Source organism: Psychrobacter sp. CCUG 69069, assembly GCF_021023115.1.
Taxonomy (GTDB): domain Bacteria; phylum Pseudomonadota; class Gammaproteobacteria; order Pseudomonadales; family Moraxellaceae; genus Psychrobacter; species Psychrobacter namhaensis.
This window is the reverse complement of sequence record NZ_QQAI01000009.1, coordinates 57,672-115,342: the sequence shown is the minus strand read 5'-3', so window position 1 is coordinate 115,342 and position 57,671 is coordinate 57,672. Positions and strand designations below refer to the sequence as shown.

At 44.5% G+C, this 57,671-nt stretch carries 46 protein-coding genes and 1 pseudogene (2 of these 47 cut by a window edge); 24 read left to right on the top strand and 23 right to left on the bottom strand.

Annotation, left to right across the window (positions count from 1 at the left end):
- Positions 1-1,044 carry the end of an ATP-dependent RNA helicase HrpA gene (hrpA, locus tag DVY93_RS07835; RefSeq protein WP_230710135.1) on the top strand. 3,228 nt of this gene lie to the left of the window's left edge, so the window shows 1,044 of its 4,272 coding nt (coding positions 3,229-4,272); its start codon lies beyond the left edge, outside the window; its stop codon occupies positions 1,042-1,044.
- A gap of 147 nt (positions 1,045-1,191) precedes the next feature.
- Here the strand turns inward: hrpA and DVY93_RS07830 are convergent, their stop codons facing one another.
- Complete coding sequence (locus tag DVY93_RS07830; RefSeq protein WP_193004790.1) at positions 1,192-1,410, bottom strand: hypothetical protein; 219 nt, start codon at positions 1,408-1,410, stop codon at positions 1,192-1,194.
- 509 nt (positions 1,411-1,919) lie between these two features.
- Between DVY93_RS07830 and DVY93_RS07825 the strand changes: the two genes are divergently transcribed.
- A complete protein-coding gene (locus DVY93_RS07825; RefSeq protein ID WP_230710133.1) occupies positions 1,920-3,464 on the top strand; it encodes an alanine/glycine:cation symporter family protein in 1,545 nt (514 codons plus the stop codon).
- Between the two features lie 200 nt (positions 3,465-3,664).
- On the opposite strand, the gene DVY93_RS07820 is transcribed toward DVY93_RS07825, so the two are convergent.
- The 3 genes from DVY93_RS07820 to DVY93_RS07810 form a co-directional block, all read right to left on the bottom strand.
- Positions 3,665-4,447, bottom strand: a complete 783-nt coding sequence (locus tag DVY93_RS07820; protein WP_230710132.1) for a hypothetical protein — start codon at positions 4,445-4,447, stop codon at positions 3,665-3,667.
- A 367-nt stretch (positions 4,448-4,814) separates the two neighbouring features.
- Positions 4,815-5,279 (bottom strand): DMT family transporter, encoded by a 465-nt coding sequence (locus DVY93_RS07815; RefSeq protein WP_230710130.1) that lies wholly within the window; start codon positions 5,277-5,279, stop codon positions 4,815-4,817.
- Between the two features lie 5 nt (positions 5,280-5,284).
- A complete protein-coding gene (locus tag DVY93_RS07810) occupies positions 5,285-5,719 on the bottom strand; it encodes a DMT family transporter (RefSeq protein ID WP_193004794.1) in 435 nt (144 codons plus the stop codon).
- 97 nt (positions 5,720-5,816) lie between these two features.
- On the opposite strand from DVY93_RS07810, the gene DVY93_RS07805 reads away from it, so the two are divergent.
- The 3 genes from DVY93_RS07805 (at position 5,817) to DVY93_RS07795 (ending at position 8,165) form a co-directional block, all read left to right on the top strand.
- A complete protein-coding gene (locus DVY93_RS07805) occupies positions 5,817-6,752 on the top strand; it encodes a LysR family transcriptional regulator (RefSeq protein WP_230710129.1) in 936 nt (311 codons plus the stop codon).
- Between the two features lie 417 nt (positions 6,753-7,169).
- Positions 7,170-7,697: a BLUF domain-containing protein gene (locus DVY93_RS07800; protein ID WP_230710127.1), complete on the top strand. Its 528-nt coding sequence runs from the start codon at positions 7,170-7,172 to the stop codon at positions 7,695-7,697.
- A 39-nt stretch (positions 7,698-7,736) separates the two neighbouring features.
- The gene (locus DVY93_RS07795) at positions 7,737-8,165 is read left to right on the top strand and encodes a BLUF domain-containing protein (RefSeq protein WP_230710125.1); all 429 of its coding nucleotides are present in this window, start codon (positions 7,737-7,739) and stop codon (positions 8,163-8,165) included.
- Here the strand turns inward: DVY93_RS07795 and DVY93_RS07790 are convergent.
- Positions 8,159-9,091: a DMT family transporter gene (locus tag DVY93_RS07790; RefSeq protein ID WP_230710123.1), complete on the bottom strand. Its 933-nt coding sequence runs from the start codon at positions 9,089-9,091 to the stop codon at positions 8,159-8,161. The genes DVY93_RS07795 and DVY93_RS07790 overlap by 7 nt on opposite strands.
- A gap of 473 nt (positions 9,092-9,564) precedes the next feature.
- Here DVY93_RS07790 and DVY93_RS07785 point away from each other — a divergent pair, with 473 nt between their 5' ends.
- Positions 9,565-10,248, top strand: a complete 684-nt coding sequence (locus tag DVY93_RS07785) for a DUF421 domain-containing protein (RefSeq protein WP_230710121.1) — start codon at positions 9,565-9,567, stop codon at positions 10,246-10,248.
- Between the two features lie 37 nt (positions 10,249-10,285).
- Here DVY93_RS07785 and DVY93_RS07780 read toward each other — a convergent pair whose 3' ends face one another.
- From DVY93_RS07780 to pnuC, 3 genes are read right to left on the bottom strand one after another with little or no spacing between them, the layout of a single operon-like run.
- Entirely contained in the window at positions 10,286-10,810 is a 525-nt protein-coding gene (locus tag DVY93_RS07780) for a TIGR00645 family protein (protein WP_193004800.1), read from the bottom strand.
- Between the two features lie 41 nt (positions 10,811-10,851).
- Positions 10,852-11,463: an AAA family ATPase gene (locus tag DVY93_RS07775; protein WP_230710119.1), complete on the bottom strand. Its 612-nt coding sequence runs from the start codon at positions 11,461-11,463 to the stop codon at positions 10,852-10,854.
- The gene (gene pnuC, locus DVY93_RS07770; protein WP_230710117.1) at positions 11,414-12,175 is read right to left on the bottom strand and encodes a nicotinamide riboside transporter PnuC; all 762 of its coding nucleotides are present in this window, start codon (positions 12,173-12,175) and stop codon (positions 11,414-11,416) included. Before pnuC ends, DVY93_RS07775 begins: the two co-directional genes overlap by 50 nt.
- 308 nt (positions 12,176-12,483) lie before the next feature.
- Between pnuC and DVY93_RS07765 the strand changes: the two genes are divergently transcribed.
- From DVY93_RS07765 to DVY93_RS07740, 5 genes and pseudogenes are all read left to right on the top strand, one after another.
- Positions 12,484-13,629, top strand: coding sequence for a beta-ketoacyl-ACP synthase III (locus DVY93_RS07765; protein WP_193004803.1), 1,146 nt, complete (start codon positions 12,484-12,486; stop codon positions 13,627-13,629).
- Between the two features lie 255 nt (positions 13,630-13,884).
- Positions 13,885-14,976, top strand: a complete 1,092-nt coding sequence (gene prfA / locus DVY93_RS07760; RefSeq protein WP_193004804.1) for a peptide chain release factor 1 — start codon at positions 13,885-13,887, stop codon at positions 14,974-14,976.
- A 134-nt stretch (positions 14,977-15,110) separates the two neighbouring features.
- Positions 15,111-16,649, top strand: a complete 1,539-nt coding sequence (gene lysS / locus DVY93_RS07755; RefSeq protein ID WP_230710116.1) for a lysine--tRNA ligase — start codon at positions 15,111-15,113, stop codon at positions 16,647-16,649.
- 158 nt (positions 16,650-16,807) lie between these two features.
- Positions 16,808-18,989: pseudogene (gene dnaX, locus DVY93_RS07750) on the top strand (DNA polymerase III subunit gamma/tau).
- Positions 18,990-19,223: 234 nt separating this feature from the next.
- Positions 19,224-20,123, top strand: coding sequence for a LysR family transcriptional regulator (locus DVY93_RS07740; protein WP_193005038.1), 900 nt, complete (start codon positions 19,224-19,226; stop codon positions 20,121-20,123).
- Between the two features lie 116 nt (positions 20,124-20,239).
- Here the strand turns inward: DVY93_RS07740 and DVY93_RS07735 are convergent, their stop codons facing one another.
- On the bottom strand, positions 20,240-21,421 hold the full coding sequence (locus tag DVY93_RS07735; protein WP_230710113.1) for an aspartate aminotransferase family protein: 1,182 nt from the start codon (positions 21,419-21,421) through the stop codon (positions 20,240-20,242).
- Between the two features lie 40 nt (positions 21,422-21,461).
- Positions 21,462-21,653 carry a DNA gyrase inhibitor YacG gene (locus DVY93_RS07730; protein ID WP_193005035.1) on the bottom strand — a complete coding sequence of 64 codons (192 nt, stop codon included), beginning with the start codon at positions 21,651-21,653 and terminating at the stop codon, positions 21,462-21,464.
- A gap of 199 nt (positions 21,654-21,852) precedes the next feature.
- Between DVY93_RS07730 and DVY93_RS07725 the strand changes: the two genes are divergently transcribed.
- The gene (locus DVY93_RS07725) at positions 21,853-22,515 is read left to right on the top strand and encodes an SAM-dependent methyltransferase (RefSeq protein WP_193005033.1); all 663 of its coding nucleotides are present in this window, start codon (positions 21,853-21,855) and stop codon (positions 22,513-22,515) included.
- Positions 22,516-22,660: 145 nt separating this feature from the next.
- On the opposite strand, the gene DVY93_RS07720 is transcribed toward DVY93_RS07725, so the two are convergent.
- Positions 22,661-24,055 carry an ABC1 kinase family protein gene (locus DVY93_RS07720; protein ID WP_230710112.1) on the bottom strand — a complete coding sequence of 465 codons (1,395 nt, stop codon included), beginning with the start codon at positions 24,053-24,055 and terminating at the stop codon, positions 22,661-22,663.
- A 437-nt stretch (positions 24,056-24,492) separates the two neighbouring features.
- Complete coding sequence (gene purD, locus DVY93_RS07715) at positions 24,493-25,821, bottom strand: phosphoribosylamine--glycine ligase (protein ID WP_230710145.1); 1,329 nt, start codon at positions 25,819-25,821, stop codon at positions 24,493-24,495.
- Between the two features lie 462 nt (positions 25,822-26,283).
- Between purD and DVY93_RS07710 the strand changes: the two genes are divergently transcribed.
- Positions 26,284-31,137, top strand: a complete 4,854-nt coding sequence (locus DVY93_RS07710) for an NAD-glutamate dehydrogenase (protein WP_230710111.1) — start codon at positions 26,284-26,286, stop codon at positions 31,135-31,137.
- A 139-nt stretch (positions 31,138-31,276) separates the two neighbouring features.
- Here the strand turns inward: DVY93_RS07710 and DVY93_RS07705 are convergent, their stop codons facing one another.
- The 9 genes from DVY93_RS07705 to DVY93_RS07665 all read right to left on the bottom strand — a co-directional run bounded on the left by DVY93_RS07705 (position 31,277) and on the right by DVY93_RS07665 (position 44,326).
- Positions 31,277-31,540, bottom strand: coding sequence for a WG repeat-containing protein (locus DVY93_RS07705; protein WP_230710108.1), 264 nt, complete (start codon positions 31,538-31,540; stop codon positions 31,277-31,279).
- Positions 31,537-32,364, bottom strand: coding sequence for a WG repeat-containing protein (locus DVY93_RS07700; protein WP_230710106.1), 828 nt, complete (start codon positions 32,362-32,364; stop codon positions 31,537-31,539). Before DVY93_RS07700 ends, DVY93_RS07705 begins: the two co-directional genes overlap by 4 nt.
- A gap of 43 nt (positions 32,365-32,407) precedes the next feature.
- A complete protein-coding gene (locus tag DVY93_RS07695) occupies positions 32,408-36,283 on the bottom strand; it encodes an AAA family ATPase (RefSeq protein WP_230710104.1) in 3,876 nt (1,291 codons plus the stop codon).
- A gap of 76 nt (positions 36,284-36,359) precedes the next feature.
- Complete coding sequence (locus DVY93_RS07690) at positions 36,360-37,841, bottom strand: exonuclease SbcCD subunit D C-terminal domain-containing protein (RefSeq protein WP_230710101.1); 1,482 nt, start codon at positions 37,839-37,841, stop codon at positions 36,360-36,362.
- A 172-nt stretch (positions 37,842-38,013) separates the two neighbouring features.
- Positions 38,014-39,612, bottom strand: coding sequence for a siroheme synthase CysG (gene cysG / locus DVY93_RS07685; RefSeq protein ID WP_230710100.1), 1,599 nt, complete (start codon positions 39,610-39,612; stop codon positions 38,014-38,016).
- 476 nt (positions 39,613-40,088) lie between these two features.
- Positions 40,089-41,039 carry an acetyltransferase gene (locus tag DVY93_RS07680; protein WP_230710097.1) on the bottom strand — a complete coding sequence of 317 codons (951 nt, stop codon included), beginning with the start codon at positions 41,037-41,039 and terminating at the stop codon, positions 40,089-40,091.
- Positions 41,040-41,349: 310 nt separating this feature from the next.
- Complete coding sequence (locus DVY93_RS07675) at positions 41,350-41,988, bottom strand: phosphoadenosine phosphosulfate reductase domain-containing protein (protein ID WP_193005021.1); 639 nt, start codon at positions 41,986-41,988, stop codon at positions 41,350-41,352.
- Positions 41,989-42,051: 63 nt separating this feature from the next.
- Positions 42,052-42,648 (bottom strand): DUF934 domain-containing protein, encoded by a 597-nt coding sequence (locus tag DVY93_RS07670; RefSeq protein ID WP_193005020.1) that lies wholly within the window; start codon positions 42,646-42,648, stop codon positions 42,052-42,054.
- Positions 42,641-44,326 carry a nitrite/sulfite reductase gene (locus tag DVY93_RS07665; protein ID WP_198333595.1) on the bottom strand — a complete coding sequence of 562 codons (1,686 nt, stop codon included), beginning with the start codon at positions 44,324-44,326 and terminating at the stop codon, positions 42,641-42,643. The genes DVY93_RS07670 and DVY93_RS07665 overlap by 8 nt, the downstream gene beginning before the upstream one ends.
- Before the next feature lie 326 nt (positions 44,327-44,652).
- Here DVY93_RS07665 and sat point away from each other — a divergent pair, with 326 nt between their 5' ends.
- From sat to DVY93_RS07635, 6 genes are all read left to right on the top strand, one after another.
- Positions 44,653-45,891: a sulfate adenylyltransferase gene (gene sat / locus DVY93_RS07660; RefSeq protein ID WP_230710096.1), complete on the top strand. Its 1,239-nt coding sequence runs from the start codon at positions 44,653-44,655 to the stop codon at positions 45,889-45,891.
- Positions 45,892-46,252: 361 nt separating this feature from the next.
- Complete coding sequence (locus tag DVY93_RS07655; protein WP_230710094.1) at positions 46,253-47,338, top strand: sulfate ABC transporter substrate-binding protein; 1,086 nt, start codon at positions 46,253-46,255, stop codon at positions 47,336-47,338.
- A 205-nt stretch (positions 47,339-47,543) separates the two neighbouring features.
- Positions 47,544-48,635 (top strand): sulfate ABC transporter substrate-binding protein, encoded by a 1,092-nt coding sequence (locus DVY93_RS07650; RefSeq protein WP_193005013.1) that lies wholly within the window; start codon positions 47,544-47,546, stop codon positions 48,633-48,635.
- 213 nt (positions 48,636-48,848) lie between these two features.
- Complete coding sequence (gene cysT / locus DVY93_RS07645) at positions 48,849-49,733, top strand: sulfate ABC transporter permease subunit CysT (RefSeq protein WP_193005011.1); 885 nt, start codon at positions 48,849-48,851, stop codon at positions 49,731-49,733.
- A gap of 1 nt (position 49,734) precedes the next feature.
- Complete coding sequence (gene cysW / locus DVY93_RS07640; protein ID WP_198333592.1) at positions 49,735-50,670, top strand: sulfate ABC transporter permease subunit CysW; 936 nt, start codon at positions 49,735-49,737, stop codon at positions 50,668-50,670.
- A 91-nt stretch (positions 50,671-50,761) separates the two neighbouring features.
- Positions 50,762-51,484, top strand: a complete 723-nt coding sequence (locus DVY93_RS07635) for a sulfate/molybdate ABC transporter ATP-binding protein (RefSeq protein WP_230710092.1) — start codon at positions 50,762-50,764, stop codon at positions 51,482-51,484.
- Between the two features lie 158 nt (positions 51,485-51,642).
- Here the strand turns inward: DVY93_RS07635 and DVY93_RS07630 are convergent, their stop codons facing one another.
- Complete coding sequence (locus DVY93_RS07630; RefSeq protein ID WP_193005007.1) at positions 51,643-51,966, bottom strand: ArsR/SmtB family transcription factor; 324 nt, start codon at positions 51,964-51,966, stop codon at positions 51,643-51,645.
- 394 nt (positions 51,967-52,360) lie between these two features.
- Here DVY93_RS07630 and DVY93_RS07625 point away from each other — a divergent pair, with 394 nt between their 5' ends.
- From DVY93_RS07625 to bfr (DVY93_RS07615), 3 genes are all read left to right on the top strand, one after another.
- On the top strand, positions 52,361-52,552 hold the full coding sequence (locus DVY93_RS07625; protein ID WP_110923492.1) for a (2Fe-2S)-binding protein: 192 nt from the start codon (positions 52,361-52,363) through the stop codon (positions 52,550-52,552).
- A 405-nt stretch (positions 52,553-52,957) separates the two neighbouring features.
- Positions 52,958-53,446: a bacterioferritin gene (bfr, locus tag DVY93_RS07620; RefSeq protein ID WP_193005004.1), complete on the top strand. Its 489-nt coding sequence runs from the start codon at positions 52,958-52,960 to the stop codon at positions 53,444-53,446.
- 65 nt (positions 53,447-53,511) lie between these two features.
- The gene (gene bfr / locus DVY93_RS07615; protein WP_193005002.1) at positions 53,512-53,994 is read left to right on the top strand and encodes a bacterioferritin; all 483 of its coding nucleotides are present in this window, start codon (positions 53,512-53,514) and stop codon (positions 53,992-53,994) included.
- A 127-nt stretch (positions 53,995-54,121) separates the two neighbouring features.
- Here bfr (DVY93_RS07615) and DVY93_RS07610 read toward each other — a convergent pair whose 3' ends face one another.
- A complete protein-coding gene (locus DVY93_RS07610; RefSeq protein ID WP_230710090.1) occupies positions 54,122-55,498 on the bottom strand; it encodes a DHA2 family efflux MFS transporter permease subunit in 1,377 nt (458 codons plus the stop codon).
- A 294-nt stretch (positions 55,499-55,792) separates the two neighbouring features.
- Between DVY93_RS07610 and yghU the strand changes: the two genes are divergently transcribed.
- Positions 55,793-56,647, top strand: coding sequence for a glutathione-dependent disulfide-bond oxidoreductase (gene yghU, locus DVY93_RS07605; protein WP_230710089.1), 855 nt, complete (start codon positions 55,793-55,795; stop codon positions 56,645-56,647).
- 254 nt (positions 56,648-56,901) lie between these two features.
- Positions 56,902-57,671, top strand: the 5' portion of a protein-coding gene (locus DVY93_RS07600) for a DUF1176 domain-containing protein (protein WP_230710088.1). Its footprint extends 511 nt past the window's final position; the window shows 770 of its 1,281 coding nt (coding positions 1-770); the start codon lies at positions 56,902-56,904; the stop codon falls past the right edge of the window.

Here is a 57,671-nt window from a genome sequence, read left to right as displayed (position 1 = left end):
TTTAATCCGGCTAGTATTGACCGTTACTTACAGCCACAAATCTGCGTAGTCGATGATAAAAATCGCATCATCGAAAAAGGCCGTGATCTACAAACGCTTCAGATTCGTCATGCTAGTGAGACCAGTCAAGCAGTGAATGAGCAGCAAGGCGTGCATACCGAATTCCCTGAGCATTTTGCCTTTAGTAAAAATCATCATAGCGCAGGCGTGGTGATGAAGCAGTTTGCGGCTCTAGTCGCTGATGAGGCAGGGGAAGCAGTGTCTATTCACCAATACACGGATGTCAATGCCGCGTTACAGGCGCACCGTGTTGGGGTATTGACCTTAATCAAAGGCAAGCTTGGGGCGAAGAAAAAACAGTTGACCAGCCAAGTTGATAAGATATTCAAATTAGCGTTTGCGCCACTTGGTGATATGGACAAGCTCAAAACTATTATCATTGATGCGACGTTAGATGCTGCGCTCGAAGAGCACTATGTGTTGTTTGATCATAGCACCGACTTGCCTGAAAGCGCCGATAGCATGGCAGTGGGCTTGGCGGAGGAGCTACCGTTTACCACTGAGGAGTATGCACAAACTTTAGAAGTGGTGGCTAGTAACTTCCTATTGACTGGTCAAGGTGTCATAAAAACGCTCAAAAACGTCTATACCCGTTGGCAACGTATACGCCAAGGGTTATTGATGCTTGATCGGGAGATCTTCGGTGAGTCTATCGAGGATATTGAAGATCAGTTAGAAGATCTGCATTTGGCTGACTTTGTTTATCGGATGGATTATAGCCATTGGCAACAATATCCACGCTATCTTGAAGCGCTAGAGATTCGTCTTGAGCGCCTTGAGCATAATCTGGATGCTGATCTTGATGGTGTCTATGCGCTGGACTTACATATGGAGCGGCTAGCAGGACGGGCGGACAAAGATGCCATCAGTGAATATCGTTGGATGGTGGAGGAATATCGTATTCAATTGTTTGCCCAGCCAATGAAAACTCGTATGGCAGTATCCCCTAAGCGCCTCAGCAAGATGTGGGATAAGGTCAGTTAAAGTAGGAAAGTATTTTGGTGCTTTTATGGTAGGTTAGAGCAGGCGTTATTCACACTGTTTTAAGCTTATGATAAAGGACCATTAGCATCTAAATGGGACAAGGGCTGGATTAGCGATTGCTGATCCAGCCCTTTTTATTTGAAAGCGTTATTGCCTGATATTTTCAGTCAGTATACCCATGCTATAAAGGATAAATGCAATCACTGTTAGTATCACAATAAAGGGTGTGAGTATCCAGATCACAGTGTTAATCAGTAACGCGGGTAACAACCCATCAAACAGTACGGTATCTGGTGTAAAAAAATCGGTCACTACATCGATTGCGTGCTTGGCAATGGGGAACAGTAAGGTACTTAACGCTAACATGTAAATGTACTTGCTAAAACCAGGATCGCTCACGAGAACTGTAAAGTAAAACACTAAGAAAAAAGTGACCCCTAATGCCCAGCACTTGAGAGTATAACTTAAATGTCTCATATTCATTCCTCACAGATCTCGTTGCGATCGCAAATAGAGAGCAGAGCAATCCAATAAATTCGAAATAGTAAATATTATATATGTTATATAACGAATATATTAAATAAGTCAACTATTTTTTACTAAAAAATTGATTATAAATGGTTTACCTACAGTTTGATGGTCTGAAAATACTTTTATAATCAATTTTGAAATAGCCTAAGTAATAATGAAAATTACAATAAATCCTTCAGTTTTATAAAAAGACACACACTGCTATAACCCATTAAACCAACAAGTTTATTAAACTTTAGTGTGATACTTTACAATTAAATGCTTATAGTTTTGATATAAAAGACATTAGACCCGACAGTACAAAATTATAAATACCGCCTTGAAAACGTTTTAGGAATACATCTATGGAAGGACTAGTTGGTACAGTAAACGGAATTATTTGGAGCTCAGCGCTAATCTATCTGTGTTTAGGAGCTGGCCTGTTTTACTCCATCATGACGCGTTTTGCGCAAGTGCGGCTATTTGGTGAAATGTTACGTTTGATATTCAAAGGGAAGGCCAGTGTTGATGGCATCTCGTCCTTTCAAGCTTTAACCTTATCTTTGGCTGGACGCGTCGGTATGGGAAACATCGCAGGGGTAGCGGCAGCCATTGGTTTTGGTGGACCAGGTGCAGTATTTTGGATGTGGGTGGTGGGTTTCTTAGGAGCTTCTACCGCCTACGTCGAATCGACACTCGCCCAGATATACAAAGAAAAAGACGTCAATACGGGCCAATACCGTGGCGGGCCTGCCTACTATTTTGAGCGTGTACTCGGCCAGCGCTGGTATGGCGTCATTTTTGCCATTGCGGCCCTGATTGCTTTAAGTATGTTCTTACCTGGTATTCAGGCGAATGGCGTGGTCAATGCCGTGACTCAGGTCGTGGGAGAAGGCGCGTCCATAAATATTTTAGGTAAAGAGGTGGGTACCACACGGTTAAGCGCACTAGCGATGATTTTGGTGGTTTTTGGCATCATTATTTTCGGTGGGGTTAAACGTATTGCTACCGTGACCGAGCTTGTGGTGCCTTTTATGGCGATCGGCTACATGGTGTTAGCCGTGATTATTATGTTAAGCAATTTCGAGATGATCCCACAGGTATTTGGACTGATTATCAGTGATGCCTTTACCGCGCAAGCAGGCTTAGGAGCAGCAATTGGCTGGGGTGTTAAACGCGGTGTGTATTCAAGTGAAGCAGGTCAAGGTACAAGCCCGCACGCAGCGGCGGCGGCGGAGGTTGACCATCCAGCGCAGCAAGGTTTGGTTCAATCATTCTCAGTCTATATCGATACTTTATTGGTCTGTTCTGCAACGGCGTTTATGATTTTGACCATGGGTACTTACAATGTCCAAGGCACACTATCTGATGGGCAATATGTGGTACAAAATGTCGTCGCTGGCACTGAGGTTAATTCACCCGCCTTTACGCAGCTGGCGATGGAGTCCTTATATGGGGCTTTTGGCAATATTTTTATCGCTATAGCTGTGTTTTTCTTTGCGTTCACTACCATTTTGGCCAACTACTATATTGCGGAAGTCAACGTTGTCTATTTAACTCGCTTCATTGGCCCTAAAGCCAATAAAGTCGGTCTATTTTTTGTGAAAATACTAATGATGGTAATGATTGCTTATGGCGCCCTCAACTCAGCAGGTTATATTTGGGCGATTGGCGATATCGGAGTGGGCCTTATTGCTTGGTTGAACATCGTCGGCATCTTAGTTATTTTCTTTATGGCACGTCCCGCTATAAAAGCGCTTAGAGATTATGAAGCGCAGCGTAAAGCAGGGGTAAAAACTTACACTTTTGATCCCATAAAAATCGGTGTTAAAAATGCCTCCTATTGGGAGGAGCGGCACTTAAAAGAAAAGCAAGCCTTAAAAGAAGAGGCGTTATACAAGCACTCTTAATAAATGTAATTGCTCCAATCGTCTGATGAGAGGTGCACTAGCGGGGGAGCTTATTTATAATCTCTCCAGCTCGCTTGGAGGTGCCCCTTCTCTTAGCCAATCTATGTCCGTTAAAAAATAAAAAACCCGTTTTAGAGGTTTGACTCCAACCTCTAAAACGGGATTGATGAACCTATAAAATTTACTAGGTAAATGACGGGCTAGCTTTCTAGCTGCTCGATCATGCTTTGATACTTTTCTTTTCTATCAGTCATCTTACGGCGTTTTTCCTCAGCATTCTCTACTGGTTCTTTAGAGTCTTCTACTTTTTTGTCAAAAGCTTCCAGCTCCGCATCTACGCCCTCTAAAAGTTTATTGAGTATTAAGGCAACCGCTTTTTCAGAAACGTCGTGGGTTACGTTAGAAGCGTCAGACTTAAACTCATCTTTAAGTTTAGAAGCCCATTGATAGATATTTGTTACCATCGCCCCGTACTTATCGTCTTTACCGGATTTGTCCTCTTTATCAGATTTACCGTTTTTATCTGACATAATTTCGTCTTTAAGCTTAGACGCCCATTGGTAAATGTTGGCTATCGTGACGCTGTTATCAGACTTATCATCTTTATCAGACTTATCATCTTTATCAGACTTATCATCTTTATCAGGCTTATCATCTTTGTCAGACTTATCATCTTTATCAGACTTATCATCTTTATCAGACTTATTGTCTTTGTCAGACTTATTGTCTTTGTCAGACTTATTGTCTTTGTCAGACTTATTGTCTTTGTCAGACTTATTGTCTTTGTCAGACTTATTGTCTTTGTCAGACTTATTGTCTTTGTCAGACTTATCGTCTTTGTTAGACTTATCATCTGTGTTAGAAGAATCGTCGTCAGAAATGACGTCATCACCTTTTAAAACTTCTACAGACGTTACCGCATCGTTGTTAGGGGTCTCTGTTGACTCATTCTCTACGTTATTATTTGGGGAATTATTTGACATATCTTATAGCCCTCTTTATGTTATTTATTGGAAGATGTCGATACTTGATACTAAGCCAGTCGCTTTTTTTATTCAGTATATTAATGTAAATATATGAGACGACAGCTTAGTTTTTCGACATTATATTTAAGAGGTTAAATATAAAAGTCAGTAATTACCACTGCTGTCATGCTTGATAGTTGGATAACTAAGTTTTTGAAATAAATGGTTTTTTATTGACAGGTGCAAGTGCTACCGTATAACTGTGCAAGCCATAGGCGCTATTTTATTTTAAATGGATTATGTGACCTTTCTTAACAGTTCTTAGGTAAAGGCGATGAATCTTTATTCAGCCTGCCACTAAGTGGCTCAGTAAGTATAGGCCATACTATTGAGCGTTTTGTGCTATAGATTTACTACTAGAGTGAATGAAGTAAAGCGCAATTGCGAGACACACTAACGCACTGATACGACTGCCTGATAGATGGATTGCTTCATTACCTAACCAGCCAAAATTATCGATTAGCACGCTCATGCACAGCTGTCCAAAGATGACTGCCACGGTTGCCACAGCAGTACCGATACGCTGTACTGCCACCACCATAATGACAATATAAGGGACGCCGCACAGCGCCCCTAGCAGCTGCCATTTTGGTACATTCATTAAGGTAACAGTATGATTGGGTTCAAAGAAGAATATAAGCAAGGATGTTACTACCGCGCCCACAGAAAAAGTGAGAAACGCACTTTTGAATACGCCAACGTTGCCGCCAAGGCGTCCATTTAACGCTGCTTGTACACTTAAGGTCGCACCGCCAATGATTGCTAGGATAACCATCAATATAAGTGTCATGTGTTTTACCCCTGAGCCATAAAAAAAAGTGCCGCAATAATGAAAAATAAAGCAATAATTCTCTTATTGTCTATTTTTCGTTCAGTGGTTCCAAATAAACCGTAGTGGTCTATGATCAAGCTCTTAGAGACTTGCCCAGCCAGAATGCCAATCATGGTCATCGCGATCCCAATAACGGGTGTCACTACCGTTAATATCACAACGTAAATAGGGCCTAAAATGCCACCAACTAGCAGTAGGGGAGGTTGTGAGAAAAATGATGGGCTGTCTCGTGGACTAAAAAACAACATTAAAAAGAAAGTCAGAGCCGCCCCAACACCAAAAATACTCAATGTCGCCCACAGCTCCCCAACTTGACTCCCTAAAGGTCCAAGTAAGCCTGCTTCCACAGACAATCCCATGCCTCCTAAAATAACAATAAGTACTAACAATATTTGCATGAAAACAACCCTAATAAGCAAGACTGGGTAGTCTACAACAGCTTCTCCCCATAAAAAACGCTACAATGTAGAAATCACCTTTGCATAAGTTGCACAAATGAACACAGTAGATAATATCAGCATAAAAACCTTACTTTTTTATATCAGCGTTTTTAATGCCCAGAGCTTTTCGGTGGTGGCTCGAAAAGAAGGGGTATCTGCTTCTAAAGTGTCACGTATCATCAAACAGTTGGAAGACTCGTTGGGGCAGCAGCTTTTTTATCGTAATACACGCGCTGTTATTCCTACCGAAGCGGGTCGTGTGTTTATGATTTATGCACACTCCATGACCGAGAGTATGAATGCCGCCCAAACGGCGCTTCAAGATAGAACGTTAGAACCGGGAGGACTAATAAGAATCAATGCACCCGTCTATTTTGGACAACGCCACATCGCACCTTGGCTACCTCAGCTTAGTACCCAATATCCTAAACTGCAGATAGAGTTGACGTTGACCGATGATTTTATTGACCCGCATCACTATGCAACAGACGTCATTTTTCGGATCGGGACATTGGACGACTCGGCTTGTCATGCGCGTATTTTTGGCACGCAAACCTATCATCTCGCCGCTTCCTCAGAGTACATAAACAAAAACGGTAAGCTGCAAACACCAGCAGATTTAATGCATCATAAATGTTTGGTTTATAAAGGCTCAACAGGACCCAATCGCTGGCTCTTTCAGGCAAAAGATGAAGAATGGGCATCTTACTTAGCACCTGCTTTACTGATGTCCAATAATGCAGAATCTTTGCTAGTGTCCGCGCTCAAAGGCATGGGGATTGTGCTTTTTCCGGATTGGTTGATCGGTGATCATCTAAAAGATGGCACGTTAGTGAAGGTACTGCCTGATTACAATGCCGCTGTGAAAACAACGCCTCAACACATCGCCGCCATTTATCCTAATACACGCCACGTTTCTCTCAATGTCAGAACGTTGATTGATTATTTCGCTCAGGTTTACGGTGAGCCACTGTATTGGCAGCTTATTTAAAACTGTGTATTTGGATAGTGATAAGTATGCTAATGACCATCAGTAGTAGCCGTGCGTTGTGTTTGGGAAGAAAAACACATAAAAATTATCAATAAGTCACTCAGTCAGCAGGGCGGCTAACTATAACGGTACTTACCAGTGTTACTGTAAGGTGCTTGAAAAAGATAAAAAACTTATTAAAAATGATTGAATAACCTTTGTTAAGCCGTCCTCTGGTTTAACAAGTCAAATTGGCAAAACCGATTTTGGACTTTTTTTAAATCATTGTGAAGCAAATAAAAATTTTATGCCTAGTGTATCAAGCGTCAAAATTTCTTGGGCAATGGGCCACAACGCCACCCGCGCCGTCCTACTATGTGGGCTGAGTGACGCATTTTTGATCACAGCTGTGCTTTGGCGGTATTGTACAATCAAAGTGTGGCCAATCAATCGGAGTATCCTATGGAGCTGGCTGAGCTTTCAGAAAAACAAACCTCAAACAGGCAACAAGGCGAGCGTATCATCCTACGTTTGACCTATATTAGCCGTCATAACCCCGATAATAAGAATATCGAAGTGACGCGTATCCTTGCACAGGCGCAGCGCAATAATGAGCGTAACGGAATTACTGGCGCTTTAGTCATCAATGAGGACTACTTTATCCAGAGCATTGAAGGGGCAAGACCTGTCATTAACGAGCTGTTAAGAAAGCTGGTTAAAGACGATCGGCACTTTTCGTTGCAAGTTATTGAGTGTACTGAGATCGAGCAGCGGCGCTGGAGTAAGTGGTCAATGAAACATTTAACCCCAAGTGAGCATGATACAGAACACGTGCGCAAATTCTCAGCGGGTAAGGATTTTAACCCTTATCTAATGAGCACCGCACAAATCGTGAATTTCATTGAGACACTATCGGAAATTCAAGAACAGCGCACATCTGCGACAACAGATCTTAGTTTTCAATAACGCGGTTGGGTTCAATACAATTTATATGAGAGATGAGATATGACGAACACTACTTTGGAGCCCCATATTTTGGTCAGTATGACCTACGTTAGCCGGGCAAACCCAGATATGTCAGCGGAAGAGTTCAGTGCAATTTTGCAACAGGCACAAGCAAATAATACGGTTAACGCCATTACTGGCATGCTGATTTTTAATAACAACTATTTTTTGCAAACCATCGAAGGGTCGAGAGCACAGATCAATCATTTGTTGGATGCTTTGATTGCCGATCAGCGGCATTATGATCTACAGCTGATTGAAACACGTGAATTGAGATGTAGAGAGTGGTCTAGATGGGCGATGAATTATGCTTCTCCAACCAAAGAAAATGCCGCGCTTTATCTTAAATACTCGACGACTGTCAATTTTAATCCCTACTTACTGAGTGCCGAATCCGTACGGGGTTTGATGAGTGAGCTGAGTCAGTAACGAGGGTCGAATGCTTTTGGTGTGTCTTTATTCAAAATAAACACCAAAACGGCTCCTAAGATGATCGCACTTGCCACCACAAACGGTACAGTGAGTGGCTCAGACAAAAAAACCACCCCTAGTAAGGCGGCAAGCACAGGCACGCACAGTTGTACAATCGCGGCTTGTGTGTTTTTTAATAAAGGCATTGCCGTATACCAGATACTATAGCCCATACCAGATGCGATCGCCCCTGAGGCACACGCCAGTACGATACCTTTGGTGGTTATACTCTCTAAATGACTGTTAGTGACGCCTGTGTTATTTAAATATATCCCCACGATGAGCAGGATCGGAACGGCCACAAGGCTTCTGAAAAAGTTAAAACCGGTGGCTCGTAGCGGAGAGATACATGACTTGCCGCGTATGCTATATACTCCCCACGCCACACCGCTTACCGCCATGAGTGTCGCTGCTAATAGTGAAGGTGCTGCCACTGATGGCAGCATTAAGTAGATAAATCCTGCCACAGCTACAAAAAATGCCAGCCATTGCAATGTGCTTAATTGCTCTTTTTTATAGATACCCCAGCCGATCATGGTGAGCTGAACGGCCGAAAATAAAATTAGCGCGCCCGTACCAGTATCAAGCGCCACGTAGGCAAGCGAAAAGCACAATGCGTACACTACTAGGCTGAAGCTACTCAACCAACTGCCTTTATCGTTTAACAGAGCCTCACGGTCGGTATGACTGTACTTTACTGCTTGGGATCGCAAACGGTAGGCATGAAGCGTCATGATAACGCCCAAACAAACAGCGGCGCTCATTAGGCGAATAATAGTAAAGCCCCATGCATCTATATAGCCCTCTGCCAACGCCATCCTACAAAACAAAGAGTTTGCGGCAAAGGCGAGTAACGCAATAACGGTATAAAACGTGGCTTTCAAAAATAATTCCTACAATTGGTAAGCAGTTTTTCGAATAAAATGGTCAAGAACTGGCCTTGAACCGCTCATTGCTTTTTCAGATGCGCTGCTGCTATCAAAGCAGCTTGCTTATGAGCAAAGCTGATATAGCTCCTCCACTATAAAGTAAATACAGTGCTGCTAGGATAAAATTTCGCAGCCTCTGTTAGCAACTGTTAGCAACGGCACAGCACGCAAAAAAGACGATCCTAGAAGTACATTATAATAAGTGTGCTTCTTTTATTTAATGAGCGGTAGCTGTCCTGCTAAAAATTCAGTGACTGATTGTCTCACAACAACACCTGTATTGCCGGATTGACTGCAAAGATCTTCTCTTAAGTTGACCCAATCATAACTGGTTTTTGATAAGAAGGATGGGATGACTGAATGCTCAAAGCAACCCCTAGTACCAAACGCAATAGCACAGACAAAAATGATAAATAGGAAATAGAAGTATGGATTGGGCCAGTATTTTTATTTATGACACGACTTGGGTGTTTGCCGTTGAAATCTTAATACGCGTCACAGTGATGTTTGTGCTCATTATTTCGTTTTTACGATTTACCGGCAAGCGCGGTGTTCGTCAACTGTCTATCTTTGAGTTGACTATCATTTTGTCACTGGGTTCGATTGCAGGCGATCCCATGTTTACTGAGGATCTACCTATTATTCAGGCGGTACTGATTATGAGTACCGTTATCTTGCTTTATCGACTGTGTACTTGGGCAATGATGAAGTTTCAGCCTATTGAAAATTTTTTGGAAGGGAAGTCGCTTTATATTGTCGAGGATGGCATGCTGGTGCTTGAGAAGATCAAAAAGGGTAAGATGTCACATGATGAGTTTTTTGCTGAAATGCGCCAACAAGGGGTCGAGCACCTAGGTCAAGTACGGACTGGATTGTTAGAGACAGATGGGAATTTTAGTGTGCTGCTGTATCCACCTAAAAAAACGGTCTATGGTCTGCCACTGTTTCCCAAACAGTATCAAGCAGTAGAAAAAATAGAAATAGGCGTTTGTTACGCGTGCATGTATTGTGGCTATGTCGAGCACATCTCTGAGCCCAACCAGCTCTGTGTACGTTGTGAGAATCAGTGTAAGAATTGGGCTAAGGCATTAAACAGTCAGATTGTGAGATAGAAAATAGAGTAAATGCATCATAAAGTGGCGGGTCGCCTTAGTGCTTTTTGGTATCGCCAACCACTTTATCCATGACCGCAAACAGCAAGCCAGATATTACGAAAGTCATGTGAATAATCACTTTCCACATCAACTTATCAGCATCAACTTCGCCCATTTTACTCGTTATGTCCATAAACGACTTTAACAGATCAATAGCAGAAATAGCGACGATGGCACCGATGACTTTTAGCTTTAGGCCAGAAAAATCAACTTTCCCCATCCAGCTAGGGCGATCATCATGAGTGCCCGTATCAATTTTTGAGACAAAAATCTCGTAGCCACTGAATATAATAATAAGCAGCAAGCTGGCAACCAATGAGATATCGACCAGCACCAGTATATCCACAATAACACTGGCTTCAGAGGCTACGATGATATCAGCAAACATATACCACAGTTTTTGGACGAATTTGATAAACAGTAAAATAATCCCTAAAACCAGCCCCAAATAAAAAGGAGCTAATATCCAGCGACTATTGAATATCATTTTCTCTAGATAGCGTTCAAGGTTTTTTAGCATGGACATCTCTTAAAGTTATTAAAGGTAAAAGGGTTGGGCGTCTACTGAGCACGGGGTAACTGATTCATTTTAGAAAGCCGTTCAACAACTTTTTGTACCCTCTCACTTCTATCACCGCCAACACAGTAAAATGACTGTTGGTGATCGGTTAACTGACTGGCAAAAAAAGCACTGATCTCTTCACGCTGATGGGGACTGTCACGCAAGTCATCCGCGACCCACGGGGTATCAATGTCGGTCAATATTATCAAATCATAATGATGGGTTAACGCGGCAAGGGTTAACGCGTCGGGACAATCATCGTAGTACCAATTGGCATACACCATTAGCTCAAACAAACTGGTATCACAAAATAAGTAACGGTTTTCATCTGGCATTTGAGCCACTTGTTTGGCCAGTTCGTTCTCTAGCGCTATCTGACCTTGCGCGATAGGGAGAAGGTCATCCCATGTACAAGTGAGCTGCTTGTCATCCCACTTTGCTTGTAGGTAAAGACGCATGTACTCTGGTACCCACAGGCTACCGAAGTATGCGGCTAAGTCGCGACATAGCGTGGTCTTGCCAGTACTTTCTGCCCCTAATACCGCGACAGTAATAACGGAATTAGGCGTATGCTGTATGAGGTTGGGTGCGATAGCGGCGTTGCCATTCATAATAAGCCCAAATTGCGATGAGAGTAAAAATTACGTATTGTAGTGCCGTAAATGTCAGACCTTTATAAAAGTACAAAGGAACGGAGATCGCATCAGCGATGATCCACAGTAACCAGTGCTCAATTTTGCGCCTCGCCATGAGCCACATCGCCATCAAAAAAAGCGCTGTGGTTAGCATATCGGTATAGTCAACCCACGTAAACAGATGCAGGCCGAGTGCGGCGCCATCGAAATTAAAGCCGTTATTAATCACTGGACGAAAGTAATAAACGGAGGCGACAAAAGCGATAGTCGCAGTGGCTAGAGCGGCCAATGTCGGCATATCTTTTATGCTTAAACGTTCAACTTGAATCGTGTGGTGGCCATCAGTGCTTTTTAATGACTCATGTTGTTGCTGGCCCGTGGGGTTTATGTGATCCTGATACTTTTTGTACGCTTTATTCTTCTTATTCTGCGACCAATTCACCCAACCATAGAGACTCATGATGGTATAATAAGCGTTGATAAACATATCGCCAAACAACTGCCATTTCCATAGCAGGTAAACAAAGATAGCGGTGCTGATTAAGCCAACGGGGAAGACTAAAACATTGGTCTTGCTGGCGAGTAAGACACTTGCCACGCCAAATACCACGGCAACCAATTCAAGTACGATGAATACAGTGGGGTAATCCGCGTATTGACCAAACAACCAGTTAATAACTTCTGCCATTAGCATTTCCAAATGTGAGCATTGATTATGTTTTGTGGATCATAACGTTTAGTGAACGTTACGTGTTCGAACTCAGGCTGCTGTCAACCACCGCTAATTATAACGTAGATGCCCCAAAATGAGGCAGTCTTTACTTATTTTTCACAACAAACAGATTATTTGTAACAAAGTATTAGAAAAATAATTATATTCAGGCATAATAAAGGCACTGATTTTAAGTTTACAGTTATTCACTGAAGAAGAACGACTGTTATTTTTCACTTTTATGCTTATCCCAAGCCCTATAGTAGTAGACAAGGAAGCTTATCATGACGACTTGTATCACAGGCACTGGCCTGTATATCCCTCCCTTTAGCATCAGTAATGAAGAGTTGGTAGATTCATTCAACCAGTATGTTGAGAATTATAATGCAAAGCATGCTGATGAGATAGCAGCAGAGACGGTTACTGCCCTTGAGCCATCATCAGCGGCCTTTATCGAAAAAGTATCTGGTATCAAATCACGTTACGTGATGGAAAAAGATGGTATTTTAGATCCGGAGATTATGGCTCCAGTTATTCCTTACCGTAACTTGGGCGAAGAGCTGTCTATCATGGCAGAAATGGGCGCTGCAGCGTTAAAAGACGCATTGGCAGACGCTGGACTTGAGGCCAATGATTTAGATGGCATTATTCTTGCCTGCTCAAATTTTCAGCGCACGTATCCTGCAGTGGCGATTGAGATTCAAAATGAAATCGGTATGATTGGCGGTTTTGCTTATGACATGAATGTTGCTTGTAGTGCGGCGACTTTTGGACTTTCACAAGCACATGGCTCTATCGTCTCTGGTCTTGCCAAACGTGTCGCTGTGGTCAATGTTGAGATCACTTCAGCCCATCTTAACTGGCGCAATCGTGACAGCCACTTCATTTTTGGTGATGTCGCCACTGCTTCTATCGTCGAAGAGCTGGACACGCCAAAGGGTTATGAGATCCTCAACTCTAAGCTGTTCACACAGTTTTCGACCAACATCAAAAACGAATATGGCTTTATGGATCGCTCTGAGTTTTTGGCGGCACAGACCGAGATGTATCCTGATATCAAAGAACCAGTGACTGACAAGCTTTTTTTGCAGAATGGTCGTAAAGTATTCCGTGAAGTCTGTCCAAAAGTGTCAGAAGTCATCACCGAGCATTTGCAAGAAAACGACATACCAACGTCCGATGTTAAGATGATGTGGCTACATCAAGCCAACGCCAATATGTTAGATTTAATCCTGCGTACTGTTGTTGGTAAGGAAGCGGATAAAGCCATTGTCCCAAGCGTTATTGCTGAATTCGCCAATACCAGCTCAGCCAGTCCAATGATTGTCTTCCATCGCTATAAAGATGAGCTGGCGTCAGGTGATTTGGGGGTTATTTGCTCATTTGGTGCTGGTTACTCAATCGGTTCGGTGCTGGTTCGTAAGGTGTAGCGTTTAACCTTAAGTTTTTTGTCGTCATTAAAATAGCTAAGAGTATTCTTAGCTATTTTTTTATGGCCACGTTTTTATGGTTGTGTTTTCAGTGCGTTACTGTATAGAAACTAAATGATGAGAACACGGTGGCAGTATTTCAGAATCGATATAGCTTGCCAATATAATGGCAAGTTTACTCAGAGGTTTTAATTTAAGCTAAAAAATTTGCTATAATCACCGTCTTATTCCTCTCATCCAATTAAAAGTCCTTTTATGAAAGAATCCTTACGCCTGCGTTTAGACCAGATGGTAGACCGTTATGAAGAGGTCACCGCCTTATTATCAGATCCTAGTGTCATCAGTGATAATAATAAATTCCGTGAATTGTCTGTTGAGCATAGTGACTTGATGGATATCACTACTTTGTGGCAAAACTATGTGCGTGCAGAAACGGATCAGGCCGATGCAGAAGCGATGCTGTCTGATGCCACAGATCCTGACATGAAAGAGATGATGATCGATGAGATTGATAATGCCCGTGATACCATCATTGAGATGGAAGAGGCGCTCAATCTTATGATGTTGCCAAAAGACCCCAATGATAAAGTGCCAGCGTTTCTAGAGATTCGCGCAGGCACAGGCGGCGATGAGGCCGCCATTTTCTCTGGTGACTTGTTCCGCATGTACCAAAAGTACGCGCAGACGCAAGGTTGGACGGTAGAAGTGTTATCTGCCAGTGAAGGTGAGCATGGCGGTTATAAAGAGATTATCACCCGTGTGTCAGGTAACAGCGTCTATGGTCGTCTCAAGTTTGAATCTGGTGTACACCGTGTGCAGCGTGTACCAGAGACTGAAAGTCAAGGTCGCGTGCATACGTCAGCCTGTACGGTTGCTGTCATGCCTGAGGTTGAGATTGATGACACAGTGGATTTGAACCCAGCAGACATTCGTTTTGATACATTCCGCTCGAGCGGTGCGGGTGGTCAGCATGTCAATACCACGGATTCTGCGGTACGTTTGACCCACATTCCAACCGGTACCGTGGTAGAGTGTCAACAAGAACGTAGCCAGCATAAAAACCGTGCACAAGCCATGAAAATGCTGATTTCAAAGATCCAGCAAGTCAAAGTGCAAGCACAGGTGGATGCGGCAGATACCATCCGTCGTGACTTGGTAGGTAGTGGTGACCGTAGTGAGCGTATCCGTACCTACAATTTCCCACAAGGGCGCATGACTGATCACCGTATTAATCTCACGTTATATAAGCTTGATTCTATTATGGAAGGCGATTTGGATGAGATTCTTGATGCGTTGTTGCGTGAGCATCAGGCGGATTTGATGGCCAGTATTGGCGGTGGTGACTAGAATCTAGCCCTACAAAAATTTGTACTTTTCCAAAGGTCTCTACGTTTTTACCGCTGTTTTTCTAATAATAAGCACTGATTTAATTTTTCTATTTTCGTTTATCCCTTTAATTACCCAATAATATTGAGAGTGTTATGTCAAAGCACAACAATCAAAATCAGAACCAAGATCAAACCCCACTAGAAGACGCTAACGAGCTGATTGCGCAGCTACAAGCCAAGCTAGACGATATCAGTGCTTCAGGCAAACAGCCGTATCCCAATACGTTTAAACGCACTGATTATGCAAAAGATTTGCAAACGGCATTTGATGGTATCTCAAAACAAGAAATTGAAGAGAAAGTGGCTAACGGGGAAAAGACACAGGTCAATGTGGCAGGACGAGTCATGCTCAACCGTGGATCATTCATTGTGATTCAAGACATGACGGGCCGCATTCAGTTGTATGTTGCCCGTAAAGAGCTGGATGATGAAACACGGGCCAGTATTAAATCACTAGATTTGGGTGATATTGTTGGGGTGTCAGGTTATATCGGTCGCTCAGGAAAAGGGGACCTATATGTACATATTGAAGAGATCACTCTGCTAACCAAATCACTACGCCCAATGCCAAATAAGTTCCATGGCCTCGCCGATGTAGAAGCACGCTATCGCAATCGTCATCTGGATTTGATGACCAATGAGACGACTCGTGATACGTTTATGATTCGCAGTCAAGTCATCAGCGGTATCCGTAAATTTATGCTTAATGAGCGCTTCATGGAAGTCGAAACGCCAATGATGCATCCTATCCCAGGTGGCGCGGTGGCGCGTCCGTTTGTGACCCATCATAATGCCTTAGATATGCCGCTTTATTTGCGTATTGCGCCTGAGCTTTATCTCAAGCGTTTGGTTGTTGGTGGTTTTGAGAAAGTATTTGAGATTAACCGTAGCTTCCGTAATGAAGGAGTGTCAACGCGTCATAACCCTGAATTTACCATGATTGAGTTTTATCAAGCGTATGCTGACTATCATGACTTGATGGACTTGACTGAACGCTTATTTAATGAGTTGGCGATAGATATTCTGGGAACGACAGAGATTACCTATCAAGAAGAAGCCATTAGTCTAAAAGCGCCTTTTGCCCGTCTGTCTATGTCAGATGCCATTGCAAAATATGCCGAAAATTTCGATATGGCACGTATCAATGATCGTGACTATCTAGCAGAATACGCATCAACGACACTTAAGCAGCAAGTGAAAGATGTGTTTGGTGTGGGCAAATTACAAACCATTATTTTTGAAGAAACCGCTGAACATCAATTACGTCAGCCCACCTTCATTACTGAGTATCCAGCAGAAACCTCACCATTGGCACGCCGTAGTGATGACAACCCTGAAATCACCGATCGTTTTGAGTTGTTTATCGGCGGTCGCGAATTGGCCAATGGCTTTAGTGAGCTTAATGACCCAGCGGATCAAGCAGAACGCTTCCGTGGGCAGGTTGCTGAAAAAGATGCTGGTGACGATGAAGCCATGCACTTTGATGAAGAGTATATCGAAGCCTTGTCTTATGGTTTACCACCAACCGCAGGTGAGGGTATTGGTATCGATCGCTTGGTGATGTTGCTGACTGACTCGGCCAGTATTCGTGATGTGATCTTATTCCCACATATGCGCCGTAAAATTGATTAATGATGCATCGGCTTTAATCAAAATCGCTTAGTGAATATAAGACAATCGCTTGTCGAAACAGTAAGAAGCCAGACGAATGCGCTGGCTTTTTGCTATAATAAATATCGAAAAATAGTATTCAAAATAAGCACTCTAACTACTTGGCACAATGGATAGCTATGTCGCAGCAATATCAAGTTTTAGCTCGCAAATACCGCCCCAAGAACTTTCATGAGTTGATTGGGCAAACGCATGTCTCCCAAGCGTTGATCAATGCGATTGACTATAATCGTCTGCATCATGCCTACCTCTTTACTGGGACGCGCGGCGTAGGTAAGACGACGATTGCGCGCATTTTATCTAAGTGTTTGAACTGTGATACAGGCATTACTAGCACCCCTTGTGGTGTGTGTGACAACTGTGTGGCCATCGATCAGGGGCGCTTTATTGATCTTATTGAGATTGATGCCGCTTCCCGTACCAAAGTCGAAGACACTCGTGAGCTATTAGATAATGTTCCTTATGCGCCAAGCCAAGGTCGCTACAAGGTGTACCTCATCGATGAGGTACACATGCTCTCTACCCATAGCTTTAATGCGCTACTTAAAACGCTAGAAGAGCCGCCTGAGCATGTGAAGTTTTTGCTGGCGACGACTGATCCACAAAAACTGCCAATTACCATTATCTCTCGCTGCCTGCAGTTCGTGCTGCGTCCGCTACCGCAAACGTTACTTAGTGAGCATTTGGCCAATATCCTGACCCAAGAGCAAGTGACTTACACTCAGCCAGCACTTTGGCAGCTGGCAAGTGCGGCCAAAGGCTCAGTACGGGACGCTCTGTCATTAACAGATCAGGCGATCGCTTTTGGTCAAGGGGCGCTTGATGATGCCACCGTCAATGCGATGCTTGGTTTGATTGATGCGGCTGACTTGGTTAGCTTGGTCACAGACATCTATAATCATGACAAATCTGCCGTCGCCGGCCATGTTGAGCAGATGCGTGCGCAGATGGTTGATGCCACCAGTATGTTCGATGGCCTCGCTGAGCTACTACATCAGTTAGCATTGACTCAACTATTACCTGAAGTGGCTTTAAATGTGAATGAGGCGCAGGCACAAGATATCAATGCACTCGCTCAGCACATCAGTCCAGACGTGTTGCAACTCTATTATGAGATTGTCGTACAAGCGCGTGAAGGCGTTAAGCTTGCCAGTACGCCCATGCAAGCGCTTGAGATGTGTATCTTACGTCTATTGGCCTTTCGTCCGCTGCCTGTCGATGAAGTGTTAAATAGTACCTATGATAGTCCTAAGTCCTCTTCAAAAGCACCCGCTATAGAAAGCCGCTCTTCTCCTCAGTCGTCAAGCGACAAGGCGCCCGTCGCTTCAGTGCCACCACTACAGCCTGATGAGGTTGATTACCAAGGGCAAAGCAATGAAGTACTGAAACGTGACGACTACGATGATAATGAATTAAGCGTAGATCAGATTTATAGCCATGAGCCTGAACCAGTTGTTGAGCCTGAACCAGTTGTTGAGCCTGAACCAGTTGTTGAACCTGAACCAGTTGTTGAACCTGAACCAGTTGTTGAACCTGAACCAGTTGTTGAACCTGAACCAGTTGTTGAGCCTGAACCAGTTGTTGAGCCTGAACCAGTTGTTGAGCCTGAACCAGTTGTTGAGCCTGAACCAGTTGTTGAGCCTGAACCAGTTGTTGAGCCTGAACCAGTTGTTGAGCCCTGAACCAGTTGTTGAGCCTGAACCAGTTGTTGAGCCTGAACCAGTTGTTGAGCCTGAACCAGTTGTTGAGCCTGAACCAGTTGTTGAGCCTGAACCAGTTGTTGAGCCTGAACCAGTTGTTGAGCCTGAACCAGTTGTTGAGCCTGACGCAAATGATTCTCAGTTAGTCACTCATACTGACGATGATCCTCGTACTTTGCTGCGTTGTCCACCGCAAGAGTTGACAGGTGAGTGGACACCAGAGAAGTGGGATTACTGGCTACAAACGGCTCGTGAATCTGACGTGTTGGCTCAAGATGAATTGGCACTTGCGCGTCAAGGTATGGTGACAGGTCTGTGTAATGGCCAAGCAACCTTTGTGACGAGTGTGGATAGCCGGCATCTACAAACCACCTTTCAGCAGTTAGCTGCAAAGCTGCAACAACAATTTACCCAAGCAAAGATTGATTTACGCATTGATGGTAGTATCATGCAAGCTGATGATAAGACACCTGAACGCCGTCAACAAAAACGTTTATTACAAGCCAAAACGGTGGCAGAGTCTAAATTGCTAAATACACCAGTAATGCAGTATTTGACTGAGCGGGGCGAAGGCAAAATGGGTAAGGTGCAACTGTATTAAGCAGTCAAAAAATTTATTGTTAAATTTACTAGAAAGCTTATATAGTTCGCAATCAAAATTTTTATATAAAATATCAAGACGATGTTACGGTATCGTCTTGATATTTTTAGTTTTATGGATTATTAAATAAACTTACTTAAAGAAAAGTCGCGTATTTAGTAACTGTAAGACAATTTAAAGTCCGTTATAATGGTTAAGTTATATTAAAAATTGAAATGCAGCTTAGGTGAGAATATGTTGGATAATTTACGCGGTATGGCCGTGTTCGCCAGTGTGGTTGGACATGGTTCTTTCAGTGGCTCCGCTCGTGAGCTTGGCATTACAACCAGTGCAGTCAGTCAGCAAATCCGCTCATTAGAAAATGAGCTTGGCGTGGTGCTGTTGCATCGCTCAACTCGTAAGCTGAGCTTAACAGAAGCTGGTGAAAGTTTTTATGAGGCTGCAAAAGATGTGGTCAGTGCGGCCGAGCAGGGTCGAATTAAAGTCAATCAGCTACGTGATGAGCTGGCTGGTAGTTTACGTGTAGCGACCACTCCTGAGCTTGGCGTCAACCACATTTTACCCGCTCTATCTACGTGGATGGCTGCCCATGATGACCTCAGTATCACCTATCTGGCAGACAATCATTATATCGATATGATTGATGAGCGTATTGATATTGCGATTCGGATGAGCCCAACGATCAATGATTCTAGCTTAAGTAGTCATCCGTTGACAGATGTACGTCAAATGCTTGTCGCCTCACCCCAGTATCTACGCCAGCATACCAAACTGCAAACACCTAAAGACTTGGCCGATCATCAGCTGATTTGTATTGAAATCATGAAAGACGCCAACCAGATTGATCTGATTCAAACAGAAACTGGTAAAAAAACACGCACCAAAATGAACTCACGCATTTATACCAATAACGTTTTTATGGCAACCACATTGGCCAAAGAAGGTCACGGTTTGGTGAGAATGATGGAGATGGATATCAAAAAAGAGCTTGAAAACGGAGAACTGGTTGAGGTGTTGACGGGTTATCAGCTGCCAAGTTTTGTATTATATGCGGTTACTTTAAATCGCGAACAGCAGCCGGCTAAAATTACGCGCTGCTTAGAAGTATTGAAAAAGTACTTTCATGCTAATTAAGCGCTGATCACACTACACGCTCATCGCTTGTAATTAGCAATAAGTAAAAAGCCTATAGATCATGCAAATCTATAGGCTTTTTTAACATTAGGAGGTAAAAGATGTCAAAACTCGCTTTAAAAAGATGGCTTTAACAAATCAATTAAACGCTCAGCCACCTGTGTGCTCTCATCACGGCTCATATTAAGCGGCGGTAGTAAGCGCACAACGTGACCGCCAGTGACGTTAATGATCATTTTTTGTTCATCACGCGCACGATCAACCAGCTGACGACAGTCCACGTTTTCAGGTAATGAGATACCAATCATCATCCCAGCACCGCGGCTACTAACCCCGTATTGTCCTAATGCATCAACGATAGTCTCTCGAATGAATAATCCTTCGCGGACCGCATTATCCATAATGTCACTATTTGCTAATACTTCATAGACACTATGTACCACACGACTTGCCAGTGGCGTACCACCATAAGTAGATCCATGGCTGCCCGCTCCAAATAAGCCATTGGCGCGGCCTCGTACCATACAAGCACCAACTGGAAAGCCGTTACCCAACCCTTTAGCCGTTGTCAGTACGTCAGGCCGAGCGTTACTATGCTGATACGCGAAGTATTTACCCGTACGTCCATTACCTGTCTGCACCTCATCAAGCATAAACAGCCAATTGTGAGTCTCACATTCTGCTTGTAGCTCTTCAAGATACGTAAAACCATTGGCAGCGGTATTGAGACCGCCTTCCCCTTGAATAGGCTCCACAAAGACCGCGCAAATATCATCATGATCTTGCGCGGCTTGTTTAATCGCTGCGACATCGCCAAACGGTACGCGGATAAAGTCTGCATCCAACGTGTAAAATCCTTCACGTGCTTTTGGATTGGCAGTGGCTGACAAAGACAACAACGTACGACCGTGGAATGATTGCTCCATAACGATCACTTTGGGACGTTTAAAGCCTTGCTGATGCGCGTATAGACGGGCAAGCTTTAACGCCGCCTCGTTTGCTTCAGCCCCGCTGTTGGCAAAAAAAACGCTGTCCATTTGGGCGGCAGTACAAAGCGTTTCTCCAGCCCGCTCTTGCCAATCGATACCGAATAGATTACTCGTATGTACCAAGGTGGCTGCTTGCTGCTGAATGGCGTCGGTTACCTGTGGATGGCAATGCCCCAATCCGCACACCGCGATACCAGTCAACGCATCTAAATAAGGGGTATCATCTTTAGTGTACAACCAACTGCCTGAACCACGTGTAAAGCTGATTGGTTGACGGTTATAAGTAGGCATCAGGTAAGTAGCAGGCATATAAATATCCTTGGTGTGATAGATCAATTAAAAGTATGGGTTATAGTTCGTCAGAGAAGGGGGTGGTCTCAGCAGGTAACGTGTAGTCTTCATTTGCCCACGCGCCTAAGTCAATAAGTTTGCATTGACTACTACAGAATGGTTTATATTTATTGTCCTGCCATGCTGTCTGAGTGCCGCAACGTGGACAAGGATAGGTTTTGGGTGAGGTATTGGGGGTAGAGTCAGTCATAATAGGGGTGAGCGTATCCTTAAGGTTGCTTGAACAATTGGTGTGACCAGCGAATAGCGTTGGTATGGCTTGTCCCTCCTTGTCTAAATGACGATAGATAACAGGGTAGCCGCGATCGCTATATTACTATTGAGGTGGATTGACTATATAATAGCATGGGCTGAATAATGGCAAAAGACAAAAACTTTAAGGACAGTAGATGACAGACAATAGCGAGCTTACGCACCAGCAAAAGCGTGCATTTCAACCAGAGAAGCTCTCGGCACCGCGTGACTTTATCACGCCAAGCATCATCGGTAAAAATAAAGACAATGTGCCTTTGGTGGTAGAGATTGGTGCAGGGAAGGGCAAGCATGCTCTTGGCTTTGCAGTACAAAACCCTGATAAACATCTGATTGCTATTGAGCGTACGCGTAATAAGTTTGAGGCTTTCTCAAAATTGGCGACACGGCAAAATTCATCCAATCTAGATGCCATTCATGCTGATGCAATTGCCTGGATTGTTCATGCTATCGCGCCTAGCAGTGTGGCTAAAATTTTTATCCTTTATCCCAACCCTGAACAGCAAAACCCGAATCAACAGTGGTTAAATATGCCTTTTTTTGAGTTCTTATTGTCACGCTTACAAGTAGACGGTGAAGTGACACTAGTAACCAATATTGAAGCGTATTTGGACAATGCTGAGCAGCAAGCAACTAAGGTTTGGGGGTTACCAAATACGCGGCAGCGAGTGCCAGATGATAGCCAGCGGACGCATTTTGAAGTGAAGTATTTGGCGCGTGGAGAAGCATGCTGGGAGCTTAATATGCATAAGCCAGAAGGTTATAAAACGAGATTTGATGACTGGCAGACTGTATTGTAAGTTGAAAAATTGGCCTAAGTAATGTTTACAATAAACAATAAGACCATATAAGATTCCTATAAATATAAAATAGCCTAAGCAAAAAATTTAATAAAGAATAAGACCGCCCCTAAAAGGCGGTCAAAAAATCGCTCAGTGAACATCATTATAAATAAGGTTTTACCAACTTATTAGAATCAGTATATGCATCTAATACCGTCAAAAAAGTATATGCACCGATAAACTTACGGCTGATAAACATAAACTCTTTTGGCGGAAGATTGAACTCAAAAGACTGCATCGCTCGGGTAGCCGCAGAGGAAAGGCGTGAATGCAATTTACTATTTGCCCAAATATAACGATTGTTTTTATCCAAACAATCAGCAGGAATATTTAGATTTGTCGCGGGATCACTGAAGGGTTCAGTGGCTAACAAAAATAACGAAGCAATGTCAGAGCGGACTTTTTCACTCATACTATCAAAAAAGTCATAGCCTCTCATTGCAAGCTTCATGGCTTGATGGTCATGACGGTAGCCCGCCTTTAGCAAACCATGAGCGATGGTTAATAAATGATTATCAAACTCACGGATAGCACCAAAATCTAACAACACTAATTTATCAATACCATCATCACTGTCACTAACACGAACCAGATAGTTACCAAAATTTGGATCCGTTTGCATCTCACCCCAAACGAAAATTTCTTTCATCATGACTTCAATGGCAGCTTGCCCGATCGCATTACGGCGTTCATGAGGCAATAGTTGCAGCGCCTCAGAGACCACGGTAATACCTGGTTCATAAGACATACATAGTAAGCGTTTTTTTGAATAAGTACGATTAATCTTAGGAACCACATAACGAGGATCATGACTCAAACGGTCATAAAAGCGCTCTGTGGTCATCGCTTCTGCTTCGTAGTCGACTTCATGATGGAGTAGGTCACGTATCTCTTCAAACCAAGCATCAAGCGAACGGGTTTGTGGAACGATGTTGCTGACTTTTAACAGCTGTTTAAACAGCGCAAGATCCGAGTTAATAGCATCTGCGACACCTGGATATTGAATCTTTAGTACAACTTGTTCGCCAGTTGCAATGACTGTGGCACGATGGACTTGGGCAAGGGAGGCGGTTCCAATAGGGGTAGGGTCAACATCCAGCTCATTTAACTTTTCACCCAACAACTCGCGTAACGTTAACTCAATTGTCGGCCATGATAATGTCGCTGTGTCATCATTTAGCGTTTGCAGAGCACGTGTGATTTCAGGTGGCAAGATGTGTTCACCATAAATCGCCAGCATTTGGCCAATCTTTACGACTGAACCTTTCAACTTACCAAGCTCTGATGCAAGATAATTAGCCTGTGCTTCCATAAATGCCTGATTACGCGCGGTACGTGCCTCTTTATTTAAGAACATACCAGACACACTATTACCCGCCCAACGACGACCAATATTCAGGGAGGTTTTGGCAATCGACATTCGACGCTCAAATCCTGAGGTTTTTAAATTATCAATTGACTGCTTGTTGCTAGAAGGTTTAGACGTATCATTTGCCATAAATATAATCATTCATCCAGTTGCTATTGATTTGCGGGTTCGAAACCTACAATACAAGGGAGATGCGATGTACAAGTACAAAATTGTACCATATAAAGCCCATTTGGTTGATGAGCCTAAGCTGGCTGATAGCAGTTACTTTGTAAGCCATGGTATGCATTTGAGTATTGCTAGATATTAAATATACAATTGTTAAGTGATTACCATTAATAGGTGCTTTGACGCTCACACGAGTGAGGCAACTATGTATATATATCCGTAGGGGTTGTTAAAAAAGGCAGCAGTCAGAAGATTGGTGGTACATAAAATGACCTAAAAAGCGTCACCAAAAAATAAGACCTAGCATCAAGCTAGGTCAAACACCATAAGGTCAGAATTATTTAGAAATACAGTTGAGGCACACTAACCGCTTAATCAGCCGAATGAATCACAGTTTGTTAAGCATTTTCACGAGCAATGGCATGATGTCCGATATCACGACGATACTGCGCACCATCAAAACTGATTGCTCCTGTGACGGCTAGTGCGGCTTGTTGAGCATCAGAAATATTGTCTGCTAGGGCCGTCACGCATAACACCCGTCCACCATTAGTGACTACTTCCTGCTCACTATCTACGGCGCTACTATCAGAAAATGCGGTGCCAGCATGGAATACTTTAACAGCGTTGGCGTGACTGGTATCAAGTTCTGGCAAGCCAGCAATGACATCACCTTTTGATGAGGTTTCTGGATAACCCTTTGAGGCAACGACGATACCAAGAGCAGGGCGCGTATCCCATTTGGCACTACTAGGCAATTGACCTGCCAGCCCTTGGGCGACCAAATCTACCATCGACGACTGCAAACGCATCAAAATAGGTTGTGTCTCTGGATCACCAAAGCGGCAGTTGAATTCAATAACATAAGGATCACCTGCCTGATCAATCATCAAACCTGCATATAAAAATCCCGTATAAGGGTGACCTGACGCTTGCATCGCATCAACCACTGGCTGGATCACTTGTGTCATTACTTTGTTATGAACCTCTTGCGTCACGACTGGTGCAGGAGAGTAGGCACCCATACCGCCCGTGTTCGGTCCTGTATCCCCTTCAAAGGCACGTTTGTGATCTTGACTGGTCGCCATGGGTAAGATGTTTTCACCATCGATCATACAAATGAAGCTCGCTTCCTCACCCTGTAAGAACTGCTCGATAACCACACGGCTACCAGCATCACCAAATTTGTTATCTGCAAGCATATCATCAATTGCGTCATACGCTTGTTTGACAGTCTCTGCAACGATGACGCCTTTACCCGCCGCAAGCCCATCTGCCTTGATAACGATTGGGGCGCCTTGCTCATCGATATACGCTTTGGCCGCCGCCGCATCCGTAAAACCCTGGTAAGCCGCCGTTGGAATGTTGTTTTGTGCCATAAATTCTTTGGCAAAGGTCTTTGAGCCTTCTAACTGAGCACAATACGCCGTTGGCCCCCACGCTTTAATACCAGCGTCACGGCAAGCATCGACAATACCCGTGACTAAAGGCGCTTCTGGTCCCACGATGACCATATCAATAGCATTGTTTTGACAAAATTCGATAACCGCACTATGTTCATTGGCGTTATCTTGGCTAGACGCTAACACAATGTTTTGGCATTTAGGTTCAAGGGCAGTACCAGCATTACCCGGCGCAACGTAGACATTTTTTACGTGGTCATCTTTTGCACACTGCCATGCTAGTGCGTGTTCACGACCACCTGAACCAATCACCAAAATATTCATCATACGTCTTGCCCTTAGCGTTAAAGTTAATAGTAAGTAAGTCACACACTCTTAAATGCACCCGCGTATTCTAACAAAAAATTCATGACGATTGCCATGAGTATCCACCCGCCAGCAGTTAATAACCTGTCAAGCTAAATGCCTGTCTCATTAGTAAATGTTATCGGCATGTTGCTGATTCATGAAATGATGTTGTACGCTTTAGCTCGCGCCTTAGGTGCGTTAAACTTCACTAGATTAATGGTATTAAATCCTGATTGCTAAATATTCTTAAAATATAAGAGTAAAATAAGGAGAAAAACTTCAAAAAGCAAAAAAAAATAGAATAATTTACGTAAATGGATTGATTGCTTTCCCGCATCAATAATATGAAACACATTCATGCGGTATTAGCAGATAATACAGATTAATAAAATCGAATAAATACATGATAAACCAAACCTGTAAAAAAGGACGAAGGACATGCCAAACTCTCTCAGTATCGCAAAAGAGCGCATCAGCCAGATAAGCGATATTGCTACCAGTTATGTACAAAAAGACAAATCGTTGTTTGACCATTTTATTCATAGTTATTACCAGCCGCTACACCAAGAGACGGCAAAAACAATCAGTAATGCTGACTTAGCAGGTATGGCGCTCCATCATTTTACGCTCCTCAAAGCCTATGATGGCAGTAAGCCGCAGTTGTCTGTGCTAAATCCAAAAGCAGAAGAACAACATTTTCACAGCTCGCACACCGTGATTCAAATTGTGGCATATGACAGACCGTTTTTAGTTGATACGATTTTGATGAGCCTTGAAGCGGAAGGCATCGATGTGCATCGTACTTACAACATCATTGTCAGCGTTGAGCGTAATGATGATGGGAACATTACTCATATCGAAGGCGCACATGAAAGTGCCACCTCTCATTTTTCATTGATTCACTGTGAAATCGCTTACCAAGACAATGATGACTTGGAGGCGCTACAACAAATGCTGTTGGCCAAAATTGCGACACTCGATACCGTCGTTGGTGATTGGAAACAGATGCGTGCGCAGCTGACCGACATTAAAACGGAGCTATCAAAAAAACCGCTGCCCGAAGTATTTTACTCCCAGCAGGAGATCCAAGCGTTTTTAGATTGGATATTAGACGATCATTTTATATTCTTGGGTTACCGTGAATATAGATTAGAAGGCGGCCTGCCGGTTGAGGTGGATGTCAATGGCGAACCTGCGGATTTAGATTTATTTGCTATTGGCAATAGTGGCCTTGGGTTATTACGCGGGGCTGAAGAAGATAAATTGTCAGAGAGCTTTAGCCAACTGCCTAAAGTGTTAAAGCAGCTATTGACTGAGCCGCGCGTGTTGATGCTCTCTAAATCAAGCCGCGTATCGCCAGTACACCGTCCTGTATATATGGATTTTTTGGGTATTCATAAATTTGATGACAACGGCAAGCTGGTCGGTGAATATCGATTTATTGGTCTGCTGACGTCACAAGCGTATCAACTTACCGTGCAGCAAATACCGCTATTACGTGAAAAAGCCAACCAGATTATGATGATGGCCGAATTACCACGTGATGGTCATGCCCACCATAAACTGATGCACGTCATCAATACCTTGCCACGTGATGATCTATTTCAAGCCAGCGTTGAAGAGCTGTATCCTATCGTGTCTGGCATTAGTCAATTACAAGACAAAAAGAGCTTGCGTCTGTTCAGCCGTATCGATCACTATCAGCGTTTTGTCTCGTGCTTGGTTTATATTCCGCGCGACAAGTTCAATACTGAACTGCGTATCAAAGTACAGAATGTGCTAAAAGAAGCTTATGGCGGCACATCATCTGGCTTTACCACTGAATTTAATGAATCTGCTCATGCTCGTGTTCATGTTCACGTCCGTACGGTGCCAGGGCAAGTAAAAGACGTTAATACAGCCACGCTTGAAGCCAAGCTGTCTGCACTTATGCAATCGTGGAGCGATAGCTACCAAAAAGTGTTGCTCGACAACGTGGGTGAGCAGCAAGCCAACGCTTTGAACCGTCGCTTTTTAAATTATATTCCTGCGGCGTATCAAGAGCGTTTTGATGCCCGTACCGCCGTTGAAGACACCAAACGCTTGGCTGGACTGACAGCAGAGCAGCCGATGATTTGGCACTTGTACCAATCGACAGGAGACGCGAGCAATCAGCTACATCTAAAACTGTATGGTCGTGAACAACCTGTGATCTTGTCCAAAGTACTGCCAATTCTCGAAAACTTCGGCGTATCGGTCATCTCAGCCCAAACTTACGAGTTTGACCTACCAGAACAGCCTATTTGGATGCAAGAGTATGAGCTGACGTTAGAGCATGTCGATACCGTCAACATGCAAGTGGTGCGGGGTCAGTTTGAAGACAGTCTCAAGCAGATTTGGGCAGGACAGGTCGAAAGCGACTCCTTTAATGAGCTGGTATTGACGACTAATCTAGATACGTATGATGTGGTGGTGCTACGGGCATTATCACGCTATATGATGCAAGCAAAAGCACCGTTCTCTAGTACTTACATTCAACAAACTGTCGTAAAAAATAGCGATATTAGTGTGGCCCTAGGCCGTTTGTTTGATGCGCGTATGAACCCTAAACACAGTGAAGACGAACGCACAGAGAAAACGGCGCAAATCTACGAGCAGATTACCGCGGCACTTGCAGACGTCGATAGTTTAGATGAAGACCGTATTTTGCGCTGGTATTTAGACTTAATCAACGCCATGGTACGCACAAACTTCTATCAAACTGATAGCAATGGTCGACGTAAAGATCGTTTGTCGTTTAAATTCTTGGCAGCAGACATTCCAAACCTACCACTGCCCAAACCCATGTTTGAGATATTTGTTTATTCACCGCGTGTTGAAGCCGTCCATTTACGGGGTGGTAAAGTCGCGCGTGGTGGCCTGCGCTGGTCAGATCGTATGGAAGACTTCCGTACCGAAGTGCTGGGTTTGGTCAAAGCACAGATGGTCAAAAATGCAGTCATTGTCCCTGTGGGTTCAAAAGGCGGCTTTATTGTCAAAAATAAAACCATGGCAGATGGCCGCGAAGCATTCCAAGCCGAGGGTATCGCCTGCTATCAGACGTTCTTACGCGGTATGCTTGATATTACCGATAATATTGTCGACGGCAATATTGTCCCGCCAGCCAATACGGTACGCCATGATGAAGACGATCCGTACTTAGTGGTTGCTGCTGATAAAGGGACAGCCACTTTCTCTGATATCGCCAACGCCTTGGCGGCAGAGTACAATTTTTGGCTAGATGATGCCTTTGCTTCAGGTGGTTCGGTAGGCTACGACCATAAAGCAATGGGTATCACCGCACGTGGTGGTTGGGAGTCTGTTAAGCGTCATTTCCGTATGCGCGGTATGGACATTCAAAACCGTGATGACTTTACCGTGGTTGGTATTGGGGATATGAGCGGTGATGTGTTCGGTAATGGCATGTTGCTCTCAAACCACATCAAGCTGGTTGCAGCCTTTAACCATCTACATATCTTTATCGATCCCAATCCAGACACGGCATCCTCATATGCCGAGCGCGCCCGCTTGTTCGAGCTGCCACGCTCGTCATGGGCAGATTATGAAGCGTCCTTGATCAGTCAAGGCGGTGGTATATTTTCTCGTCAAGACAAAACCATCCCGATCAGTGCGGAAATGAAAGCACTGTTTGATATTAATGAGGACAGCCTTGCACCCAACGATTTGATCAGTGCCTTACTGCGGGCACCTGTTGATCTGATCTGGAATGGCGGTATTGGCACCTATGTCAAAAGCGTTAACGAAACTCATGCCGATGTCGGTGACCGTGCGAATGATGCGCTACGTGTCGATGGCAATGAGCTACGTGCAGCTGTCGTTGGTGAAGGCGGCAACTTAGGTTTTACCCAGCAAGGACGTATCGAATACGCCCAAAAAGGTGGCCGTATTTACACCGATGCTATCGATAATTCAGGCGGCGTTAACTGCTCAGATCACGAAGTCAACATCAAAATCTTGCTTGGTAAAGTCGTCGAACAAGGTGATATGACTTTAAAACAGCGTAATGAGCTGTTAGAAAGCATGACTGACACTGTGGCCGAGCTCGTGTTACGCCAGAACTACTTACAACCACAAGCGATTGAGCTGAGCCAGCTTCTTGCCTCCGCAAATTTGAGCGAACATCAACGTTTCATTCAGATGTTAGAAAGTGAAGGCCGTCTTGACCGTGCAATCGAGTATCTACCATCAGACGAAGAAATTGTCAAACGTCAAAAAGTGGATACTGGTCTGACCAATCCTGAGTTAGCCGTCGTCATGGCTTATGGTAAGATGTGGGTTTATGACAACTTGCTGTTGTCTGACCTGCCAGATGATCCGTACTTCATCAACGAGCTGCGTAAGTACTTCCCTGATGAGCTGGCCTCACGCTTCTTTGATGAGATGACTGAGCACCGTTTGCATCGTGAAATCATCAGTACCTATTTAACCAACAGTGTGGTCAACCGCTTAGGTATTGAAGCGTTGTTCCGCCTTTTTGAGGAAACAGATCAATCATTGGCAACCATTATTCGGGGTTATGCAATCAGCCGTGATGTCTTTAATGTCTCAAAAGCTTGGAAGACCCTAGAAGCGCTGGACAACCAAGTCGATGCTAAGTTACTGTTAACGCTTGAGCTACGTCTGCGTGATGCGCTTGAGCGTGGTATCGTTTGGTTTATCAATGCCTTTGGTCAAGATTTGCAAGTCACTGATATGATTGGCCGCTTTAGTAATAGTGTAGAAAAACTCACCAAAGCAGGCGGTTTTATTGAGCAGCAATTTGCTCAGTATCTACAAGAAGACACCACAAGCCTGATGGACAAAGCGCTGTCTAACACGGATGCGGCGTTGTTTGCTATGCTGCCATATCATGTTGATGCACTTGATGCGGCCATTTTGGCCGAGCAATATGAGCGTCCTGTCGATGAGATTGCAACGTTATATTTTGAAGCGTATCAAGTATTGCAACTAGACTGGATGATGGAAAATATTGCAAGCTTACCGCAGCAAGACTATTGGGATCGCCGTGCACGCCATGCACTCGTGAATGAGTTATCACGTAGCTTGCGTCTACTGATGGATGCAGTTCTGTCAAAACCAGATGCGAAGCAAGCGTTTAGTGAATGGCGTTCACGCCATTTAGATCAGTTGGCATCGGTAGAGAGCGAGATGCACAAACTTGATGACCTTCATAGTAATGATGAAAACAGTCAAGTTAGCCTCTCAACGCTGTCCGTACTCATGAGTGAGCTCAGTGGTCTAGTGACTAAGTAAAAGTGAACACTGAGTAAAAATAAATATATAAGTTTATGTATGTAAAAAAACCACCGTTATGTATTAACGGTGGTTTTTTGTTGTCTAATAAAAGTAAAAACAAGAAAGGGTAGGGTGCGATAAAGCAAAAACGCTGCGTTTAATCCAATAAACGCTCTAAAGGGATAAGCTTACCGTTTTCCTCGAACCGGACCTGTTCTCCTTCATCACGATAGCTATCAAATTGTGGTTTTAGAACGACATCGCCTTGATCATTAAGTAGACCGTATTTTCCAGCTTGCTTATAGGTATAAAGCTGATGATACAGCAGCTTCCTGATCGGTGATTCCGAAGCAATAAGCCGTTTGCCACTGGCATCGATGATTTGAGCACTGATAATCTCATCTTGAATGTCTTCACTCATTCCCGTCGCCGTGCCGTACTGCCAGTCATTAACGTACTACGTAGGAAAAGTAATGGACTGGTGGCATTATTAAAAGACTCTATATGCTGATTGGGTGCAAATGGGATGATGATATCGTTGTTTTGGTCAATAAGCGCACTCTTATTTTGCAAATTTACTTGCATATACAACAGCTGACCAGTACAAGCATTGAGAGGAAGAATCGCATCATACTGCGGCATAATTGCCCAATAACCTCGGTCATCAAGCAGCCCAGTCTGTCTTTGATCACTTAACTTTTCGCTAGAATGAGTCACTATAAAATAATCTTGATCGTAGTGAGAATCGTAATGCGCGTGCTGAATATGAGCATCGGTTAGCGGGTATACCCACTCACCATGACGATTGATAATACCTTGTTTGACAGAGCCATTCTCTGTATTGACACTCACAATAAAGCTGGTAGCAATATCCGGTTGTGTTTGGATATCATCATACTTAAAAGGCACGATTGTCTTGCCAGCAGTATTGACGACACCGTAGTTTGCGCCATGGCTGTTGTCATTGGGATCAAGCCGCTGCCCTAACACATATTTATCCATCACTATATGAGCATTGGTGAGACCCTCTATAATGACTTTGCCATCGGCGTTTTGTAGCTGCTGCGTGCCATCTGTTTGTTCGATCAATTTGCCTGTCAATTTTTTATTCGATTCGATACGCTGAAAATAACTAGAGGGTAAGTAACCGGCACAGTTGACAGTAGCGTGAGCTGAACTGAAGACAGCCACCGAAAACACAGATAAGACAAATAAGCTGATAGCGTTATTGGGTTTTTTAGTCATCGCTGACTCCTTGTTGTTCGTGCCACACCACTTATTGTTTAGTCTAACTGGACACCCTACGGCAGCCTTGACCACTAATTTGACTAAAACCGCCAGAGAGTTTATCGACCCTAATTTGGGTTAAGATACGCTCTTTTAAGGCTTGTACGTGAGAGATGACCCCAATCAATTTTCCTTCTTGTTGCAGGCTGGTTAAGGTATCAAGCGCAATATCAAGAGACTCCTCATCAAGAGTACCAAACCCTTCATCCAAAAATAGCGAATCCACACGAATATTTTGACTGGCCATCTGCGAGAGCCCAAGCGCTAAGGCCAAGCTAATAATAAATCCTTCGCCGCCAGAGAGGTTTTTGGTACTGCGAATCTCGCCGCCTTGATAGTTGTCGATAACATTGAGCTCAAGTGGACTATTGTCATCACGGATGAGCAGGTAGCGATCACTCATTTTGTGCAGCTGCGCGTTGGCATGCTTCACCATAATATCAAAGGTCAAACCTTGGGCAAAGGTACGATATTTCTTACCACTACTGGAGCCTATCAACTCATTGAGCTGTCGCCAGACCTGAAGGGTTTCTTTTTGCTGAGCGATGGCTTGTAGCGTGGCCTGTTGACTGCCTTTTTTCTCTTCGTTGTCTTTTATCTGCTGACTCATGGCGCCGATGGACTCAAGCAGGCGATGCCGCTCATTTTGTACTTGCTGCTGCTCTTCAATCAGCGTTTCTTTATCTTTGTGGGTTAACGGTTCGGCCTGTTTTTCCAGCAGACTTTGCCTAGTCTTACTCAATAAAGATTGCGCTTGCTTTAGCCTATCAATTATTTGCTGCTGCTGCTCAGTCAAGCGATGGCGCTCTGCGGTGGGCAGGCGAGCACTGACAAACTCTGATTCATCAGCAAAATCGGAGGCGATTAGTGCGGCGTTAAAAACGCGTTGTTGGGTATCAAGAGCAGTGGCCATGTCGCTCAGTTGTTCGCTCAGTTGCTGCTGTGTTTGCTGTAGCTGTTTGAGGGTATGCTCAGTGTTATCCAGCTGTCTTTGCGCCGTGATGTGCTCAGCAGTTGCCCGCTCAAGCACAGTCCGTAATCGTGTCTCTTCTGCTTCAGGGTTTTTATCAGTAAAGACATGCTCTCTATCTACGGTTGATTTTTCAAGCGCTTCGGTATTTTCTATCACTAATTGAGCCAGATTATTCAGCTCATCCTCATTTTTATCTAGTTGACTCTGTTTGGTTTCGATTTGTATTTCTATGCGCCCACGTTCTGTCTTTAGCGTTTGTTCTTCTTCTTTTTTATCGTTAAACTGATTTTTCAACTGTAAAAGGGCGCTGTGATGCTGACGCAGTGTTTCAATATGAGCCTGAGCATCACCATCGCTGAGTATGGTTTGAGTCTCAATACTTGCTATCAACGGTTGTAGTGCGTGCTGTAAAGTGCGTATCGCTGTGATCGAGTCTGACTGATACTTACTAGCTGAGTATGTGCTTAGCAGCTGCAATATGTCGTTTTTAAGGGTTTTTAATACAGCGAAATTATCATGAGATTTTTTGTTTATATTTTCTATCGTCAATGAGCTGAACTTTATATTGGCTTCAATCTCATCAATGTCCCTTGCCAGCGTATATTGCTCTTTCTCTATATCCTCTATCGTTTGTCGAATCGTGGTGAGTGCATCGTTAAGCGCCTCATAGTGAGTCAACGTACTTTTTAGATACTCTCTACGGGTCACAAGCTTATCTCTCGTGCTATCTAGCAAGGATAGGGTGACTGTATTTGTGTCCATCTGCGCCAACGGTTGTACCAGTGCAGCAGTAGATGGAGAGTCTTTTTTGCTTAAGGCTGAGGTGATTAATTGGCTGATATCAGCATTTAATTGTTGTATTTGCTCACCTAGCAGGATCTGCTGCTCTTGGCGTTGCTCAAACTGGATTTGTTTTTTTGCCTGATTAATGTGCAGCTCGGATAGAGCATGGTCTAAATCCGCTATAGTCGCATCCAGCGCTGTTATTTGTCGCTGCGTCTGAGTAGATTCAGTCTCTTGTGTTAAATGGGGATGCTTGGCGCTATAAGGATGCTCGCGCGCACCGCAAAGCGGGCAGGGATGCCCGTCTTTTAAATCAGCGATATAGTCTTCTAACGTGGCGACCTTTTGTTGTAAATGAAGCTGGGTTTGTTTGTCTTGACGCTTGTCTTTAGCGTCCTTGATGGTTGATTCTTTGTCGGCAATGGTGCCAGAAATTTTTGCTAGCTCGTTGTGTAGCAATGGTAGAACACCGTTTATCTGTGCGACTTGGGTACTAAGCTCATTGAACTGGAGCCTCTTAGCACGCATTTGCTCAATTTGGCTGTTGAGATAATCGATTTGCTCTTGCTCATCTCGCATGTCAACCAATGACTGGCTCTGGATTAATGCGGTTTGCTCTTTGCGCAGTGCCGTCAGCTCATCCTGCATGGCTGCTTTTGCCGTATTTTTTACCTCTTGCTGTTTCTGCAAGATATCAAGATTGGTTCGAGACTGGTTGATCTGATTTTGCTGATGTGCATTGTCCTTTGCTAGGGCAGCATTATCTTGTAGCAGTGCTTTTAGACGACTGCAATGACTCTTAAAGTCGGCAATGTCGCTATCGATACCACTCAGTGCGCTTGCGTCATTAAGATACTGCGTTACGCGTGTCAGCTGGGTTTTGTTTTGCACTAGCTCTTGGGTGTGACAGGCTATTTCTTTTCGTAAGCTTTGGGTTCTGGTGGTGAGGGTTTGTTGATTTTTCTGAGTATTGTTTAAGGTGTACGTATGCTGCGCAATGTCTGCATCAAGCTCACGTGCTTTCTTGATCTTGGGTAAGGCCGTTTGTAGCTCGTGAGTCGCGTCCTGCACACGCGTGACAGCTGCTGTTAAAGTGCTCGAGGCCTGCACCAGACGTTGTTTTTGCTGTGGTAGTTGCTGGTTTGTCTTTTGTCGCTCATCTTGCAAACGCTTGACGGTATCACGGTTATGGATAAGTTGGCTGTACTGACTATCCATTTCTAGGGCTTTGTTGGCGGCCATCAGGCGTTTGGCATCAGGCATAAAGTCTGTCTGCGCTTGGGTGGCAAGGGTCAGCTCATCTTGGTAATACCTGACGTTTTTTTCTAACTCTGCCACAGTATCCAGCCAATGTATCTGTTTCCCCAAGTCCTGATAGTGTCGTTGTTTCGCGGATTGGGCGGATTGATAGCCAGAGAGTTGTTCGCTAATAGCAGCCTCTTCCTCTGCTGTTAGGAGGGTTAAACCCTCTAAGCCAAACTGCAACTTGCTTAAGATGTCTTCTTCAGCGCGTTTTTTTTCAAAGACGTGGGTCGATATCGTCGCGTAGATATCCGTACCAGTGATTTTTTCTAAGATATCCGCGCGCTCGTCAGCTTTGGCCTTTAAAAATGCTGAAAAGCTGCCTTGGGCGAGCAAGATGGAGCGGGTGAACTGCTGAAAGTCCATCCGGGTCAGTGAGACAATTTTATCTTTGGTGCGTGAGAGTTTGCTTTCTAGTATCTCATCGCCAGCGGTTTTATCTGAGTCGTGAGCTGGGGGTTTGATTAAGGCGATCTCATGCGTCGCATCTTGCAAGTTGCCATCAGATTTATTGTAAGCGCGGCGCTGGCCCCAACGGCAACGATACTGTACACCATTTAAATCAATCACCACCTCAGCGAAACACTCTGCCGTTTGCCGTGTCATCACCTCATTGCTACTTTTGCTGATGCTATTGATTCGCGGCGTCTCGCCATATAATGCCAGACATACCGCATCCAAAATCGTGGTCTTGCCGGCGCCTGTTTGCCCCGTAATGGCAAAAATACCTTCGTTGGTAAAAGCGGCATCACTAAAGTCGATATGCCATTCGCCTTTAAGAGAGTTGAGGTTTTTGAGTCTTAGTTCAATTAGGCGCATTTTTAGATCTTTATAGGTTTGGTTGATGGCTTATGTTAGACGTTTAGGCTGAGACAGCCAATAAATTGGCCGTTATTTATTCAGCTTGACTGTCATCGTGATAGATATCATGGAGTATCTGCTGATAGGCGTTGCGCAGTGAGGCTTTTTGGATGGTGGCAATGCCATTCATCTCTAGGCAGTGATCAAACACTTCCATCTCATTTAAATCTTGTAAATCCTCTGAGGTTTGTTCTTGATTGAGAACCTTGTTATAAGTGCGGGTGTTTTTAATTTTTAAGACTTCACAGGGCAGCCCTTCTATCATGGCATGGATTTCTTCGCGCAGTTCATGAATAATTTCATCACCATCATAGATGACTTCTAACCAAACAGGCTCAGTGCTACCCAGAGATTTGATGGCTTCTGCGATAGTGGTGAGGTCGCCTGTAATCTGGGCCAGTTTTTGAAAACAAGGAATAGCGAGGGAGGAAATTTGCATGGTCTTAGCATCGTTAACATGCGGTATGCTCGTATCCAAATCTTTTAAGTCACCACGCTCATTCATGTTTTCTACTTCCACAAAACCAAACAAGTCATCTATCAAATCATTTTCTTGATGGCTGAGTTTTTTTGCAGATTTTTTAATAGATTTGACTGTGGTTTGAGCGGGTAGGCACGGGGTTGTCACATCATTGGCATCCAATGCTTCGCCAAACTTTATGATAAGAACCTGCTTTTGCTGCCGCGCCTCGCCAAAACCCATCGCAATGGGTGATCCTGAATAGCGGATGCGCTCACGACCACCGACACGTTGTGGTACGTGTAAGTGTCCCAGTGCGACATAGTCAAAGCCCTCATCGAACATCTCGGCCGACACTTGTCCAAGTGAGCCAACATAAAGATCGCGTACGCCATCATCCTCCGTGGTCTTGCCGCCCGCTGCAAATAAGTGACCTGTCGCGATGATGGGCACGTGACGTTGATGTGATTTGACGAACGCTGTTTGCTTGGCTTTGGCAATGTTTGCGACATGATCATAGTGGGCGCGAATGCCTTTGATGACATTAGCGTCTTTGCTATCGGCAGACTCGCCAGCCTGACTGCTACGCACGTCACGATCACGAAGGTAGGGTACAGCGGCAATGATGCAATGTGGTGCGCCACTGGTATCATTGAGCACCAACACTTCATCGTTTAAATCGTCACAGGCCGTGCCGATAACATGGACGTTTAGAAATTTTAGTACATTGCTTGGCGCATCTAAAAAAGTCGGCGAGTCGTGATTACCCGCGACGATGACAATATGCTCACAGCAAGACCGAGATACCCGCCCCAAAAATTCATAGTACAGCGCCTGTGCTCTGTTACTTGGGGTCATAGTATCAAAGATATCACCAGCGACGATGAGCACATCTACTTGCTGTGTGCATATGGTGTCGTATAACCAATTAAGAAAAGCCTCAAACTCCTCATAACGCATACGGCCATACAGCCTACGACCCAAATGCCAATCAGAGGTATGCAAAATGGTTAAAGGGTTAGTAGGGAGCGTGTTAGAAACAGTAGGTGTGGACATAGTTGCGCTTATTGGCATTTAGTAGAAAGCTTTCATTCTAGCAAGAATTTTTGTGGTTTGCTCTGTTGCTATACGTGAAAAAAGCTCTGCCAATAAATTGGCAGAGCTTTTAGAATGTTTGACAAGTGAATCGTGACAGTTTTTTATTATCCACTACTGCCAACCCATTTTTTTACGGTGCCGAAATATTAGCCACCATAGATAGCGCATGCGCTTGCTGGCGCGCCAACGGTTTCGTGTCTTTATTAATAACAAAGGATCCTTCACGTAGCCAGTTATCCGCTGTGTCATCACTGTTTTGATTGGACCGATTATACCAAGACAAATCGTGGTGTAAGCTGACCACATCCCCCATGATCAGTAAGGCCGGCGTTGGCAGCTGTGCTTGCTCTTGCTTGGCGACTATCGTTGCAAGGGTTCCGGTCAATACTTGCTGATTGGACATGCTAGCGTTAGAGACGATTGCGATGGGTGTCTCAGCAGTGCGCCCAGCATCAATCAACCCTTCGGTCAACCGTGCTAGTGAATGCAGGCCCATATAAAACACCACGGTTTCATCGGTATTCAAAAAGCTTTTAAAGTTGTTATTGGGCGCCCCCGCCTTTAAAAAGCCCGTAACAAAGCGTACCGACTGCGAATGATCGCGGTGGGTTAGGGGGATGCCAGCATAACTTGCGGCAGCGTTGGCAGCGGTGATACCAGGCACCACTTGATAAGGGATACCGTGCGCTTGTAGGCTCTCAATCTCTTCGCCGCCGCGGCCAAAAATAAAGGGATCGCCGCCCTTTAAACGTACCACACGGCGACCTTTTTTGGCGCTGTTGATCAGTAATTCATTGATACCGAGCTGTGCCACTGCATGATTGCTGCGTTTTTTACCGACAAACACTTTATCGGCATCACGGCGGCACAAGTCTAACACTTGGGGCGATACCAAGGCATCATAGTAGACAATATCCGCTTGTTGCATCAATCGTAGCGCCTTAAACGTGAGGAGCTCTGGGTCACCAGGGCCTGCACCAACGATATAAACTTCGCCTATCGCGGTTTGCGCTTCTCTTGTGTCGTCAGAGTTAACCGGGATAGTCGCTGTCTGCTCAGCCGCGCTTTTTTCACGTATGGCTGCTGCTGTCCGATCTAAGTCGACTTGCAGTTGCGCGGCCGCTTCATTCTCATTACCGGCAAACATCAGCTGACTGACTTGCCCTTCAAATGCACGCTCCCAAAATTGCCGACGTCCGGTCAGGGTAGGTATTTTGGTTTTTACTTCAGCACGAAACTCGCCAGCCAGCTTGGCTAGCTTGCCATAGCCTTGTGGAATCAACGTCTCAAGACGCGCCCGCAGTAGACGGGCGAGTACGGGCGCTTTGCCGTTGGATGAGATACCAATCACGATCGGATTACGATCTATAATCGCGGGAAAAATAAAATCGCATAAATGAGGGGTATCGACGACGTTTACTGGAATATTCAGCGCGCTGGCATCGGCATGAACTTGATGGTTCAGCGCCTCATCGTCAGTGGCAGCGATGATAACGCGCGCCCCTGACATATACGCTTTATTATAGTTTTCATAAATCAGTTCATGCTTGGCCTCGTATTTGTTGGGGCTTAATAATGCTTGTATCTCATCGCTAATACATGGCGCTAGCACAGTAATACACGCACCCGCACGGCTGAGTAAGTCAGCTTTACGTAGCGCCACTTCACCGCCCCCCACGATAAGTACTTTGCGCTCTTCTAGTTTAAAAAACAGCGGGAAGGTGTTCATAGTGTCACCATTTATTTTATTTAAAAGATGCCGCCATTATGAGGGATTGCAGAGGCACTCTCACGTAGTGAATTGGCATTAGCATATTCGTTTTTGTCATGATAATGACAGTTTTTGATGGGAAAAGGAATAGATAAGTAAGTGTTAAAGAGAAAAGGAGTAAAGAGACTACGCAGATAGCTAGGTGCTAAAGATGGCAGTTATTATCAATGAGCCATCATTGATTGTTGAAGATACATCGATTGCGCGCGTTTCATTTTGTAGTTTGACTTGATTAATGCATACACTATTGAGGGGATGCGCGCGTTTCATTTTGTAGTTTGACTTGATTAATGCATACACTATTGAGGGGATGCGCGCGTTTCATTTTGTAGTTTGACTTGATTAATGCATACACTATTGAGGGGATGCGGGCAGAATAGTGTACGCATTTTCGCAAAAAACCAATAAACGATCTTTAACCGTATAACAAAAGCTTACTCAAACTCATTCAGCATTTTGGTAATGCGGGCATCTTTTTGTTGCCAGATATCCTCTAACCAATCAAACATCATTTTTTTAGTGGCTTCATCGCGGTCATAACCGCCATCCATGATCGCAGCGAATAACGCATCGGGTATCTTCAGACGGGTTACATCGACGCCCAAACGGCGAATATTGCCTTTCCATAAATCATCATAGTCAGGCGTGCCATCTGGGTACACAATAGTGATGTCTAAAATTGAGTCCAACTGATCGCCTAATGCGTTAATCGCTAACGACAAACCGCCCGCTCGTGGTTTTAACAAGTGCTGATAAGGTGAGTTTTGCTGGTCGTGTTTTTCTGACGTAAAGCGCGTCCCTTCTAGATAGTTGAGGAGGGCAAAAGGTTTGTTTTTTAACTGACGGCAGGCACGCTTGGCCTCAATCAAATTTTGCTTTTTAAGGTCAGAATTCTTTGCCATTGCTTTGGGAGAGAAGCGTTTAATCATCGGAAAGTCTAAGAAGTAAAAGGCTTGGCCAATGACGGGAATGTAGATCAGGTTAAATTTAGTGAAGAACCGCGTTAAAGGCAATCGGTCTTGGCTGATGTATTGTACGATACTGGTATCGACCCAAGACTGATGGTTACTTATCAGTAGGTATTGTTTGTCTTCGCTAAGGTCGTCAGGCAAGGAAATACGCCAGTCTTTATGCGGTAGTACATGGTCAATCACGGCATTATTACTATTGATCCAGTATTTGGTAATCGCAATTAGGGCCTTATCAGCGTGCTTTGATCCGGTCAACATTTTAGCCGCCCCCAACGTCCAGATGGGTAGACCCACCCCCATACTATTGGCGGTGAGGACGCCAGTACCAGTCAAAAAAGAGGCGGCTTTGCCGACTTGCGGAAATTTATCATGAAGCTTTTCATAGAGTGAATCGATCTTTTTTAGAGAGGGCATAACAGATATCCGTATTGATGAATGCGTCAAAACATTCCTGATTTAGCGTTAAGGGGTAGGCAGTGATACGCAAACCCCGAAAACAAACCATAGAATACCTCAATGGGCGACGATAAAACGTTAAAAAAACGTTAAAACAAGGCGAAAAAGCAGGGAGCGTGCCATGAGTCAGCTAATAATAGCTTATTGTAGCGCGCCCTTATCAAGCAACCTCAACAGCCTCAAACGACGTAATTAACGCAAAAAAGAAGCGATGATATGAGAATCATCGCTTCTTTTTTCTTCACACTGCTTTTTATTCGGTATTTATCTACAGCTGTGTGTGCAAACCACACTCACGACTTTCTTCTACTTTCGTCGGATCAAAGTAATCAAACTCATTTGGCAAGTCATGCTCTTCTAGATAAACATCTAGATCCGCATCTGTTTTCTCAAACAATGGCGCGACTTTTAATACGCCATCTTTTGATAGGCTAAGCACGTCAAGGCCTTGACGGAACTCGGTTTGATCTTTGCGGATGGCGTTGAACCAAACGTCAGGTTTTAATTCATCTAGGGCACGGCGGAACGGCTCAAGCTTGACTTGATCCGTAAACTCGTCATGCTGCGGGTTATCAATGCCTGGGATACCGTTCATGGTCGCGTCACGATGCGCCGCCGTCTGCTTAGGAATGTACGTGATCACATTTAAATTCAAGTCACGGATAACCTTATTGGCAAATTGATAGGTGGCATCGGTGTTGTAGCCTGAATCCACCCACAGTACGGTGATATCAGGACGCTGCTTGGCAACCAAATGCAATATCGCTGACTCGTAAGGACGGAAGTTGGTTGTAATAATTGGGTTTTTCGCTTGTGTTAATGCCCAAGCAACGATTTCTTCGGGCGACTTGCCTTGTAGGTCTTGGTTGGCTTGATCGATATCTAGGTTGGGATGTAACTGACTCATGATACGTTCCTTAATGGTGGTTAGGGTAAAAATGGCTAAACTAAAATAGGTGTGGTCATAATATTAAGCACCCGAAAACATCGGTAACGCGGCGGCGTCTCGGCCGTCATAGCTGCTGGCAAGCGCATTAAATGCTTGAGTGATGTCAGAGATAGACTGCATGTCGTGCTCGCTGAGCACAAAGCTGTCGACACCCGCCCGCAGTAAGTAAGCAATCTGGTCACGCCCAAACTTGCCTGCCATGCGAATCTCCCCTTGGTAGCCAATGTGGCGTAGGGTTTGGGCATAACTAAAGCCGCGTCCATCGGTAAAAGCTGGCACATGAATAACAATCAAATCTTGCTGTAATAAAAATTCTGACAAACCAACCAGTGCCTCTGTATCGCTATCGGACGTCACCCAAACGCCCATACGACTGGCATGCTGGCTGACTAACTCACGTACCTCTTGTAATAGTCCGCCAGCGAGCTGACCTTCTGTATCTAATAAGTCAGTAAGCGGTAGTACGATCTCACGTTTTTCTTGTTTGTGTAGTAGCTCAAGCAAAGTGATATGAGACAGGGCAATACCGTCTGGCAACTCATGGGTGTGAAGCGCCAACCATGTATCGTTTTGACTGATATCGGCGCCTGCACTGTTTAATACATGATGATTACCCATAGACCTTCTCCTTAAAGGGTGCAATGCCGACACGATCGACCAAATCACCAAAGCGTTCTACCTCATGATCATTGCTGACGCGCTGTTCTAAATAGACATCTAATATCTTTTGTAGCGTAATTGCCACATCGGTGGCTGGCACCGCTTTGCCCAATATCTTGCCGATTTTGGCATCATTGCTGGAGTTACCGCCAAGGCTGATCTGATACCAGTGCTCGCCCTTTTTATCGACTCCCAGGATACCAATGTCACCCGTATGGTGGTGGGCACAGGCGTTCATACAGCCAGACATATTAAGGCGAATCTCACCCAAGTCATAAAGGTAGTCGAGATCATCAAACTGTTTTTCGATTTGCTCAGCGATGTTATGGGTGGTGGCATTGGCCAGTGAGCAATAGTCCCAGCCTGGGCAGACAATCATGTCTGTGAGCGTGTTGATATTGGCACGAGCTAAATGCAGCTCAGACAGCTGTTGCCATAATTCGTAAAGCTGATTGGTTTGCACATCCGCAAATACCAAGTTTTGCTGATAGGTACCACGCAATTCACTAAAACTGTATTTGTCGGCAAGATCAGCAAGTGCATCCATTTGTGATTCGCTCAAATCACCTGATGGCACGTAGCGACCGTCCACCAGTCCCGCTTTTAGGGAAATCACCACAGCGCGATAACCCGCAACTTTATGTGCCACCGTGTTTTGGTGATACCAATTGGCAAAGTCTTTATCGCCATCAAGTTGTTGTTGCAACTCGCTCTGCGTTTGGAGCGCATCAAAGGTCAGGTAGTCAGGCTCGGTGAAGAAGCTGCTGGCAGTGGCAAAATTGGCATCGGTTAAGGTAAGGGGGCCGTCTTTGGTATGGGCTTGCCATTCAGCATCGACCAATTTAGCGAAGGCAGGCCCGCCCATGCTGTCAACCAATATCTTGATACGAGCCTTGTACTTATTATCACGGCGACCGTGTAAGTTATAAACGCGCAAAATAGCGTCTAAGTAACTCAGCAGATGACGACGCGGCAAAAACTCATTAATCACTTTACCAATCACAGGCGTACGACCAAGCCCGCCACCCACCAACACTTCAAAACCAAGCTCGCCTTCGTCATTGGTTTTTACATGTAGGCCGACATCATGTACCTGAGTGGCTGCGCGGTCATTGGCAGTACCAACCACCGCGATCTTAAATTTACGCGGCAAAAAAGCAAACTCAGGATGAAAGGTTGACCATTGACGAATAATCTCGCAATAAGGACGCGGATCGGCAATTTCTTCTTGGTGAATACCAGCATAAGGGTCAGTCGTGGTATTACGAATACAGTTGCCTGAGGTCTGAATTGCGTGCATCTGTACTGAGGCCAGCTCTGCCAAGATGTCTGGCACTTCTTCAAGTTTTGGCCAATTCAGCTGAATGTTGGTACGAGTGGTAAAGTGCCCGTAACCTTTATCATACTTGCGCGTGATTTCTGCCAACTTACGCAATTGATAACTTGCAAAAAGGCCATAAGGAATCGCAATGCGCAACATCGGCGCATAACGCTGAATGTAAAGACCATTTTGTAGACGTAGCGGCAAAAACTGTTCTTCTGGCAGCTCACCGGCCAAAAACCGTTCCGTTTGGTCGCGAAATTGGGCGACACGTTCCTCTACTAAGGTTTGGTCAGCGTAATTATATTGATACATGACGTAATCTCAATTTTGTTTTTAAGCTTAAAGGCAGCATTGATAATGATTTGCGTGTGTAATAGGTTTTATTGCCAATCGCATGATGAATAATTCAGCTTACCATCATATAAGCTTGAGACTTGAAACATAAATTCCTTTCAGACATATCCATATCCAAACACAGCATAAATTTTCATAAAGAAAGTTAGGTAGCCTATGCTTATCGAATTTAACACCTAACTTGAACGTATGATCGCTTGCGCGCTAACCATCCGCTCATGGCGTCCTCTTACGTTGTTGCTTAATTTTCCCGTCCATTCCTTTCTTGAGGTTTTAAAATCCATATGAATCAGACCACATCAAAACTTGTTTCCCCGCATGGCAGCAACGAGCTAAAACCACTGTTGTTAAGTGGTGAGGCACGTATCCAAGCGCTAAAACTTGCCCGCACATTGCCGACCATCACCCTAAGCTCTCGTGAGCGTGGTGATTTGATTATGTTTGGTATCGGTGGTTTTACCCCATTGAACGGTTTTATGAATCAAGCCGACTGGCAAGGCGTGGTAGATAACATGCGCTTGCAAAGTGGTGACAACGCGGGCTTGTTTTGGCCCATTCCTATCACTTTATCTGCGCCTAAGGCAACTGCTGACAGTTTGAGCCAAGGTGACAAAGTGGCCTTGGTGGCAAAAGATGGCGAGGTGATGGGGATTTTAACGGTTGAAGAAACTTATACCATTGATAAAGAGCACGAATGTCAGCAAGTATTCACAACGACAGACGCAGAGCATCCAGGTGTACAGCAAGTGTTGAACCAAGGTGACATCAATGTCGCAGGCAGTGTTGAGGTGTTAAGTGAAGGCGAGTTCCCAACCTTGTATCCAGAGATTTATAAAACTCCTGCTGAGACGCGTGAGATTTTGGATGCCAAAGGCTGGAAAACAGTTGCAGCCTTCCAAACTCGCAACCCAATGCATCGCTCACACGAATACTTAGCCAAAATTGCCATCGAGATTTGTGATGGGGTGCTGATACACTCATTGTTAGGGGCGCTAAAACCCGGTGATATTCCAGCGGAAGTGCGCCAAGAAGCGATTAAAACCCTGATTGACAACTACTTTAGACAAGATACCGTCATTCAGGCAGGCTATCCATTAGACATGCGTTATGCTGGACCACGCGAAGCGCTATTGCACGCAGTCTTTCGCCAAAACTATGGTTGTAGCCATCTGATTGTTGGCCGCGACCATGCTGGCGTTGGCGATTACTATGGCGCTTTTGACGCGCAAACTATCTTTGACTATGTTGGTAAAGACGATTTGATTACCCAACCATTAAAAATTGGCTGGACGTTTTGGTGTAATGCCTGTAACGCCATGGCATCTGATAAAACTTGTCCGCATGAGGCCTCTGAGCACGTCAAAGTGTCAGGAACGAAGTTGCGCAAGGCGCTATCAGAAGATGAAGACGTACCAGATAACTTTAGCCGTCCGGAAGTGTTGGAGATTTTGCGCCAGTATTATGCTGGTATCGCTCGCGAGGAACGTGCTGAGGTGAAGTTAACCGGCGCCTCGGCAGTATAAGAGTATAGGCACTGACGACATATTCAGAAGTAAATAAGAAGTAAAAAGGGATTAGGCTTATCGTCTGATCCCTTTTTTTATTGAAAATACAGGTTCGAGGGCGCTTTGTCCCCACAGAATCCTCTTAGACGGATTTACTGAGTTTGATTTAACGGCCTCTAGTAATCACGATAGGGCATAAATAACAAAGTTACTTATGCCAAGTTAACCACTCGATAAGCGGATTCATCATTAAGCCTTTGACAAACAAGCTGCTAGCATAGTTCTCATCATTCATAGAGTCGCAATCAAGGCGTTATCGGTTTTATACCTTTATCGGTATTTTGAAAAAGTGGTTCTGTTAACTTTATTGAGAACATTTATGCAACCCATCACTAAAAAAATGACTGAAACACGCAGGCTGAGCATAAGTGGCGTTCTGGCAATGTCAGTACTCGCGATTGGCTGTAGCTCTAACGACGCTTCACAACAAGATGGGTCAACGACAGTACACGAGCAGCAAAACATCAGCTTATTAAATGTCTCGTATGATGTGTCGCGTGATTTTTATAAAGACTATAACGCCCTTTTTAGTCAGGACTATCAGCAAAAAAATCCGGGTAGTAAGGTAGATATCAAGCAGTCGCACGGTGGCTCAAGCAAACAGGCAATGTCTGTGGCGAATGGCTTGCAAGCGGATGTGGTGACCTTTAACCAAGAAAGCGATATGAACCTACTGGTCGAAAAGGGCTTGGTTGCCACCGACTGGCAACAAGCCTTACCAAACAATGCGGTACCCTATACCAGTACCATGGTGCTATTGGTGCGTGATGGCAATCCAAAAAATATCAAAGATTGGACAGACTTAGCGCGCAGTGATGTTGATGTGGTCATACCAAACCCGAAAACCAGCGGGACTGCGCGCTACGCATTTTTGGGGGCGTATGGTTATGGCCTGCATCATTTTAAAGAAAACCCACAAAACCATACCAAAACCGATGATTTTATCAAACAAGTACTGGCAAACGTGGTCACTTATGACAATGGCGCGCGTGCAGCAACCACCAGTTTTACTCAGCGCAGCTTGGGCGATGTGCTGATTACAACTGAAAATGAAGCCCATTTGGCTGCCAAGCAATTTGCCCAAGGACAAGTCGATATTGTCTATCCAAGCTATTCTATTTTGATTAATAATCCTGTGGCGGTAGTCGCTACGACCACTGATCAAGATGGCAAGACTGTAGCCGCAACTACCTACCTAAAAGGCTTGTGGGATGAGCCTGCACAAACGCTTATGGCAAACATGTATTTACGGCCCAGTGATAAAAAAATTCTAGCTGCTCACAAAGACACCTTGCCTGCCATCAATACCTTTGATCCTGTGACGGTCTTCGACTCTTGGGAGCAGATTATGGCGACATTCTTTGTTGATGGCGGGCGTTTTGATCAGCTGGCACGAGTAGAGTAGCGGCTGACTTTAAAGGCGTAGCCCAGCCAATTTTTGGTTATCTATTGGTTACGCTTTTGCAGATATTTGGCAACTGATTGATAACTTTATACTTGTTGGCTTGTTATTCCGTTTTGGCAATAACATACGCATATTCATCATTAAACATAATAAGATGGCGCTGTTAGCATACTGACATTACCTAACAGACACTTTTGAGGGACTTATGACATACGCCGCGCGTTATCAACAAAAAAGTAAAGCACTTAACGTCTTGAGTATTGCAGGCGTTGCCTTGACCTTGGGTCTTGCTGGCTGTAGCAATGGCGAACAGACAGAGACGACTGCTAATGCCGATGGCACGGCAGCGGGTCAAAACATCGAGCTGCTAAACGTCTCTTATGATGTGGCCCGTGATTTTTATAAAGACTATAACCCGCTATTCGTTGAGCACTATAAAGCTGAGAATCCAGACAGCGATATTCTCATTAAGCAGTCACATGGCGGCTCAAGCAAACAAGCACTCTCGATTGCTAATGGTTTGCAAGCGGATGTCGCGACGATGAACCAAGGCTCTGATATTGAGTTACTTGAGAAGAGGGGTTTGGTTGAATCAGATTGGGAGAGTAAATTCCCAGATAACGCCGTACCGTTTACCAGTACCATCGTGTTTTTGGTACGTAAGGGCAATCCAAAAGGCATCAATGATTGGGAAGACTTGACCAAAGAAGGAGTTGAGATTGTCATGGCCAACCCAAAAGTGACGGGTAATGGTCGCTATGCCTTTTTAGGGGCTTACGGTTACGGTTTACATGCCTTTAATAACGAAGAAGCGCCAGCGAAAAACTACGTAAAAGACATGCTTAAAAACGTCAAGGTTTATGAAAATGGCGGGCGTGCAGCCACCACTACTTTTGTTCAACGCGGTATTGGTGATGTTTTGGTGACTTTTGAAAATGAGGCCAATCTTGCCGCGACTGACTTTGGCGCCGGTCAAGTAGACATCGTTTATCCAGATTACTCTATCAAATCAGAGAGCCCCGTCGCGGTTGTGACGTCAGTGACCGACAAAAAAGGCACGACTGAAGCGGCAAAAGCCTATCTTGATTACTTATGGAGCGAGCCTGCTCAGCAGTTGGCAGCCGATCTATACCTACGCCCTAGCGTTCAAAGCGTGCTGGATAAAAACAGTGATAAATTACCACCAGTTGAAACCTTCCGCCCGAATGACGCGTTTGGGTCGTGGGATGAAATCATGGGCACTTACTTCAGCGATGGCGGTGTGTTCGATCAGTTAGCCGTTAATGCGCCGCAATAACCGCTTGTGACGCTCATAAGAGCCGTGAATGTACTAGCAATGGGTGTCATCTCATACGTATGAGATGACACTCATGAAAACCCCATAAAGGACATGGTCATTTGCGCTATGTCCTTTATAACATGGCCCTTTATAAAACAGACGGATTAATCATCAACTTGATACAACATGGTCTTACGTTAAGTACCATCCGATAGGCAATAGGACATCACTATGAGTGCAACATCTTCTTCTGCCAGTAAGCCCCCTTTGAAAAAAGGATGGCTGACACGTTTGCGTCAACGCAATGTGTTGCCAGGGTTTGGCCTGAGTATGGGTATTACTGTCTTTAGCTTATCGTTATTGGTGGTGCTGCCGTTTGCCATGATGGCTTATACCACCACACAAATGGGCTGGACAGGGTTTTGGGAAACCATTACCCAGCCGCAGGTCACTGCTGCGATCAAGCTGAGCTTATGGATGTCATTTTTAGCGATGCTGACCAATATGGTGTTCGGTACATTAGTTGCTTGGGTGCTCGTTCGTTATGAGTTTTGGGGCAAGTCGTTGATCAATGCGTTGGTTGATCTACCCTTTGCTTTGCCAACGGCAGTCACGGGCATCTCGCTTGCCACGCTTTATGCCCCTAACGGCCTAATAGGACAATGGTTCGCCAAGTTTGATATTCAGGTCGCTTTTACGCCGATAGGGATTTGGTTGGCCTTGGTTGTGGTCAGCTTTCCTTTTATTGTCCGCGCGGTACAGCCTGTTTTAGCAGAGCTGTCGGTTGAGTTTGAAGAAGCGTCCGCGGTATTGGGTGCCAATCGCTTAACCACGTTTCGAAAAGTGATTTTGCCCGAGCTGTTGCCCGCTTTATTAATGGGCGCAGGAATGATGTTTGCGCGGGCTACTGGTGAGTATGGCTCGGTGATTTTTATCGCAGGCAATATTCCGATGCAGTCGGAGATTTTACCGCTCATTATTATCAGCAAACTTGAGCAATTTGATATTCAAGGGGCCTCGGCTGTTGCGTTGTTTATGCTGCTGATCTCATTTGTTATTTTGTTAACCATTAATATTGTACAGTGGAAGCTGTCGCGCCGTGTAGGAGCTCGCTAACATGCAAATATCCAATAGCTACGACTACCAAAGCAATCCGGCAACCAAAGACACCCCTTGGTTACGCCGTACCTTTATCGTCATCGCTGTGCTATTTATGGTTATCATGTTGGTCATCCCATTACTGGCCGTGTTTTATGAAGCCTTTAAGAATGGCTGGCAGTTGTATATCGCCTCGCTTGTCGACCCTGAGGCCATGCAGGCCATCAAGCTGACGTTAATTACTGCTGCTATCGTTCTGCCCATTAATATGGTGATGGGCATAGCGATCGCTTGGTTGGTCACACGTTATCAGTTCAAAGGCAAACAGCTGGTGACCACCTTACTGGACTTACCGTTTTCTGTGTCACCCGTCGTGGCAGGCTTGATGTTTGTTTTACTATTCGGGCTGAATTCTACTGTGGGTGGCTGGCTTGAGAGCATGGGATTCCAGGTAATTTACGCCGTCCCTGGTATTGTTTTGGCGACGCTGTTTGTTACTTTTCCATTTGTGGCCCGTGAGCTGATCCCGCTGATGCAGACGCAGGGCGATAGTGAAGAGCAGGCCGCCTTGACCTTGGGCGCCACGGGTTGGCAGACCTTTTGGCATGTCACGTTGCCAAATATAAAGTGGGCGTTGCTTTATGGTTTGATTTTGACCAACGCGCGAGCAATGGGTGAGTTTGGCGCGGTCAGTGTGGTGTCAGGTCACATTCGCGGTGAAACCAATACCATGCCGCTGTTGGTTGAGATTGCCTATAATGATTATAACTTTACCGCCGCTTTTGCCTTATCGAGCCTACTTGCGGCGCTGGCGTTAGTGACGTTACTTATTCAGCAAGTGATGACCAAAGTACAAGAGCGTAAGTTTGCCAAGTCCGAGCGCCTAGCAAGTGCGCCTGAACTACCAGTAAGTGCCAATGCGACCGTCGCAGAAAGTAAAAGTGATGCGGTTTAAATAAGTGATAGGGTTAATTCAATACCACTGACGTCGTCACCATGAAACAATATGCCACGATAAGCCAAAAGATATAATAAGAGATACGATTATGAGCATCGAGATTCGCAACGTTAATAAAAAATTCGGTAACTTTACTGCGTTAGACAATATCAATATCACCGTGCCAACTGGTAAATTGACCACCTTACTTGGACCATCAGGGTGCGGTAAAACGACCTTGCTACGTATTATCGCAGGTCTAGAATATGCAGATTCTGGGCAGATATTATTTGACGAGCTGGATGTGACCAACACGCCTGTGCAAAAGCGGCACATTGGCTTTATGTTTCAGCATTATGCGCTGTTTCGGCACAAAAACATCGCAGATAATGTTGCCTTTGGACTGACGTTGTTGCCAAAAAATGAACGACCAAGCAAAGCGGATATCAATAAGCGCGTGGCCGAACTGCTAGACCTAGTACAGCTACCACAAGTCGCCAACGCTTATCCACACCAATTGTCAGGTGGCCAGCGCCAAAGGATTGCGCTGGCACGAGCCTTGGCGGTCAAGCCAAAACTGTTGTTACTGGATGAGCCATTTGGGGCGCTAGATGCCAAAGTGCGTAAAGAGCTGCGCACTTGGCTAAAAAACATTCATCATGAGCTGGGTATTACCAGCATTATGGTGACTCATGATCAAGAAGAGGCCCGTGCGGTGTCAGATGAGATTGTGGTCATGAATCAAGGGCGAGTAGAGCAGGTAGGGACGTCAGAGGAGCTGATACACCAGCCAGCCAACGCTTTTATCAGTGACTTCTTAGATTTAGTCTAAGTGTGTTTGAGACAGTAGCCGTATTGGCGAGATTAAAAAAAGACCTACAATGAGTAGGTCTTTTTTTTGCGTTAAGATGGGCCTAAGACGGTGTTATTTGTTTCAATAGCAACATTGCCTACTATAAAGCCCACCCAAAATTCGAACGTCCATACTGTTTAAGCAGGCTTTGGCATAGCAATGTCTTTGGTTGATATTTGCTTATAAGTGATGTCTAAAATATCTTGGCACCAGTCTGGCAAGTCATCAGCCACTTCATACCACATCCACGTGCCATCGCGAACACAGTGTAAAATACCCAGTTTTTTCAAATGATTCAAATGACGCGATATCGTTGGTTGCGGTTGATCGAGTATTTCTACCAACTCACCCACGCAGCGTGCTTCTTTTTTAAAGAGAATTTGAAATATTTTTAAGCGGGTCGGATCAGATAGAACTTTAAACAACTCGATAGGTCGTATCTCAAAATTATTATCAGACATAGAGCAATTCCAATGAGGCTTTGTTAATAGGGATTCAATATAACAGCAGTTATCTACAGAATCGATTGAAAAGTAAGCGGTCTTACAGTTCGTCGTTAATTCACTACTTTTGATAGTAATGGGTTACATGCGTACTTATATTCATTTACATTGATTAAGTATGTGTAATATAAAGATTTTTTATGACAAATAATAGTCAAATACTATTGCAAATGATAATAGTTATCGTTATTATACACAAACTAATGACAATGATGTTAGGGGGCGCGTCAAAGCAAACGGTGCAAACTGTCACCCCACACCTGCATCATTGACCCCTTGCCTTTACCAGCAGTATAAAACCCAGCAGTACCAAACATAGCCACCGAATAGTGGTATTCAGAGGAGCCAATCCATGTACGTATGCATCTGTAATGACGTAAAAGAAAAGCAAATCAAAGCAGCTATTGCTTCAGGTATTGATACGCTTGATGGTCTAAAAGACACCCTCGATGTTGCGACTTGCTGTGGTTGCTGTGAGCCGATGGTCAATGATTACCTAGAGGAACACCATGCCAAACTTGATGTCTTAGCCTATGCGGTTTAAGCATGATTGGTTTAGAGACTTCTTTTTTGTCCAGATAACACCTTATCGTCCTACCCATACCTTCCAGTACGCCGCACTTATCCTTTGGTTATTGACCATAAAGGGTGAGTTGCGAGTATCCACATAACCTTGCTGACACACCTAGTTCCATCTCGCCACGCATCATAATCGTTGGGGCCGTAATCAATAGCGACGCTAGCTAATTATAGTTCTCAATTAGCATCTTATTCTTAGTTCATAACATTACAAGCTGTACAGCTCCTATATGCTACTATATCTGTCTGTCGTTATAAGACGTTTTTTTGATTTTGATTTTTACGGATCAGTTCACCAATAGTGCTTTCATTATATGGAATATTGTGAATACGTTGGCATCTGTAGAATATAAATAGGGGAGTATAGGTTATGATAGGTAGCCAAAAAGTCATTGATTATTTGAATTTTTTATTAGGTGGTGAGCTTGCGGCTCGTGACCAGTATTTTATCCATTCAGAAATGTATGCCGAATGGCATTATGGCAAGTTGTATGATCGCATCCACCATGAGATGGCAGATGAGACACTGCATGCCCAAGCGATTATTCGCCGTATTTTGATGCTAAGCGGCACGCCTAATATGGCTGTCAATGATATCAAAATTGGCTCCACCGTTCCTGACATGTTGCAGCTTGATCTTGACTTAGAGTACCAAGTACAGCAGCATCTAAAAGACGGTATTGCACTTTGTGAAGAAGAGCACGATTACGTCACGCGTGAGATGCTGGTTGAGCAGCTAAAAGATACGGAAGAAGATCATGCGCATTGGCTTGAGCAGCAGTTACGCCTTATCGATATGATTGGGTTGCCCAATTATCTACAAAGCCAAATGGCTGAAGTCACTCCTAATCTGGTTTAATATCGCGATAGATATAAACAGCAACCATATTTCGCTTAAATAATAAGTACGTAGGGAGAAAGATAATGAAAGGGGATAAAGAGGTCATTCGCGCTTTAAACAAAGTGCTTGGACAGTCGTTAATTGCGATCAACCAGTATTTTTTGCATGCACGCATCGCCCGTCATTGGGGCTTAGAAGCGCTTAACGAAAATTTTTACAAACAATCTATCGCTGAGATGAAATGGTCTGATGATCTGATTGCACGAATTTTGTTGCTAGACGGCTTACCCAATTTGCAAGATTATGGCAAGATGTTTATTGGCGAAGATGTGCCAGAGATCATTGACTGCAATCTGCGTTTAGAAAAGCAGAAATTCGCCATTATTACCGATGCCATCACACTATGTGAGACACAGTCTGACTATGTCTCTCGCCAGCTGTTGGTCACCTTAAAAGATGGCAATGAAGAGTATCAAGATTGGTTAGAGACGCAAGAAGACTTGATTGAAAGTATTGGCGTGGAGCGTTATATCCAGTCACAAGTCACTGAGGATGACGCGCCTTAGTAGCGTCCGATAATTGGCAAAAATGAGCCAAACTTGCCAGCGAGTGTTTTTTATAAATCATCACTCGCTGGCTTTTTTATGCCAAAAATCCATGCTGATTTTTTATCTATTTTTTATCTATACTTGGTTAGTATAAGCCGCGACCGTCTTCAGGCTTAAGACGTAAAAAGTACAACCCTGAGAGAATGGTTAAAAGCCCTAGTATCCAATAGGTGGTTTGGAACGCAGCCAGCGTGTCGAGTTGCATACGTTCACGTAAAATATTGAGTACGGCTGCACCAAAGGCGATACCAAAGCTAATCGCCAGCTGCTGATTGACCGCCATCAAACTGTTACCACTACTGGTCTGTGCGCCCTCTAGATCACCAATCGTAATCGTATTCATCGCACTAAATTGCATCGAATTACAAGCGCCCATTATGGTCAAAATAGGAACAAACCAAAGCCATTGTGAGGCGTCATTAAATTGCGCCAATACAAGGATCAGGGTGCCCATAAACAAGGTGTTGTAGACCAGAACCTTACGGTAGCTAAAACGCTGAATAATTTTACTCACCCACGGTTTAATTCCGATGGCACCAACCGCGATAGGCGCTAGTAACCAACCTGCCTGTGAAGGTGAGTACTCAAACACTACTTGCAATAGCAGCGGCAGCAAAAAAGGGACGGCACTGATACCTAAGCGTGTGAATAAATTACCGGTAATACCAATACGAAAGGTGCGAATGTCAAATAAACTCAGTGGAAATAATGGGGCAGATCGTCGCTTGGCATGCCATACATACGCACCTATCAGTAGGCTGGCTCCCAATCCCAGTAACAAACCATAAAACCCGCGACCGGTCTGCGAGCCAAACTCGACAGCCAGGGTGAATCCACAAGCAGCGGCTGCAAACAATAAAAACCCTGTCCAATCGAGACGCTTGGTATCTTCAAATAACGCGGGCACCAGTTTCTTGCCTAAAATAAAGCCTACTATTCCCATCGGTATATTGATCAAAAATATCCAATGCCAGCTGGTGTATTGTACGATATAGCCACCTAAGACCGGCCCTACCAAAGGTGCTACCAATGCCGGTATCACCGCAAAATTCATCACCGTTAAGAGCTTATTACGGGGATAGGATTTGACCAATATTAAACGAGCAACAGGTGTCATCATCGCACCGCCAATACCTTGAATGATACGTGAGCCAATCAAAAAATCTAGCGTAGGCGATGCAGCACATAGTAATGAGCCAATACAAAAAATGATGATGGCGGACAAAAATACTCGACGAGTACCAAATTTATCGGCTAAAAACCCACTAATGGGAATAAATATCGCCAAGGTTAAGGCATAGCTGATCACAGCCCACTGCATCTTTAAAGGCGACTCACCCAGCGCTTGTGCCATTTGTGGCAGTGACGTGTTTAAAATGGTGGCGTCCAAAATTTGCATAAACAGAGCTACCGCCAGCACATAGGGCAGATACTTATCTTGTGTCGGGGTTAGCGTTACCATGTCGCTCTCATTAGCTCTCTCGTCATAAAATAGGCAAAAATAATATAGTGACAACCAGCTCACTATAGCAGCCGAATAGTATAAGAAAGACTGCATCATAATAAAAGTGACGCAAAGTAACGGTACATAGGCGAGGTTATCAAACAACGGGCGGATAGGTCTGCACATTGATTACAAGAGAGGACTTTAATGTAGGGGCCGGTTCTCGCTATAGTAACGTGAGCGACATGCTGATTAAGCAGAAAGCATCAATCACGTTATGGATAATATTAAAAATACGAACGAGGATATGTCATGAGTCAAGACAACAATAAATCTAGCGATAGTGCCCACGAACAAAGCGTTAAATATGTACCACCCAAGGTGTGGGTACAAGATAAAGACAATGGTGGTAAGTTTGCCAGCATCAATCGACCGACAGCTGGCGCCCGTCACCAAAAAGCACTGCCCGTAGGCGATGCACCTTTACAACTGTATTCACTAAATACACCAAATGGCGTCAAGGTCAACATACTGTTAGAGGAGTTGGCTGAGCTTGGTATTAAAGGCGCTGAGTACGATGCGTATAAAATCGACATCTCTGAGGGTGACCAGTTTGGCTCTGGCTTTGTAGCCATCAACCCAAATTCAAAAATTCCAGCCTTAGTCGATCATTCTATCTTTGAGTCTGGCGAGCCTATTGCTATCTTTGAGTCTGGCGCGATCTTACTGTATTTAGCTGAAAAATTTGGCAAGTTTGTCCCTTCCTCACTTGGCAAAGCGCGGGCGGACTGTCTGTCTTGGGTGATGTGGCAGATGGGGAGCGCGCCTTTTTTAGGCGGCGGCTTTGGGCACTTTTATGCGTATGCGCCTGAACCGCTGGAGTATCCCATCAACCGCTATACGATGGAGACCAAGCGTCAGCTGGATGTGCTTGATAGCCACCTAAAAGACAATCAGTATATGTGTGGCAATGAAGAAGCGGATTATAATATTGCCGATATGATTATTTGGGCGTGGTATGGCCAGTTGGTACTTGGGAAGCTTTACGATGCCGCAGAGTTCTTACAAGTCAGTGATTATAAGCACGTGCAGCGTTGGGCGCAGGCCATTGCTGAGCGGCCAGCGGTTAAGCGCGCCATAGAACTGCCATTAAAACCTATTGGCTAAATTAATCGATGATACCGATTTATAATAACCCTTTTAAATGACTTACAGGCTGATAGGCGGCGCGCTTATCAGCCTTAATTTTATCCTTTTTTGCTATTCTATATTCATATATAGTTATATTAAAATAAGGATATACTTTTTCATTTACACGATGATACATTAGTACAACAGATAGAAACATTGATACGTTAATATAGCGGTGCATCCTCCTATTGGACGGGTGTTTATACTTCTTCTATTAATGAGTAACGATTATGAAGGATGATAACGGTAAGCTGATACACATCTCACGGCAGATGAATATGGATGGGTCAAGTGTGGTCGATACTACCGATACTGAGGCCAACATGCCACAGAAACGCCCGTGTACTCATGTTTACCAACACGCAAAATTGCTCCTCATAACTTACTTGGTACTCAATGCTAAAAAAATAAAAAAGATACCCTTATTAATGATAAAAAATAAAATAAAATTGTCCCTATTTGCCGCTATAAGCACGGCTTTATTTAGTACCACAAGTATGGCCAGTACTGGCGCTGAATTAACCAGCCAAGACTGGCAGGTCGTCTGTGATAATACCCGTACTTGCCGGCTGGCAGGCTATCAAGCAGAAAATAATAGCGAATTTCCCATATCAGTGTTGCTTGTGCGCCGCGCAGGGGCGAATGCTGGGGTGGATGGCAAAGTAAAACTTGGCGGCGCTAAAGAAAGCTCATCTAAGGCTTTGATGCAACTGGGTAACCGTCACCGTATATCGTTGTTTATTAATGATAGGAATTATGGTGAAACCAAACCTTTTTCAACCGCCGCAGGTAATGCCGAGCTGACATCTACACAAGTAAAAGCACTGCTAGACGCGCTGACTAAATCAAGTAAAATTGAGCTGGTACTGCGCAACTCACGCTGGCAGCTTTCAGATAAAGGGGCGAGTGCTGTCATGCTAAAAGCAGATGAAGTCCAAGGTCGAGTAGGGACGCCAAGCGCTTTTATCAATAAAGAAGGCGCTGCAAAGCCTAACAGCAG

Coding starts and splice junctions, on each gene's coding strand:
- DVY93_RS07825 (WP_230710133.1), top strand. CDS start 1,920: ATGGAAGGACTAGTTGGTACAGTAAACGGAATTATTTGGAGCTCAGCG.
- DVY93_RS07680 (WP_230710097.1), bottom strand. CDS start 41,039: ATGCCCTCTCTAAAAAAGATCGATTCACTCTATGAAAAGCTTCATGAT.
- DVY93_RS07675 (WP_193005021.1), bottom strand. CDS start 41,988: ATGAGTCAGTTACATCCCAACCTAGATATCGATCAAGCCAACCAAGAC.
- DVY93_RS07780 (WP_193004800.1), bottom strand. CDS start 10,810: ATGCTAAAAAACCTTGAACGCTATCTAGAGAAAATGATATTCAATAGT.
- DVY93_RS07785 (WP_230710121.1), top strand. CDS start 9,565: ATGGATTGGGCCAGTATTTTTATTTATGACACGACTTGGGTGTTTGCC.
- bfr (WP_193005004.1), top strand. CDS start 52,958: ATGATAGGTAGCCAAAAAGTCATTGATTATTTGAATTTTTTATTAGGT.
- DVY93_RS07705 (WP_230710108.1), bottom strand. CDS start 31,540: ATGAGTGAAGACATTCAAGATGAGATTATCAGTGCTCAAATCATCGAT.
- DVY93_RS07610 (WP_230710090.1), bottom strand. CDS start 55,498: ATGGTAACGCTAACCCCGACACAAGATAAGTATCTGCCCTATGTGCTG.
- DVY93_RS07805 (WP_230710129.1), top strand. CDS start 5,817: ATGAACACAGTAGATAATATCAGCATAAAAACCTTACTTTTTTATATC.
- prfA (WP_193004804.1), top strand. CDS start 13,885: ATGAAAGAATCCTTACGCCTGCGTTTAGACCAGATGGTAGACCGTTAT.
- lysS (WP_230710116.1), top strand. CDS start 15,111: ATGTCAAAGCACAACAATCAAAATCAGAACCAAGATCAAACCCCACTA.
- DVY93_RS07830 (WP_193004790.1), bottom strand. CDS start 1,410: ATGTTAGCGTTAAGTACCTTACTGTTCCCCATTGCCAAGCACGCAATC.
- DVY93_RS07730 (WP_193005035.1), bottom strand. CDS start 21,653: ATGACTGACTCTACCCCCAATACCTCACCCAAAACCTATCCTTGTCCA.
- DVY93_RS07735 (WP_230710113.1), bottom strand. CDS start 21,421: ATGCCTGCTACTTACCTGATGCCTACTTATAACCGTCAACCAATCAGC.
- DVY93_RS07650 (WP_193005013.1), top strand. CDS start 47,544: ATGACATACGCCGCGCGTTATCAACAAAAAAGTAAAGCACTTAACGTC.
- DVY93_RS07625 (WP_110923492.1), top strand. CDS start 52,361: ATGTACGTATGCATCTGTAATGACGTAAAAGAAAAGCAAATCAAAGCA.
- DVY93_RS07695 (WP_230710104.1), bottom strand. CDS start 36,283: ATGCGCCTAATTGAACTAAGACTCAAAAACCTCAACTCTCTTAAAGGC.
- bfr (WP_193005002.1), top strand. CDS start 53,512: ATGAAAGGGGATAAAGAGGTCATTCGCGCTTTAAACAAAGTGCTTGGA.
- DVY93_RS07820 (WP_230710132.1), bottom strand. CDS start 4,447: ATGTCAAATAATTCCCCAAATAATAACGTAGAGAATGAGTCAACAGAG.
- DVY93_RS07765 (WP_193004803.1), top strand. CDS start 12,484: ATGACGACTTGTATCACAGGCACTGGCCTGTATATCCCTCCCTTTAGC.
- purD (WP_230710145.1), bottom strand. CDS start 25,821: ATGAATATTTTGGTGATTGGTTCAGGTGGTCGTGAACACGCACTAGCA.
- DVY93_RS07720 (WP_230710112.1), bottom strand. CDS start 24,055: ATGGCAAATGATACGTCTAAACCTTCTAGCAACAAGCAGTCAATTGAT.
- DVY93_RS07710 (WP_230710111.1), top strand. CDS start 26,284: ATGCCAAACTCTCTCAGTATCGCAAAAGAGCGCATCAGCCAGATAAGC.
- DVY93_RS07815 (WP_230710130.1), bottom strand. CDS start 5,279: ATGACACTTATATTGATGGTTATCCTAGCAATCATTGGCGGTGCGACC.
- sat (WP_230710096.1), top strand. CDS start 44,653: ATGAATCAGACCACATCAAAACTTGTTTCCCCGCATGGCAGCAACGAG.
- DVY93_RS07690 (WP_230710101.1), bottom strand. CDS start 37,841: ATGTCCACACCTACTGTTTCTAACACGCTCCCTACTAACCCTTTAACC.
- pnuC (WP_230710117.1), bottom strand. CDS start 12,175: ATGGCAGAAGTTATTAACTGGTTGTTTGGTCAATACGCGGATTACCCC.
- DVY93_RS07670 (WP_193005020.1), bottom strand. CDS start 42,648: ATGGGTAATCATCATGTATTAAACAGTGCAGGCGCCGATATCAGTCAA.
- DVY93_RS07655 (WP_230710094.1), top strand. CDS start 46,253: ATGCAACCCATCACTAAAAAAATGACTGAAACACGCAGGCTGAGCATA.
- cysW (WP_198333592.1), top strand. CDS start 49,735: ATGCAAATATCCAATAGCTACGACTACCAAAGCAATCCGGCAACCAAA.
- yghU (WP_230710089.1), top strand. CDS start 55,793: ATGAGTCAAGACAACAATAAATCTAGCGATAGTGCCCACGAACAAAGC.
- cysG (WP_230710100.1), bottom strand. CDS start 39,612: ATGAACACCTTCCCGCTGTTTTTTAAACTAGAAGAGCGCAAAGTACTT.
- DVY93_RS07630 (WP_193005007.1), bottom strand. CDS start 51,966: ATGTCTGATAATAATTTTGAGATACGACCTATCGAGTTGTTTAAAGTT.
- DVY93_RS07775 (WP_230710119.1), bottom strand. CDS start 11,463: ATGAATGGCAACGCCGCTATCGCACCCAACCTCATACAGCATACGCCT.
- DVY93_RS07665 (WP_198333595.1), bottom strand. CDS start 44,326: ATGTATCAATATAATTACGCTGACCAAACCTTAGTAGAGGAACGTGTC.
- DVY93_RS07740 (WP_193005038.1), top strand. CDS start 19,224: ATGTTGGATAATTTACGCGGTATGGCCGTGTTCGCCAGTGTGGTTGGA.
- DVY93_RS07725 (WP_193005033.1), top strand. CDS start 21,853: ATGACAGACAATAGCGAGCTTACGCACCAGCAAAAGCGTGCATTTCAA.
- DVY93_RS07635 (WP_230710092.1), top strand. CDS start 50,762: ATGAGCATCGAGATTCGCAACGTTAATAAAAAATTCGGTAACTTTACT.
- DVY93_RS07810 (WP_193004794.1), bottom strand. CDS start 5,719: ATGCAAATATTGTTAGTACTTATTGTTATTTTAGGAGGCATGGGATTG.
- DVY93_RS07700 (WP_230710106.1), bottom strand. CDS start 32,364: ATGACTAAAAAACCCAATAACGCTATCAGCTTATTTGTCTTATCTGTG.
- cysT (WP_193005011.1), top strand. CDS start 48,849: ATGAGTGCAACATCTTCTTCTGCCAGTAAGCCCCCTTTGAAAAAAGGA.
- DVY93_RS07795 (WP_230710125.1), top strand. CDS start 7,737: ATGACGAACACTACTTTGGAGCCCCATATTTTGGTCAGTATGACCTAC.